The sequence below is a fragment of the Coleofasciculus sp. genome (assembly GCF_046539235.1).
Lineage (GTDB): Bacteria > Cyanobacteriota > Cyanobacteriia > Cyanobacteriales > Coleofasciculaceae > Coleofasciculus.
Map to the genome: position 1 here is coordinate 1 of NZ_JBKHHI010000005.1, position 51,228 is coordinate 51,228.

43 protein-coding genes and 1 pseudogene are annotated in these 51,228 nt (G+C 46.1%); 31 read left to right on the forward strand and 13 right to left on the reverse strand.

The features are described from left to right. Nucleotides 1–1,091, reverse strand: a 1,091-nt coding sequence (locus tag ACLFWI_RS01165) for an AAA family ATPase (RefSeq protein ID WP_446411372.1), incomplete at its 3' end; no start/stop codon positions are given. A 416-nt stretch (nt 1,092–1,507) separates the two neighbouring features. Here ACLFWI_RS01165 and ACLFWI_RS01170 point away from each other — a divergent pair. The 10 genes from ACLFWI_RS01170 to ACLFWI_RS01215 all read left to right on the forward strand — a co-directional run bounded on the left by ACLFWI_RS01170 (nt 1,508) and on the right by ACLFWI_RS01215 (nt 8,065). Next, nucleotides 1,508–2,947 (forward strand): cation:proton antiporter, encoded by a 1,440-nt coding sequence (locus ACLFWI_RS01170; protein ID WP_446411373.1) that lies wholly within the window; start codon nt 1,508–1,510, stop codon nt 2,945–2,947. A 229-nt stretch (nt 2,948–3,176) separates the two neighbouring features. After that, nucleotides 3,177–3,539: a cation:proton antiporter subunit C gene (locus tag ACLFWI_RS01175; RefSeq protein WP_446407513.1), complete on the forward strand. Its 363-nt coding sequence runs from the start codon at nt 3,177–3,179 to the stop codon at nt 3,537–3,539. Next, on the forward strand, nt 3,536–4,969 hold the full coding sequence (locus tag ACLFWI_RS01180; RefSeq protein ID WP_446407514.1) for a cation:proton antiporter: 1,434 nt from the start codon (nt 3,536–3,538) through the stop codon (nt 4,967–4,969). The genes ACLFWI_RS01175 and ACLFWI_RS01180 overlap by 4 nt, the downstream gene beginning before the upstream one ends. A gap of 47 nt (nt 4,970–5,016) precedes the next feature. Next, entirely contained in the window at nt 5,017–5,406 is a 390-nt protein-coding gene (locus tag ACLFWI_RS01185; protein WP_446407515.1) for a cation:proton antiporter, read from the forward strand. After that, nucleotides 5,403–5,684 carry a hypothetical protein gene (locus tag ACLFWI_RS01190; RefSeq protein ID WP_446407516.1) on the forward strand — a complete coding sequence of 94 codons (282 nt, stop codon included), beginning with the start codon at nt 5,403–5,405 and terminating at the stop codon, nt 5,682–5,684. Before ACLFWI_RS01185 ends, ACLFWI_RS01190 begins: the two co-directional genes overlap by 4 nt. After that, entirely contained in the window at nt 5,668–5,958 is a 291-nt protein-coding gene (locus ACLFWI_RS01195; RefSeq protein ID WP_446348559.1) for a monovalent cation/H(+) antiporter subunit G, read from the forward strand. The genes ACLFWI_RS01190 and ACLFWI_RS01195 overlap by 17 nt, the downstream gene beginning before the upstream one ends. After that, nucleotides 5,945–6,550, forward strand: a complete 606-nt coding sequence (locus ACLFWI_RS01200) for a DUF4040 domain-containing protein (RefSeq protein WP_446407517.1) — start codon at nt 5,945–5,947, stop codon at nt 6,548–6,550. Before ACLFWI_RS01195 ends, ACLFWI_RS01200 begins: the two co-directional genes overlap by 14 nt. Then, nucleotides 6,550–7,221 (forward strand): Na(+)/H(+) antiporter subunit B, encoded by a 672-nt coding sequence (locus ACLFWI_RS01205; protein ID WP_446411374.1) that lies wholly within the window; start codon nt 6,550–6,552, stop codon nt 7,219–7,221. Before ACLFWI_RS01200 ends, ACLFWI_RS01205 begins: the two co-directional genes overlap by 1 nt. 86 nt (nt 7,222–7,307) lie before the next feature. Beyond that, entirely contained in the window at nt 7,308–7,718 is a 411-nt protein-coding gene (locus tag ACLFWI_RS01210; RefSeq protein ID WP_446411375.1) for a XisH family protein, read from the forward strand. Then, nucleotides 7,709–8,065 (forward strand): element excision factor XisI family protein, encoded by a 357-nt coding sequence (locus tag ACLFWI_RS01215; RefSeq protein WP_446411376.1) that lies wholly within the window; start codon nt 7,709–7,711, stop codon nt 8,063–8,065. Before ACLFWI_RS01210 ends, ACLFWI_RS01215 begins: the two co-directional genes overlap by 10 nt. A 106-nt stretch (nt 8,066–8,171) precedes the next feature. On the opposite strand, the gene ACLFWI_RS01220 is transcribed toward ACLFWI_RS01215, so the two are convergent. Together ACLFWI_RS01220 and arfB are read right to left on the reverse strand one after the other, a co-directional pair. After that, nucleotides 8,172–10,280, reverse strand: coding sequence for a cation:proton antiporter domain-containing protein (locus tag ACLFWI_RS01220; RefSeq protein ID WP_446411377.1), 2,109 nt, complete (start codon nt 10,278–10,280; stop codon nt 8,172–8,174). Nucleotides 10,281–10,680: 400 nt separating this feature from the next. Next, nucleotides 10,681–11,097 (reverse strand): alternative ribosome rescue aminoacyl-tRNA hydrolase ArfB, encoded by a 417-nt coding sequence (gene arfB / locus ACLFWI_RS01225; RefSeq protein WP_446411378.1) that lies wholly within the window; start codon nt 11,095–11,097, stop codon nt 10,681–10,683. Between the two features lie 110 nt (nt 11,098–11,207). On the opposite strand from arfB, the gene ACLFWI_RS01230 reads away from it, so the two are divergent. The 4 genes and pseudogenes from ACLFWI_RS01230 to ACLFWI_RS01245 all read left to right on the forward strand — a co-directional run bounded on the left by ACLFWI_RS01230 (nt 11,208) and on the right by ACLFWI_RS01245 (nt 14,661). Next, nucleotides 11,208–12,917, forward strand: coding sequence for an ABC transporter ATP-binding protein/permease (locus ACLFWI_RS01230; RefSeq protein WP_446411379.1), 1,710 nt, complete (start codon nt 11,208–11,210; stop codon nt 12,915–12,917). Between the two features lie 173 nt (nt 12,918–13,090). Further along, entirely contained in the window at nt 13,091–13,357 is a 267-nt protein-coding gene (locus ACLFWI_RS01235) for a Precorrin-3B methylase (protein ID WP_446411380.1), read from the forward strand. Between the two features lie 74 nt (nt 13,358–13,431). Continuing rightward, nucleotides 13,432–13,704: pseudogene (locus tag ACLFWI_RS01240) on the forward strand (type ISP restriction/modification enzyme); the annotation flags it as partial. A gap of 111 nt (nt 13,705–13,815) precedes the next feature. Next, complete coding sequence (locus tag ACLFWI_RS01245; protein WP_446411381.1) at nt 13,816–14,661, forward strand: TlyA family RNA methyltransferase; 846 nt, start codon at nt 13,816–13,818, stop codon at nt 14,659–14,661. A 107-nt stretch (nt 14,662–14,768) separates the two neighbouring features. On the opposite strand, the gene ACLFWI_RS01250 is transcribed toward ACLFWI_RS01245, so the two are convergent. Together ACLFWI_RS01250 and speD are read right to left on the reverse strand one after the other, a co-directional pair. Next, entirely contained in the window at nt 14,769–15,071 is a 303-nt protein-coding gene (locus tag ACLFWI_RS01250; protein ID WP_446411382.1) for a DUF6464 family protein, read from the reverse strand. 266 nt (nt 15,072–15,337) lie between these two features. Then, nucleotides 15,338–15,736, reverse strand: coding sequence for an adenosylmethionine decarboxylase (gene speD, locus ACLFWI_RS01255; protein ID WP_446411383.1), 399 nt, complete (start codon nt 15,734–15,736; stop codon nt 15,338–15,340). A gap of 807 nt (nt 15,737–16,543) precedes the next feature. Here speD and ACLFWI_RS01260 point away from each other — a divergent pair. Continuing rightward, complete coding sequence (locus tag ACLFWI_RS01260) at nt 16,544–17,713, forward strand: AI-2E family transporter (RefSeq protein WP_446411384.1); 1,170 nt, start codon at nt 16,544–16,546, stop codon at nt 17,711–17,713. Between the two features lie 211 nt (nt 17,714–17,924). Continuing rightward, nucleotides 17,925–18,935 (forward strand): 3'(2'),5'-bisphosphate nucleotidase, encoded by a 1,011-nt coding sequence (locus tag ACLFWI_RS01265; RefSeq protein ID WP_446411385.1) that lies wholly within the window; start codon nt 17,925–17,927, stop codon nt 18,933–18,935. A 978-nt stretch (nt 18,936–19,913) separates the two neighbouring features. Here the strand turns inward: ACLFWI_RS01265 and ACLFWI_RS01270 are convergent. Further along, a complete protein-coding gene (locus tag ACLFWI_RS01270) occupies nt 19,914–21,899 on the reverse strand; it encodes a protein kinase domain-containing protein (RefSeq protein ID WP_446411386.1) in 1,986 nt (661 codons plus the stop codon). A 555-nt stretch (nt 21,900–22,454) separates the two neighbouring features. On the opposite strand from ACLFWI_RS01270, the gene ACLFWI_RS01275 reads away from it, so the two are divergent. The 13 genes from ACLFWI_RS01275 (at nt 22,455) to ACLFWI_RS01335 (ending at nt 40,479) form a co-directional block, all read left to right on the forward strand. Beyond that, a complete protein-coding gene (locus tag ACLFWI_RS01275; RefSeq protein WP_446411387.1) occupies nt 22,455–22,979 on the forward strand; it encodes a hypothetical protein in 525 nt (174 codons plus the stop codon). A 204-nt stretch (nt 22,980–23,183) separates the two neighbouring features. Beyond that, nucleotides 23,184–24,431 (forward strand): glycosyltransferase family protein, encoded by a 1,248-nt coding sequence (locus ACLFWI_RS01280; protein WP_446411388.1) that lies wholly within the window; start codon nt 23,184–23,186, stop codon nt 24,429–24,431. 46 nt (nt 24,432–24,477) lie between these two features. After that, nucleotides 24,478–25,638 (forward strand): glycosyltransferase family protein, encoded by a 1,161-nt coding sequence (locus ACLFWI_RS01285; RefSeq protein WP_446411389.1) that lies wholly within the window; start codon nt 24,478–24,480, stop codon nt 25,636–25,638. 335 nt (nt 25,639–25,973) lie between these two features. Next, a complete protein-coding gene (locus ACLFWI_RS01290) occupies nt 25,974–27,194 on the forward strand; it encodes a glycosyltransferase (RefSeq protein WP_446411390.1) in 1,221 nt (406 codons plus the stop codon). A 98-nt stretch (nt 27,195–27,292) separates the two neighbouring features. Next, entirely contained in the window at nt 27,293–29,164 is a 1,872-nt protein-coding gene (locus tag ACLFWI_RS01295) for an ABC transporter ATP-binding protein (protein WP_446411391.1), read from the forward strand. A gap of 122 nt (nt 29,165–29,286) precedes the next feature. Further along, a complete protein-coding gene (locus ACLFWI_RS01300) occupies nt 29,287–30,597 on the forward strand; it encodes a histidine phosphatase family protein (protein ID WP_446411392.1) in 1,311 nt (436 codons plus the stop codon). A 160-nt stretch (nt 30,598–30,757) separates the two neighbouring features. After that, nucleotides 30,758–32,065: a glycosyltransferase gene (locus ACLFWI_RS01305; protein WP_446411393.1), complete on the forward strand. Its 1,308-nt coding sequence runs from the start codon at nt 30,758–30,760 to the stop codon at nt 32,063–32,065. 130 nt (nt 32,066–32,195) lie between these two features. Beyond that, complete coding sequence (locus ACLFWI_RS01310) at nt 32,196–33,485, forward strand: glycosyltransferase (protein WP_446411394.1); 1,290 nt, start codon at nt 32,196–32,198, stop codon at nt 33,483–33,485. 118 nt (nt 33,486–33,603) lie between these two features. Continuing rightward, nucleotides 33,604–35,370: a hypothetical protein gene (locus ACLFWI_RS01315; RefSeq protein WP_446411395.1), complete on the forward strand. Its 1,767-nt coding sequence runs from the start codon at nt 33,604–33,606 to the stop codon at nt 35,368–35,370. A 202-nt stretch (nt 35,371–35,572) separates the two neighbouring features. Then, nucleotides 35,573–36,661, forward strand: a complete 1,089-nt coding sequence (locus ACLFWI_RS01320; protein ID WP_446411396.1) for a glycosyltransferase family 2 protein — start codon at nt 35,573–35,575, stop codon at nt 36,659–36,661. A 72-nt stretch (nt 36,662–36,733) separates the two neighbouring features. After that, nucleotides 36,734–38,059 carry an iron uptake porin gene (locus tag ACLFWI_RS01325; protein ID WP_446411397.1) on the forward strand — a complete coding sequence of 442 codons (1,326 nt, stop codon included), beginning with the start codon at nt 36,734–36,736 and terminating at the stop codon, nt 38,057–38,059. Nucleotides 38,060–38,330: 271 nt separating this feature from the next. Next, nucleotides 38,331–39,833 carry a sensor histidine kinase gene (locus ACLFWI_RS01330; protein ID WP_446411398.1) on the forward strand — a complete coding sequence of 501 codons (1,503 nt, stop codon included), beginning with the start codon at nt 38,331–38,333 and terminating at the stop codon, nt 39,831–39,833. Then, nucleotides 39,811–40,479, forward strand: coding sequence for a response regulator transcription factor (locus ACLFWI_RS01335; RefSeq protein ID WP_446411399.1), 669 nt, complete (start codon nt 39,811–39,813; stop codon nt 40,477–40,479). The genes ACLFWI_RS01330 and ACLFWI_RS01335 overlap by 23 nt, the downstream gene beginning before the upstream one ends. An 82-nt stretch (nt 40,480–40,561) precedes the next feature. Here ACLFWI_RS01335 and ACLFWI_RS01340 read toward each other — a convergent pair whose 3' ends face one another. The 5 genes from ACLFWI_RS01340 to ACLFWI_RS01360 form a co-directional block, all read right to left on the reverse strand. Then, nucleotides 40,562–41,848, reverse strand: a complete 1,287-nt coding sequence (locus ACLFWI_RS01340) for a glutamyl-tRNA reductase (RefSeq protein WP_446411400.1) — start codon at nt 41,846–41,848, stop codon at nt 40,562–40,564. Between the two features lie 427 nt (nt 41,849–42,275). Continuing rightward, nucleotides 42,276–43,316: a class II fructose-bisphosphatase gene (gene glpX / locus ACLFWI_RS01345; RefSeq protein WP_446411401.1), complete on the reverse strand. Its 1,041-nt coding sequence runs from the start codon at nt 43,314–43,316 to the stop codon at nt 42,276–42,278. A 152-nt stretch (nt 43,317–43,468) separates the two neighbouring features. Then, entirely contained in the window at nt 43,469–44,389 is a 921-nt protein-coding gene (locus ACLFWI_RS01350; protein ID WP_446411402.1) for a class I SAM-dependent methyltransferase, read from the reverse strand. 247 nt (nt 44,390–44,636) lie between these two features. Continuing rightward, nucleotides 44,637–45,635, reverse strand: a complete 999-nt coding sequence (locus tag ACLFWI_RS01355; RefSeq protein ID WP_446411403.1) for a diguanylate cyclase domain-containing protein — start codon at nt 45,633–45,635, stop codon at nt 44,637–44,639. 2 nt (nt 45,636–45,637) lie between these two features. Next, the gene (locus tag ACLFWI_RS01360) at nt 45,638–45,766 is read right to left on the reverse strand and encodes a hypothetical protein (RefSeq protein WP_446411404.1); all 129 of its coding nucleotides are present in this window, start codon (nt 45,764–45,766) and stop codon (nt 45,638–45,640) included. A 306-nt stretch (nt 45,767–46,072) separates the two neighbouring features. Between ACLFWI_RS01360 and ACLFWI_RS01365 the strand changes: the two genes are divergently transcribed. Beyond that, the gene (locus tag ACLFWI_RS01365; RefSeq protein WP_446411405.1) at nt 46,073–46,357 is read left to right on the forward strand and encodes a hypothetical protein; all 285 of its coding nucleotides are present in this window, start codon (nt 46,073–46,075) and stop codon (nt 46,355–46,357) included. Then, nucleotides 46,335–47,351 (forward strand): S66 peptidase family protein, encoded by a 1,017-nt coding sequence (locus ACLFWI_RS01370; protein ID WP_446411406.1) that lies wholly within the window; start codon nt 46,335–46,337, stop codon nt 47,349–47,351. The genes ACLFWI_RS01365 and ACLFWI_RS01370 overlap by 23 nt, the downstream gene beginning before the upstream one ends. 112 nt (nt 47,352–47,463) lie before the next feature. Here ACLFWI_RS01370 and ACLFWI_RS01375 read toward each other — a convergent pair whose 3' ends face one another. Both ACLFWI_RS01375 and ilvB read right to left on the reverse strand, forming a co-directional pair. Next, nucleotides 47,464–48,333, reverse strand: coding sequence for a DUF4388 domain-containing protein (locus ACLFWI_RS01375; RefSeq protein WP_446411407.1), 870 nt, complete (start codon nt 48,331–48,333; stop codon nt 47,464–47,466). A 433-nt stretch (nt 48,334–48,766) separates the two neighbouring features. Further along, on the reverse strand, nt 48,767–50,632 hold the full coding sequence (gene ilvB, locus ACLFWI_RS01380; protein ID WP_446411408.1) for a biosynthetic-type acetolactate synthase large subunit: 1,866 nt from the start codon (nt 50,630–50,632) through the stop codon (nt 48,767–48,769). Nucleotides 50,633–51,228 lie beyond the last annotated feature (596 nt).

Here is a 51,228-nt window from a genome sequence, read left to right on the forward strand (position 1 = left end):
AGCCACAACGCCAACAGAGGCAGAGCCAGTCGATAATTTTGCTCTGAGCCATAAATCAAGCCTTTGTGTTGTAATCCCGCGATCGCACCTTGCAGACTTCCCCCTCTGGATAGGTAATGTTTGTGAATATAATCGCGACTTTGGGGCTTGTCAGTCGGATCTAACGCCAAAGATTCCAACAGATGCGCCTGATTCGCCGGAAGCAGCATCAGTAATGACTCAAAAACCATGGATAGGTCAGATAATAGATCTTGGATTGCCTGCTGGATGTGGCGATCGCGAATTAATCCGTCAGCCACTCGCACCGACTGGAGGCGTCGCACCAGTGCGGAAGCATCGCCTAAATGTCCCTGTACCGCATTGACAAACAATTCTAAGGCTTGCGATCGCGGATCGAATGTTAGCCCTTCGACATGGAGGATTTCTTGCGCCCAAGCCGCCACCACATCATCTGCTAAGGGAGCAAGCTGCACGATTTCTAAACTATTACCTGGTTCATCAGGATGAATGCTAATTTCCGCGATCGTTGCTACCAATACATAACTCACCTGAGTCTGACGCTCGATCTCTTGCTTCAAAAAATTTTCCCACACCCCATGGCGATCCCAAGAGCGAATGTGGGGAAAGCTTTCCAAAATCAGCACCACCCGTTCACCCGTAGATTCGGCTAATACTTGTAGGAGTTCCAGTAATCCCTCAAATGCTCTCCATTGCTGCTCTTGGCTCTTTGCCCGAATCGGTTTTAGCTGCGCTCTACCTCGTCCTTTATTATTGAGGACAAATAATTCAGCCGCCTTGTGTTCAATCCACTCTTCCATGAGAGCGTGAGCCGTTGCACTGAGAAACGTCTGATTGATGCTCTCGCACAACAATTGCACAAAGCGTTGACCATCAGTCACCCGGATACAGTCAACTTCCAGAATTTTCACGCCAACTTCCCGAGCCGCCCGTCGTACCAAAGTCCGCCTTCCACTTCCCGGTACTCCCACAATCAACAGGTTGCCCTCATGGGCTAACACCTGGATGATTCGCTGGAATTGCGCTTGCCGTCCAACCAACTGAAACGGTGTTGATACATCCAAAATGGTCACGGTTTTATTGTCCTGATCGCAAGAGTAGAAAGGTTCCGGCGGTACGTCTTCAGTCCTTGATCCGCCAACGGTATTCGGTGACTCAGGGCTGAGGTTAAGTATTGATTTGCCACGAATCGGTTCTCTAATCTGGCTATTGCATGTTTTATCATGTCGATCCTCTGCTCAAACCAACCCGTTGGTGTGGTATGAGTCTATCGTTGATATTGACACTTTTCAATAGTGTCAGTCTTTTTTAGCACTATTAAAACGTGCTATACATGTTTTAGCACCTTTTCACCGGAAAGCATAGCCGTGTTAGCAGCTTGCCTATTCGCCACCATCCTGGGCGGATTTTGCGGCATCATCTTAAAAAAGACGCTAGCACGGGATCATCCGACTTTAGAACGCAGCGAGATTAAGAAGCACAATACCCCATGAGTACATTAACGATTACCTGGATCGCACTACCGCTATTTGTGGGGTTCAGCATTTATCTGTTCCCCAAACTTGACCGATATCTGGCACTGGGCGTCGCCCTGGTTTCGGCTGGATCTGCATTGGCGTTATTATTTGCAGTTCAATCGCCGATAACCCTGCAATTATTAAATAATTTCGGCGTCACTTTAGTCGCTGATCAATTAAGCGGTTTTTTTATATTGACCAATGCCTTGGTCACAACCGCCGTTATTCTCTATTGTTGGCACACGAATAAGACAGCGTTCTTTTTTACACAGACGATTATTTTACATGGCAGTGTCAATGCCGCGTTTCTCTGTGCCGATTTAATCAGCTTATACGTATCGTTAGAGGTGATTAGCATTGCCGCATTTCTGTTAATTGCCTATTCCCGAACCAATCGTTCGATTTGGGTGGCGTTGCGCTATCTGTTTGTCAGCAACGTGGCAATGCTGTTCTATCTGGTTGGTGCAGTGTTGGTGTATCAGGCGAATTATTCCTTTGCTTACACGGGTTTAAGCAATGCACCCATCGAGGCAATTGCTCTGATCTTTCTGGGATTGTTGAGTAAGGGGGGTGTCTTTGTATCGGGATTGTGGTTACCGTTAACCCACTCGGAATCGGAGACACCAGTGTCAGCGTTGCTATCGGGGGTGGTGGTGAAAACTGCCGTGTTTCCCCTGGTGCGCTTTGCTTTGATGGTGCCAGAAGTTGATCCCATTGTCAGACTCTTCGGCGTGGGAACTGCACTGCTGGGAGTCGGTTATGCCATCTTTGAAAAAGATACCAAGCGCACCCTAGCATGTAGCACGATTTCCCAATTAGGCTGGATACTCGCTGCACCAGAAGTCGGCGGCTTTTTTGCCCTAGCCCATGGATTGGCTAAATCATCGCTGTTCCTTCTCGCGGGGAACTTACCCAGCCGAAACTTTAAGGAACTTAAAGAGCAGCCAATGAACACTAGACTCTGGATTGCCCTCGTCATGGCTAGCCTCTCGATTTCGGGCTTTCCCTTGTTCGTCGGCTTTGGCGCGAAGGTATTAACGTTGAAGAATGTCCTACCTTGGCAAGGGATACTCATGAACTTGGGGGCGGTGGGAACCGCGATGGTGTATGCCAAATTCATCCTTCTGCCCCATGGGAAAGGGAAGCCTGTGCGAGCCAGTTTCTGGACTCCAATCGTACTACTGCTCACTGCGCTGATTGCCGCAAGCGGGATGTATTTAGATGTATACACCCTGTTAAATATCACCAAAAACCTGGCAATCATTGCCGTTGGATGGTTAGCATACGTTTTGATTTTTCGGCGAGTGGTACTCAAACTACCCCGTATGCTTGAGCAACTGGAGCATCTGATCGGGGTCATGGGGGTGATCAGTCTCACCTTGATCCTACTATTCAAAATGGTATTGGCATGAGGGAGATGGGGGAGATAAATTGACTTCTTCCCCACCCAATTTTTTCTCCCCCCGCTCCCCCAGCTTCCCCCGCTCCCCCAGCTTCCCCTGCTTCCCCTGCTCAAACCAATCCGTTGCTGTGGCATGAGTCTATAATTGGCATTGACACTTTCCAATAGTGTTAGCCTTGGTTAGCACTATTAAAACGTGCTATATATATTTCAGCACCTTTTTCCAGGACAGCATACCCGTGTTAGAAGCCTGCATATTTGCCACCATCCTGTGCGGATTTTTCGGCATCATCCTGAAAAAAAACCTGGTGATGAAGATCATCTCCATGGATGTAATGAGTACGGGGGTTATTGCCTATTACGTACTGATTGCATCCAGAAAAGGAGAAGCCCTGTTCACACCGATTATTCCTGTCGAAAATGGGATTATTTCCCACATCGAAAATGGCGCTTACTCTGATCCAGTTCCCCAAGCGGTGATCTTAACCGCGATTGTGATCGGCTTTTCGATTCAAGCTCTAATGCTAGTCGGTGTGATGAAGCTAGCACGGGATCATCCCACCTTAGAAAGCAGCGAGATTGAGAAGCACAACACTCCATGAATACATTGACGATTGCCTGGATTGCACTACCGCTATTTGTGGGGTTCAGCATTTATCTGTTCCCTAAACTTGATCGATATCTCGCACTGGGCGTCGCCCTAGCTTCGGCTGGATATGCATCGCAGCTATTTATAGCTCAGTCAACCTTAACCCTGCCATTATTGGATAGTTTCGGCGTCACCTTAATCGCTGACGAAATGAGCGCTTTTTTTATAGTGACCAATGCCTTGGTCACAAGCGCCGTTATCATCTATTGTTGGCACACGAATAAGACGGCGTTCTTTTTTACACAGATGATTATTTTACATGGCTGTGTTAATGCCGCCTTTATCTGTGCCGATTTCATCAGCTTATACGTGGCGTTAGAGGTGATTGGTATTGCCGCATTTCTGTTAATTGCCTATCCCCGAACGAACCGTTCGATTTGGGTGGCGTTACGTTATCTGTTGATCAGCAACGTAGCAATGCTGTTTTATCTGATGGGTGCGGTGTTGGTGTATGAGGCGAATTATTCATTTGCTTATCAGGGGTTAAGCAATGCTCCCATCCAGGCAATTGCCTTGATTTTTCTGGGACTGTTGAGTAAAGGGGGTATTTTTGTATCGGGATTGTGGTTACCCTTAACCCACTCGGAATCCGAGACACCGGTGTCGGCGTTGCTATCGGGGGTTGTGGTAAAAGCCGGGGTGTTTCCCCTGATGCGCTTTGCTTTGATGATTGAGGAGATTGATCCCATTGTCAGAATCTTTGGCGTAGGCACAGCCGTGTTAGGAGTCGGTTATGCCGTCTTTGAAAAAGATACCAAGCGAATGTTGGCATTTCACACGATTTCGCAGTTAGGCTTTGTCCTAGCAGCACCAGAAGTCGGTGGTTTTTATGGGCTAACCCACGGGTTAGTTAAATCAGCGCTTTTCTTAATCGCGGGAACCTTACCTAGCCGTAACCTCAAAGAACTGCACCATCAGCCGATTAATACCTCGATTTGGATTGCCTTAGTCATCGCCAGTTTCTCTATCTCTGGCTTTCCCCTATTATCTGGTTTTGGGGCGAAGGTGTTGACGATGGAAAATCTTTTGCCCTGGCAAGTGATTGGCATGAACATTGCAGCTTTGGGAACGGCAATATCCTTTGCCAAATTCATTTTTCTGCCTCACAACCCACAAGGAGAGGGAAATGTCAAGCCCGGTTTCTGGTTAGCTATGCTCCTATTAATCGGGGGTTTAATTTTAGCAAATGTTGTGTATTACGAGGCGTATACGGTTAAGAATATCGTCAAACCACTGGCAACTATCGCACTCGGATGGTTGGCATATTTTTTGATTTTCAAACGACTTGCCATCAAACTACCTCGTATGTTTGAGCAATTCGATCATCTGATTGGGCTGATGAGTTTAATGTTGCTGCTGCTGTTCGGAATGATATTCGCTTAATCTCAAACTCTTACAAATGACCAATGACCAATGACCAATGACAAAATATGATTGGACATCTGAATTTGATATTGCGATTAACCATCTGGTTTTTGCTCACCGCTAATCTAAGTGTGCCAAATATCATCATTGGCATCGCCATTGCCCTTCTCTTGCCGGGACGTCCCAAAACTCCGGAATCCTTAAAGGATTGGTTTCGGGTGCTGGGTGAGGTAATTGTGGCGATTCCCCAGGCGTATTTTGAGGCATTTGAAATTATGTTCCGTCCTCATAAGTACGAAGATGTAATTATGGAACGAGTCAAACCCCAGCGCACACCTGGACTGATTTTTCTCGATATATTTTTAATTACGTTTACACCCAAAACCATTGTTTTAAAATACCACGAGGAAGGGTCCTATGAAGTCCACCGAATTAGCCGGAGAAGACGAACATGAATTTGATTTTAATTGGCATGATGTTGGCGCTACTTATCCCCATGTATGAGGCATGGCAGGATGATGATATTTGGCAAAAAATGTTGGCGTTTGCCAGTATTGCTACAAAAACCTCAATTATGATTCTGGTTGTTTCTGTCTTACGGGGTGACTGGATGATTGGAGTTGTGGGGGTGATTATTCTGAGTGTGGGAAATGCCGGATTGATGTTGTTGGCACATATCCTTAAACGAATCAATGATTTAGCAAAAGAGTCCTATTATGATCAACGTGCTTAGTTATATCTGTATCGGGTTAGGAATTGTCTTCTGGTTTTGGGGAACGTTTCCGTTAATTGGTCACAGATCTGTACTCTTTAAGCTGCATACTCTTTCGGTGGCAGATACTCTTGGCTCAATGAGTATTATCGTCGGATTGTTGCTAAAAATACCCAGTGAGTGGCCCCTACTGATTCTCGCCATTATCTCCTTGGCGATTTGGAATACGGTGCTGGGGTATGTGTTGGCATATTGTTCGAGTAGCGGGGAGGAATTTGACTATGAATCAGAGTGATCTTTATGTGATTATCGCCCTGCTGCCTTTGGCTGCTTGTATGTTAGTTTTTCAAGTGAATCCCTACCATGCTTTGGTAATTCGGGGCATTTTGGGAGCGGTGGCAGCATTGGTTTATGCAGTTTTGGGGGCGGCGGATGTGGCGTTGACTGAAGCCTTGGTGGGTACGATGCTGGCGATTACGCTATATGCCGTGGCGGTGCGTTCATCCTTAACCCTGCGTCTGGGTGTACTTGAAGACGGTGGCGCTAAAGTGCCGACTACGAAAGAAGTTGAGCAGCATTTTGGGGAACTGATGAATGATTTACGTCGCATTTTTAGCAAGCACTATATGCGTGTTGAGGTAGTCCCCTATACGGATCAGCAGGCGTTGAATCGGGCGCTGATGGAGAAAGAAATTCATGCTACCTGTACGCGATCGCACCAAGCCGAACTGGAGCCTCAAGACCCGACAGCACCTGAGTCTGAGACGCCATCCTATCACACCGCGACTCGGGTTCAACGTCTCTATGACATCATGCGAACCGAACTGTCGTCACCGGCGACACATTTAACCTATATCAATACACCAGATTCAGGGGAGGGACATTAATGAAATGGATCTACATTGCAGCGGGGATCGCGCTGTACGTCATATTCCTAATCACGCCCGATATGTCCAATTCGGCACCGGATTTGTCAGATATCTCTATCGTCGAAGCCGTTGTAGAAGACAGTGGCGTGTCCAATGTGGTTTCGGGTATCATTTTCCGGAATCGGTTGTATGACACGATCTTTGAAGTGGTGGTATTTACGATCGCGATTATGGGTGTGCGGTTTCTGCTGGCGGATGAAAAGCCGTTCTGCACCGTCTATCAATTTACCGATCAACCCTCGATCATTCTGGCGCGTCTGGGAGCAACCATTTCCGCCTTAGTGGGTATCGAACTGGCGATTCGGGGACATCTTAGCCCTGGTGGTGGGTTTGCCGCTGGGGTAGCTGGGGGAACCGCGATCGGCTTGGTGGCGATTACCTCATCAACCGAGTGGATGCAGGGAATCTATAAACGCTGGCACGCCTCTAGATGGGAGAAAGTTTCGGTTCTGGTTTTCATTGTCCTAGCGGTGATCACCCTGGCTGGAGTCGAGTTACCCCATGGAAACTTAGGCGCACTGATCAGCGGCGGGATTATTCCCCTGCTGAATATCCTAGTCGCCGTAAAAGTTGCCTTGGGTTCCTGGGCAGCTATTTTAGTTTTTGTTCATTATCGGGGATTGTTGTGATATCAAGTCCGGTAGCATTGGTTGTGTACAGTGAGCATCGTATTTGAGCGAGAAACAGTGGTGTCAATCCCCTTGGGAAAGTTCCTATGGTGAAAGATAGATTTCATGATGTTGTTAGAACGGCTCTAGAAAAGGACAACTGGAAAATTACGGCTGATCCTTACGAAGTTAGTATCGACGATGTGGATTTTGAGATTGATTTGGCAGCGGAGCAATTGTTAGCAGCAGAACGAGAAAATCAGAAAATTGCTGTAGAAGTAAAAAGCTTTATCAGCACGTCCAATGTTTCAGATTTTCATACGGCATTGGGTCAATTCCTAAACTACCGAGATGCACTGGCAAGGATTGAAACCGATCGTCAACTTTATCTGGCTGTGCGAGAGCCAATTTATGAAAGTTTCTTCCAGCGACGCTTCATTCTGGCAGCAGTTGATCGGTATCAAGTCCGATTGGTGATTTACGATGTGAAAAAGGAGGTGATTGTGCAATGGCTGTAGAGCAATATCGCCAGTATATCCAACATCTTCTTTCCGAGCGTGCCGAGCGTGCTGCGCGGCAAAGAACTGCCCCAGAATATGAAGTTCAGACTGTTTTTGATACACAGCAGGATCACTATCAACTGCTGTATGTTGGTTGGCGTGGGAATAAACGTGATTTTGGCTGTATTCTGCATGTTGATATTAAGGGTGGAAAAGTTTGGATTCAGCATGATGGTACAGAAGAAGGTTTTGCCAACCGATTAGTCGCTATGGGAGTACCGAAACAAGATATTGTTTTGGCTTTCCATGAACCTGAAGTGCGTCAGTTTACGGGTTTTGGTATAGGTGAAGCGATCGCCGATTAATCCAAGTTATATCATGTCTGCCTAAACAGTCATCGTTCCCTTTTACCCTGCTATCTGCCTTCTGCCTTGTTTCCATCAAAGTGTGAATATTTAACCCGACTTGATATCAGGAATGGGGTTCGCCAAACAGTACCATCGAACAGGTTAATTCCTTAACCACCTGAGTCGTCACATCACTAACCGCTAATCCCCCAGCCGTGCGACGGCGTACTGATCGCAAAATCACCATGTCAAAGGATTGAGCGGCTTTGAGGATCACCCGCGCCACATCATCATGGGCAATGGTTTTAATCGTGGATTCCAGCGATGGAGCGACTTTTGAGAGAATATTGGAAATTTGCGACTCAAATTGGGCAATCTGTTCCGGTGGCGTGCGGCGATCGCAAACGTGTAATAATGTAACCTCTGCCTGGTGAGTATTGGCAAACAGTTCAGCAAACTGCACCACCCGCACCGCTTGCGGAGTGAGGTTTTTCACTGGCACTAAGATACGGTGCAGATTAATCGGTTTATCCAGCAAGCGCATCACCGCCACCGGACAATGGGATGACCAAAACACACTATCAATCACATTGCCAAACAAGCGAGCCCGCAACCCCGTGGTTTCACTCCACCCCATGATAATTAAACTAGCATGTTGCTCTCTGGCGGTGCGGCTAATCCCCTCGGCGACATCATCATCAATCCGCAATTCTGGCTTGGCGGAAGCATTAAACTCTTGGCTCACTTCTAAAGCCCTATCTAATAGCCTCCTACTTTGCTTGAGCGCCCCATTTAACTGAGGTTCATCCATGTGGACATGCGCCTTGGCGATGGATAAGGGTACAATCACACCGGACTCATGGCGAGCCAATAGCGCTGCTGTTTCAATTAAATACCGCTCAGTGAGAGGATTGTAGACAGGGACAACCACCGTAAAGGGAGGTGACTCCTCATCTAACTCCATCAAGATTTCATCGAAGCGAGGTTCCCGACTTTCCCACCAAATTGCCGAAGTAGCTGTCTCTAGGTTCGCCTTCGGTAAAGGCAGTTTACTGGCAAATCGTTCCGTGAGTAAAGGTCCCAGCAGAGACGTAACCAGCATCAGGACAATTACCGTATTAAACACCGCATCCGAAAGCAGGCTTTCACCCGCCGGATTAACCGCTTGGAGTCCCGCCAGCGCCGCCGCTAAGGTGGCGGCTACCTGGGGCATGGATAGAGACCACATCGTCAAGGTTTCATTCCAGTTGTAGCGGTATAGGAGTTTCGTAATCAACGAGGCGACAAACTTACTAATAATTAATCCACCCACAATACCAAGTGTCAGTCCAAACTCCGAGGTTAGGGTATCCATAAAGGCAGGAATATTCAGCAGTAAGCCCATCCCGACAAAGAAAAAGGGGATAAATAAAACACCGCCAACAAACTCCACCTTTTCCTTAACCGGTCCATTTCCCACCGCATCATTAACCGCTAAACCTGCCAGAAAAGCGCCGACAATCTTATCTACATTAATAATCTGGGCACCCACCGACGCCAGAAATAATGCAAGTAGGACAAAGAGAAACTGATTGCCTTGCTCATCCCCCGTGCGCCGAAAATACTCCTTCCCCGCCCAGTCAAACCCAAATAATACAATTGCCGCATAAATTGCCAACGCCGCCAACTGGATGGCTAGCACGGTTGGGGAGAATTCTCCTCCATGAATTGAGACGCAAATCGCCAACACTAAAAGCGCCGCGATATCGGTGAAAATTGTCGCCCCAATGGTAACGGTTACGGCTTGATTACGAACCACACCCAACCGTTGGATAATCGGATAACCCAAGAGGGTGTGAGAGGCTAAGAGGGAACCAATCAGAATCGAGGCATTCCAACCATAACCAAACAGTCGCCCCACCGACATACCCATCAGCAGGGGCAAGATAAAGGTTAGCGCCCCAAATCCCAAGGCTCGATTTTTGGTTTTGCTAAACTCCTGTAAGTCAATTTCTAGTCCCGCCACGAACATCAGATAAATTTTCCCGATGTCCGATAAAAGCTTCATCGTCTCGGTTTTCTCAGAAAGAATCTTTATCCCATGGGGACCTAAGACGACTCCCGCGACTAACAATCCCACTAATCCCGGCAATTGTAGCCGTTCAAAAATGGGTGGAATCGTCAAGATGACTAACAGCAGAATCGTAAACTGAACGATTGGGCTTTGGGGTAAAACTTGTAAGGCTTGTTCCATCTAGCAGTAGGTATGGTGTGGGATGTAGGGAAGGGAACTCCCTTGTGGTAGGTTAGATGCAAGGCAAGTGGGATGCCGCGACTTCCAGTATACTGTTGTTGAGAAGGCAGAAGATGAAATAAACCCAACTCTAGTCAGTTTTGTCAATACTCCTCAAACCCTTACATAAGCCGGGAGCATTTCAGGGACAGCATAAAATGTTCAAGTTAACCAAGGGAGTTGGGTTGAGGAATAAGAAAAAGGGAAACCATGAAATTACTAAAAGTCTCCCTTTTTGAAACAAAATACATCAGCCAGTAGTGGCGTGGTACACCGAATTTGATAAATTAGACTTAGGCACAGAAAAATCATCGGATCAGGGGCTAAAGCCCCGACTACGAACGGTTAAGGAGCAAGGATTTCATTCATCCGTTACCTTTCGTCGCATCGCTTTGATATGCGATCGCCTATTTTTGCTGTCCAGACGTTTCCGTTGAGAACTTCGAGTTGGCTTGCTGGGTTTACGGCGTAAGGGAAGCGCGATCGCACTCTTAATCAACTCTCGCAATCGCCGCCGCGCTTCTTCCCGATTCTGCTGTTGGCTGCGGTGTTCCTGGGCTTTAATAATAATCACCCCGTCTTTGGTAATACGCTGATCGGAACGCTTTAACAGCCGCTCTTTGTAGCGATCGGGCAACGAGGAAGCCAGAATATCAAAGCGCAGGTGAATAGCACTCGCCACTTTATTCACATTTTGCCCCCCTGCTCCTTGAGAGCGCACCGCACTCATCTCAATCTCCTCCTCTGGAATGCTCACAGTATTAGAAATTTGTAGCATAATTTAACAATTGCCTAGAGATGAGTCACACCAGTATTTGAGCAGATTTTAGCCGAGTTTGCCTTTACTGATTATCGTCCAGCAGACCGAGTTGTCACCCAAACAAGCCGATGGATCGATTGAATTTCAAGGTACTCCAGCAATTTTGGACGATCGCCAAATCCTATTGGTTAGGGGATGAGAAATGGCTTGCCAGAGGGTTACTCCTGAGTGTTGTGCTGTTTCTGCTAGCCTATACGGGATTGAGTGTCCTACTCAATAACAAACGAGGGGTATTAATCTCAGCCCTTTCTGCCCAGGATGAAACCCGCTTCTGGCAAACGGTGATTATTTTCATCGGCGTGCTGGTTATTTATGCACCTCTATTGGCGGGTTATACCTATCTACGCGATCGCCTCAGCCTGCAATGGCGCAAATGGCTCACCCATCGATTTGTGGATAACTATTTTCGCGATCGCGCCTATTACAACCTGCATATTGGTAAAACTGAGATTGATAACCCAGATCAGCGGATTGCTGAGGATGTCAGGAGTTTTACCCAAGAGTCTCTCACCTTTTTGCTGGTGTTGGTGGAGTCGGTGCTGTCGGTGATTGCGTTCAGCAGTGTACTCTGGGGCATTTCTAAACCCCTGGTGTTTTTTCTGGTGCTGTATGCTCTAATTGGAACGCTGGTGACGACTGTGGTATTTGGTAAGCCCCTTGTCCGACTCAACTTTGAACAACTCAAGCGGGAAGCGAATCTCCGCTTTAGCTTGGTGCGAATTCGGGAAAATGCGGAAGCGATCGCGTTTTACCAGGGGGAGGAGCAGGAGTCGCATCAGGTTAAGCAGCGGTTTTTTGATGTGTTTGAGAATGTCAAACGGCTGCTGGTTTGGGAGTTGAATTTGAATATTCTCACCAATGCCTATGAGTTCATCCCCTTTATCCTACCTGCCCTAGTTGTCGCCCCGGCGATTTTTGCCGGAGAAATGGAGGTGGGTAAAGTGTCTGAGGCGCAGGGAGCCTTTATCCGCGTCTTCTTCTCCCTCAATGTTGTGGTTGCTCGCTTCCAGCAATTAACCACGTTTGGCGCTGGAATTAACCGTCTCTATACCTTTGCCGAGTTTTTAGAACAGACAGAGGCAACCCAGGTATCGGATGAGCAGAAGCCACGGATTCAGAGGGTTGAGGCACAGCGGCTGGCAGTTGAACACCTGAGCCTACAAACTCCTAATTATCAACGGACGTTGGTAGAAGATTTGTCAATAGAGTTACCGACTGGAGAAGGACTTTTGGTCATGGGACCCAGTGGTTGTGGTAAGAGTTCACTGCTACGCGCGATCGCGGGATTATGGGATTCTGGTCAGGGTACGATTATTCGTCCTGAATCTGATCAGATCCTATTTTTGCCCCAGCGTCCTTACATGGTGTTGGGTACTCTCCGCGATCAATTGCTCTATCCTAACACCCACCTTGAGGTTGATGAGCAACAGTTGAAACAAGTTTTAGAGCAGGTGAATTTAGCGGGTTTAGATGAACGATTTGGCGGGTTTGATGCCGAACAGGATTGGGCAGATGTCCTCTCCTTGGGCGAACAACAACGGTTAACCTTTGCCCGGTTGCTACTGAACAAACCCCAGTACGCTATTCTGGACGAAGCGACCAGTGCCTTGGATCTGGGTAATGAGGAACGGTTATATCACCATTTGCAGGCGAAAGGGACTACTTTTTTAAGTGTGGGGCATCGCTCGACGTTGGCAAATTACCATCAGTCTTTGCTGGAACTTTCTCAGGACAAAACCTGGCAGATCAAAGAACTTATGGCTGGGGTTAAAGAATAATCGAAGTACCAGCAAGGGACTCAAGTCCCTTGCTAATAGCTTAAGTCCTCTAAAGAGGACTGCAATCCTCTCCGCCAGTCCGTTTCAACGGACTTTGGCTATGAGACAGGGGTTTGAACCCCTGGCAGGATAACAACGGGTTAGGATTTAGGGTAGTGGGTTCTTATCGAAGTATGGCAAAGCAGAAAAATCCCCTCACCGGAGAAGCACTGATAAAAGAAGTCTGTCGGCGGATTCGGGTTGCCCGTAGCTACTGGGATGCTCATAATAATGCTGCCTGTCGGGGAGAGCGAGAACGCGCTTTAGCCCTTTACAACAAGCTGACTAAAAAACAAAAAGAGCAGATTCCCCAGGTATTGCGGGTGTGGCTGCGCTACCGCAGTGAAAAGTATTTTGGCGCACATCGAACGCCGCCTAAGTCGAAACGGAAGTCGAAATAGAATGAAGCAGACATTGGTATCAAGAAGATATTTCATTCCAAGGGTTCGCGTTCAGGTTTTGCCTAAACTTAATTGATATTTACCTGAATGACATCGCTTACTGGAAAAACATTCCCGATCGCGTCTGGAACTATACAATCGGCGGGTATCAGGTCATCAAAAAATGGTTGAGCTACCGAGAGCAGAAATTGTTGGGGCGATCGCTCAAACTAGAAGAAGTCACCGAAGTTACCAATATGGCAAGACGCATTGCCGCAATTTTGTTACTAGAACCTGAATTAGATGCAAATTATGAGGCGGTGAAACAATCAACTTACCAATGGTCAAATCAAGGAGAAATATCATGACCAATGCCAGAGATCAACTCATTCAAGGACGGGGGGAACTTCAGGTTAACTTTACTTTTGTCCGACTACTTATGATAATAGGGTAGATTTATCTGTTGATCGATTAGACGCTTGAAACAACGACTAGATACCTTATTAGTAGACCTTAACTTATGCGACTCCCGACAACAGGCACAACGGCTGATTCGGGCGGGAGAAGTGCGGGTTAATCAGCAGCTTGTGGATAAACCGGGAACTGAAATAGACACAACCGCCGAGATTAAAATTAATCAAAAATCCCCTTATGTTTCTAGAGGTGGGGAAAAGTTAGTCAAAGCCTTAGACGAGTTTGGTATAGCGGTAGCCGGACGCATTTGCTTAGATGGCGGTATTTCCACGGGAGGCTTTACCGACTGCTTACTGCAAAAGGGGGCAAAACGGGTTTACGGTGTTGATGTGGGCTATGGACAAGTGGCTTGGACATTGCGAAATGATCACCGGGTGATTTTGAAGGAACGCACGAATTTACGCTATTTGCAACCTGCTGATTTATATGGAGAACCCCTCGGAATAGACGAGAAGGATAAGGAGGAGATTTATCCAGATTTAGGGGTTGTCGATGTGTCGTTTATTTCCCTGACGAAAATCCTAGAAGCCTTGTGGAACCTACTACAAGCGCCGCGTGAGGTGGTGTTACTGGTGAAGCCACAGTTTGAAGTGGGACGAGAACGGGTTGGCAAAAAGGGCGTAGTGCGCGATCCTCAAGATCAGGCGGGCGCGATCGCACAAATTTTACCAGCCGCCCAGAATTTAGGTTGGGTCTATCAAGGCTTAACCTGGTCACCTATTACGGGTCCTGCGGGTAATATTGAATATCTGCTCTGGCTAGGAATGGATAGTCAAATTCAGAGTCCTGATTTAAGTGAAATTCAAGACATCACTCAATTGGCTACCACTTATTTTCGCGAGAAACCTTGAATCAAATTTATCTGGGGATCAGGGCGGGTTTTGTCGTTCAGTTAAAGGAAACAAGGAAGGTTAATCCCTAAACCCGCCCCTACCAATCAACAGATTGTTTGGTCAACTTAAGATTCCCTGGGTTGGTAGTCGCAACAGTTATCACAAGGACCTGACGGATTAACCGCACAGCGGATATAAGCCGAACGAGCATTAAATCGACAGGTAATATCACCAATTAAATAACCAACCCCTTCCAGATAATACTGATCAGGCGGTAATGGATTTCTTGGCAGTATCCTAGCCGTTGTTGATGCTTGAATCGAGTTTCTTAACCGGATTTGCGCTTGTTCCTTTGCTCTATGCATCACCCATATCGAAAGCAGTGGGGGGGTCAAACCCAAGACAAACACAATAATCGTCTCGAACATGGTTTTTTCCTCCCGGGTGACTCTACCTAACCTCCTAATCCCCCACTATACCTAATTAGAACTTGCTGCACAACTCCCAAACCCTTAGCTATCAATGCTTTGAGTAGCATTGATATTTGCTCTTGTTCAAGAAAAAAGGGTTAAACCCTTTTATACCCTTGCACCGCTATCAGGGAAAATGTACTATGGCTCCCCCTGCTCCCCCTGCTCCCCCTGCTCCCCCACAACACTTACAGACCCTAATTAGGGCTTAGTGGGGGAGGATGTCAACTCACCATCTGATAGACTGACTCTTCGATTGGCTCCTGAATTTCCGGCATATTCTCAAAACCGCGTGCAATTTCCCTCATTCGCACCTGCTTAGCTTGAAGCGCTGTTTGTAGCAGTTTCATGGCTTCCTTTGGCTTACCGCACCCGCAAAAAAATAAATCAGCGGCAAAATAGCCATGTTCGGGCCAGGTATGGATGGCAATATGAGACTCCGCCAATGTCGCTGTCGCCGTGACTCCGTGGGGACTAAACTGGTGTACACATAAATCAATTAGAGTTCCTTCTCCAACAGAAATCGCATCAATTAAGGCGCGGCGAATTCCCTCAGGATCATTGAGAAGGTCTTCAGGCGCTTCCCATGCGTCAACGACCAGATGAGTTCCCACTTGTTTCATTCTACTCGATTTACTCCACCCAATAAGATTTCAAAGACTCTATTTATAGCATAGACTTAATTCATTCCTCAACCAGATTTAGGATCAATGGCAGTCTTTTGTTCCTTAGCACAGCATGGCGTAAATTTACCAACCCTTCAAATCAGTTGTACCTAGGCATGACAACAGAAGCTTAACAGACGCCAGATATTGCGTCTATGCATGGCTTCTGACTTCCGCCTAGGGGTACTAGGCGCTACAGCCAAGCCGCTCTATTGATTAGGGTAACAAATAAATTATCCCTTGGAGCAAATAACCCCGATTTTCGAGATCATTAAACTTGGTTCTATGCCGCCAAATAATTTTGCTTTAAAACTTCTCTCACAATCTACTCCTAAAATCATCCCTCTTAAGCATGACTCGCTTAAGTTATAAATGGAGCAAACCTCCCCCACAGTTCTCAACTCAATTATCTCTCAACCGAGATTCGTTGACAATTTCATTAGGGGATAAAATCTCTCATCCAGAACCAGGAAAGTTATAAACTTCAGTTATACCTGAAAGTTTATCGCTAACCTGCTACCCTAAGTTTGGGGTCTTATTTGACTCAATGGCGACGTGATGATAGTCAACTATCCCACACTCACCTTAGGCAGAGAATGCGGCTGGCGGGAAACCAAAAGTCTTGTTTACCCGCCTAAGTTCCTAACCACGGGAACTAGGGTATTGGGGTCATGACACCCACAAATGTGTACCCGTTTGCAATTCTATCGTCTGAAGTTAAACCCTTTAAGGTGGATGCCAGGTTTTGCTAACCAGAAAACTGCGATGAATTCTATATTTTCACCGATTCAAAAAGTTCTAATTACATGGTTGCTGGTGTTAGTAACAGGTTGGGTCACGCTGAGTGCGCTGAGTTATGTGGGCGAAATCATTAGTATTTTGCTCACGGCGTCTCTGATTGCATTTTTGCTCAACTATGCCGTTCGGGTACTGCGACCCTTCTTACCTCGAACAGTGGCGGCGATTTTGGTTTATTTAGTCGCGGCGGTTTTTGTTGTCTTCATTGCCCTCACCCTAGCACCACCCGTATTTAATCAAGGACGGCAATTAGTGACTCGGTTTCCCGAATTACTCGAGCAAGGTCAACAGCAATTGGTGGACTTTCAAGCCTGGAGTGTGCAACATAATTTGCCCTTTGATGTGCGAATTTTAGGATCTCAACTGTTGGCACGTATCCAAGCTCAAGCCGAAGCGATCGCGTCAACGGGTTTGGGCTTGGTTGTGGGGACATTTAGCTGGTTTATCGACTTAATTTTAGTCCTCGTCCTTTCATTTTACATGCTCATTGATGGTGAACGATTATGGCGCGGGATTACCAGTATTGTCTCTGCCAAAATCCGTTATGGCTTAACTCAAGCACTGCGACGCAATCTTCAGCGGTTTGTATCGGGTCAACTCTTGCTGGGGTTATTTATGGCAACAACATTAACCTTGGGCTTCCGTTTATTACAAGTACCGTTTTTTCTGCTGTTTGCTGTTTTTATCGGCTTGATGGAGATTATTCCCTTTGTTGGTGCCACTCTGGGAATTGCTACCGTGGTCATTGTTGTCGCCTTTATTGATTGGTGGCTAGCCTTGGAAGTCTTGGGAGTATCTGTCGCCTTGCAACAGGTCAAAGATAATATAATTGCTCCGCGAATTATGGGCAATTTAACCGGTTTATCACCCGTGATTATTCTAACGTCTTTGTTATTGGGGGCGAAAATTGGCGGAATTTTAGGCGTCATTCTGGCGATTCCGGTGACGGGTGTGGTGAAAAGTTTGGCGGAAATTGTACTTGACCCCACGTTACCGCCTCAGACGGGAGATTTTTTCTCCAATCCTTTGAACGAAAAAAAATCCCCGGATACTTTAGCGATCGCTGCTAATCCCGATGCTGATTCTGACAGTTCTAGTCAAGAGGCTAGGGGAATGGAACAATCAGAGACAATTTAAGCCCTCAACTAAAGCCCTCAACTAAAGTTGGGGCTAAAAGCTTAAACCCGTTAAAACGGGTTCAAAGGCTTACCTAGTAAGCTCGATTCTTGCTTTAGCTCCAAGAGAAATTTATTGGCAGGCTTCTTAGGGTAAGCGACATTCACCTTAACCTATTTAAAGCGAACAACCTCTATACTAACGGGGTCAAGATAGGATCTCAGCATAAACCATGTCCTACCAGCGAGAAAAACAAGTTGCTATCCAAGCTGTAACGGCTGCGGCTCAATTATGTGAACAAGTGCGTCAGGAAGAGGGTTCCTTAACCCTAACCAAACCCGATCGCTCTCCGGTGACTGTGGCTGATTTTGGTACACAAGCGGTTATATGTCGGGTATTAGCCGAGGCGTTTCCCGGTGATTCCATTGTGGGAGAGGAAAACTCTAGCTTGTTGCGACAACCAGCGATGACCCAACAGTTGACAGGGGTGACGCATTATGTTAAATCCCAGATTGCTGAGGCGACACCGGAAAAGATTATCACCTGGATTGATCGGGGTACGGGTCAAGTGGCAGATCGCTATTGGACACTTGATCCGATTGATGGGACAAAAGGTTATGTCCGGGGTGACAATTACGCGATCGCCTTAGGGTTAATTGAAGACGGTGAGGTGAAACTGGGGGTGTTAGGATGTCCGGCGATTCCGATTCATCCTAACCAACCGGATGGCGATCGCGGCGTTCTGTTTGTCGGTGTCAAAGGACAAGGAACCACCCTAATCCCCCTCCCTGGAGGTCAACCTGAGACGATCCGTGTCAATGAATGCGATCGCATTGAGTCGCTTCGATTAGTCCAAAGTGTAGAATCGTCTCATGGGAACCCCGAATTGGAAGCGGTTATCACTCAATCCCTTGGTTTTATCAACCCTTCCCTCCAGATTGATTCCATGGTCAAATACGGCATCATTGCTAGAGGAGAAGCCGATCTTTACATCCGTTTACCGTTTCCCCTGGAGTCCTCAAAACGGCAAAATATATGGGATCATGCGGCTGGTGTCGTTGTCTTGGAAGAAGCTGGGGGACGAGTCACCGATATGTATGGTAAACCCTTAGACTTTGCCTGTGGAACTAAGCTTTTTAACAATCAGGGGATTATTGCCAGTAATGGGGCGATTCATGATGCGGTGTTAGCCGTCGTAGCACAGGAGATTCAAGCCTCTGAGACATCCAAATCCATACCCTAGGCTTATCAATAGTGTTGGGGCGGGTTGACCCACTTAGGGAAGTTTGTAACCGGTAATTTATCAACAAAACCCGTCCTGGCGTTGAATGTTCACAGCTAGATTTTACCCTTATCTTGTACCATTTTAAGCAAATTGTCGGGTGAGGAGAGCGTTCGCGTAGCGTTCCTAAAGGGTAGCGTAACGCACCGTTCTGAATACTAAAATTATGGAATAGATTTGATGGTTTGATGGGCGCACGTCGGTGCGCCCCTACGGTTTCTTCAATACGTTCGCGATATGTAACCACCAGATCAAAGTAGCGGGGCTTACGAATAAGAGGTAGGAGAGCTTGAATATCTGAACGCTGTAGATTATTATAATCTAGAGCTTCTTGTAATTCGCGATCGCGATAAGCAGTCAACTCATAAGTATCTACTTGTATGTTTTCCGTAGGGGATATAGGCTTGCGCCCATAAAACCGATAAAGTCTATTGCACTATTTTAAACTGGATGTCACTGACTTAAGTGGGGAATACCCAAGCTACGGTATATCAAGGGTTTCGGCGCTCCCAAAATGCACGCTTTTCAGTGCGATCGCGGTGGACAATTAGGTGGATTTTGTTGTCCCCTTTAAGATGAGTCTATTCATGTTATCCTAAATCTGCCCCTACATCTAGGTTGGGATCAGGGCGGGTTTTGTTGTGCAGTTTGAGGTGGATCTAAGTAGGTTGGTGGAAATAAACTCAACCATATTAAGTTATGTTAACAAGCCTCAAACCCTTACAAATGACGAATGACCAATGACGAATGACGTAGCTTGCTTCTCGCGAAAGCGAGTTCCCCACCGTTAACTTTAATTGTCCCCACCTACTTATTCATTTTATCCCTAAACCCGCCCCTACATCTGATGTCTTTTTTGATCAAGGGATTTCTACTTTAATTTCTTCTCCCAGACGTGCCATGGCACGTCTCTACATGGTTCCCCCATCCCTTACTACCCTAACGCCCCAATCTTTCCCTGGCTTTCTCACGCAAGTCGGCAGCTTTTTCATGATCCGGTTCCAATTGCAGGGCTTTATCCAGAGAAGGAATTGCTTCCGTGGTGCGCCCTAACGCCATCAGCGCTTCACCGCGAGTTGCCCAAGCATCGGCGGAGTTGCGATCCAGTTCAATCGCTTTGTCTAACGCTTGAACCGCCTCAGCGGAACGTCCCACCCCTTGCAGGGCTATGCCATAGCGAATCCACCCTCTGGCAAAATTGGGATAGTATCGAGTTACCCGTTCATAATGTCGCAGTGCGTCGATGATCTGGTTTTGTTGCCATAGGGCATCGGCTTTGCTGACTAAGGCGTCGGCATAATTAGATTGGTAAGCGAGGGCGTCATTACAGGCGACTAAGGCTTGTTCGGGTTGTCCTAATTGATTGAGACTGTAGCACCGTCCCCAATAGGCAGGGGCTAAGTCGGATTGCAGTTCGATCGCTTGATTGTAAACTAGGATCGCTTTCTCGTATTCTCCGGCTTGTCTTAAGTCTTCGGCTTCGGCGAGCAAGGATTCAGCCGTGGGTTCGGGGGTTGGTGAGGGAGAAGGAGAAGGAGAAGGAGTTGGGCTTGGGCTTTCCGGGGGGACATCCTCAATTTGAGACTGATGATTCAATTGAGAGGGGAGTAGAATCAGGGTGACGGTAACCATAGAACTAAACGCGATCGCGATCGTGGCAATTGTCCAAGGCTGCATCAACCATTGCCGAAATCCGCGGCTTCTACTGGTTGTTGACACCGTTGCAGTTGGTTCAAAGTCCTGAGGTTGACTTAGGGATACGGTAGCATCAGTCCGCCCCGGGGTGGGCTGAGAGGTTTGGGTGCGTCCAGTGTCTTGGGTTTGACTAGAACTAGAAGATGATTCGCTATTCGACTCCTCGACTTCAATCAGCGTCGATTCCGTTGGTGTCGCCTCCCACGCCTGAGTCTCAGCGGAATCAGCGGCTAAATTTTGACTCTCCTGATCCGTCGGCGCTTGGGGATCAACCAGGGGCGGCAATTCACACTCAGGGGTTAACGGTTGGGGGGGTGACGCCGACTCCAATAATGGCGCGGGTAAACTCTGGAAGGCTAATAGGGTTTCTGCTGCGGTTGCATAGCGATCGCGAAAATCATAGCGCACCATCTTATCCAGAATTTCCCCAAATTCTGGACTAATCTGCTTGGCATATTTGCGCCAGTTTAGTTCACCCGTATCGGAGTCTTCTTTAATATGTTTGGGATGAATTCCCGTTAATAACTGAATCCCAATAATCCCCACCGCATAAACATCACTACTATAGCGAGGTTTTCCGGCAAGTTGTTCATTGGGCATATATCCCTTAGTGCCGATAGAAATCGTCACATTGGTCAGCCCTGTTTCCGGATTCAGCGACTCACATCTCACCTGTTTCACCGCACCAAAATCAATCAGCACAATTCTGCCATCAGCGGCGCGGCGAATCAAATTGGCTGGCTTGATATCCCGGTGGATCACATGCTGTTGATGGACAAATGTTAGTACCTGCAATATATCTTGCAACAGGGATAGCACTTTTTCCTGTGACCACGTCAGATGAGAGTCTATCTCTTTACTTAAGGGTTGTCCTTGAATATATTCCTGAGCCAGATAAAATTCGTGATTTTCCTCAAAATGAGCCAAAAGCCGGGGAATCTGCTCATGATTACCCAGTCGATAGAGGACTTGAGCTTCCGTTTGGAACAGGCGTCTCGCCGTTTGCAGCCCTTCCTCATCATCATCACTCACTTGAGGTTTTAATTTTTTAACCACGCATTGGGGATGACCGGGCAAATGCATATCCCGCGCCAAGAAGGTTTGACCAAACCCTCCCACCCCTAGCTTTTCGATAACGTGATAGCGTCCGCCTAGAGGTTTATTGTCCCCAGCGTCTTGAGAACCCGACACCATCGTTTTTGTCAGCGCCCCTGTTGAATTTTTCTTCATCACTAGACACGTCCAGAAATTACACGTCAACCCACTATTCAAAGGGTGTTTGACTAATTTTTAGACAAGTCTAATTAACTATTGCATTGAAAACAGCACCCCACTAACTTGTCTTATTCTTTATCTGGCAATCGAACCTGAGTTCATTGTTTATTTTTTCCAAGATAGTCGCTAATTCACCGACAGGAAGTTTACCGACGAATCAGCTATTCTTGTTTCTTTTCAAGAATAACCTTGACCGATAACTGTCGTTCGATCAGTTTGAGGTCATTTAACTCTGGCTTACCCGACACGTTTCTGGAAACACTGCACGTTAGAGTCGGCTCACCTGACTCCGGGGAGCCAGATGCCTACCATGTTAATTATAGAGGCGATACTCACTCTCTAACAAAAAAGCGCTTAACATAAGGACATTCAAGTGTAAATTTACCAACGGAGCCAACAAGCTGAACCGCTGATGACCAAAGACTTTTGTCTGTTTTGTCTAGTCATCAACGCTGAGGTTTAATGGAATTATTTGCTCTACTGTTCACATTTGGGGCATCATTTTTATCTATGGCACGGAAAAATCAGCTAATCAACCGTCGCCGCTTTCTGGTTACCTCAGCCTTAACCAGTAGTGGATTGATCACCGCTAACCTATTATCGAAATCAGGATTAGCCCAGAGTACAGCACCTGGAATTGTCACCTCAGATAAAATGCGTCCACAAACCCCTTACGGGGTGGCTAGTGGCGATGTGACTAGCAATCAGGCGGTGATTTGGAGCAAGAGCGATCGCGTCAGCCGGATGATTGTAGACTATGATACCAGCGAATCCTTCCGCAACCCCTTCTGGGAATTTGTCGCTGGACCCCTGAACGCCGGAACGTTTGAACGGAAGCGGCTGGATAATACGTTTGGACCCCAGGTTAAGTTTCAAAGTGTCTCGTATGATTTAGCACCCAATCGTCCGCCCAGTGAGGGATTACAGTTTTTTGGCACGGTAAAAATTGATGGGAGGAGTGAGGTGATGACAGTCGCGCTGCATAATCTTGAAGGTAAAACCCTATACAGCGTTGATTTGATCCCAGAAGTTTAGCTGCTATAGGAGGCGTGTAGGGGCGACCTGATGCATAAATGCGCCCCCTCACCCTGAAACCTGTTCATGAAAAGTTTCTCATCATTTTTTTACATTTGTTCATAAACACTTCACCAGCCGTTCATCCAGGACTGGGAAACTCAAAGCAGTAGACATAGACGATGAGTTGACTGTCGGCATAAACGTACTGGGAGATATTTAATCATGAGACTGATGGTCTACTCTCACGATTCGTTCGGTCTCGGTAACATCCGCCGGATGCTAGCCATCTGCAATCACCTGCTTGATGCTATACCTGGACTCTCAATTTTAGTGGTATCAGGTTCGCCCGTGCTGCATAGCTTTCGGATGCCTCGGGGACTCGATTATATTAAACTACCTTGCTTTGGGCGCAATGAATCCGGTGAAGTGGCGGCTAAATATCTAAACACAGCCGCTGATGAAACGGTGAAACTGCGCTCTGACTTGATTAAAGTCGCAGCCGTCAATTTCAAGCCTGATTTGCTGTTGGTGGATAAAAAGCCCTACGGCTTACAAGAAGAGTTGAAAGCGACGCTGGACTACCTGAAACTCCGCCTTCCGGAAACCAAGCTGGTGTTGCTGTTGCGAGATATTTTGGACAGTCCTGAACCTACCATCAAAGAATGGCAAAAGTATGGCTACTATGACGCGCTGCAATGGTATTACGACCAAGTGCTAGTTGTGGGTATACCAGAGGTATTTGACCTTTCCAGGGAATATCAATTCTCACCCTGCATTGCCCAAAAAGTACGGTTCTGCGGCTATATCCGCCGAGACTATGGACACAAATCGCGTCACGTCCTACGTCAGGAATTGCAAATTCAGCCAGATGAGAAATTTGTTTTAGTCACACCGGGTGGTGGTGGTGATGGCTACAGTTTAGTCGATACCTATCGGCAAGGATTAGCACAGTTATCCCCTCAGCATAGCATCAAAAGCTTGATTATTTCCGGACCGGAAATGCCACTTTTTCAGAGACAAGCATTGCAGGAGAAAATCCAGCAGTATCCACAGGTTCAGATTTGCGAATTTACCGACGACATTGCCAGTTACATGGATGCAGCTGATGCCGTTGTTTCTATGGGTGGCTATAACACCATTTGCGAAATTATCTCCTTGAATAAACGGGCAGTTGTGGTTCCCCGGATTAAACCGGTTCAAGAGCAATGGATTCGCGCCGAACGCATGGCTGGTCTTGGTTTATTCAAAACTATTCATCCCGATTGGCTGACACCTGCGGCTTTGATGGATGCCGTTTTAGAACAACTCAATAGCAGAAGTCATCATTTTCCCCCTGTCTCTCGTTTGGACTTGGATGCACTGCATCAGATTGCCCAAGATATCCACACCTTGCTACATAGTCCGACAACCAGACTTGTATCCAAAAAGCCCATTCTTTTTCCCCAAGTTATTTCCACACAACAAGCTTGATTATCATTGACAAAATGACCAACAACAACCTGGAGGTATTGATCCGATGAAAAAACTTATGTTTTATTGCCAACACATTCTGGGAATTGGACATCTAATCCGCAGCATGGAAATTGTCCGGGGTCTGATCCCAGATTTTCACGTATGTTTTATTAATGGTGGGGAAGTGATCCAGGGATTTAAAGTCCCTCCAGAGATTGAAATAGTCAATCTGCCAGCGATTAAAACCGACTCGGAATTTCAAAACCTGCAAATTCCCGCCGGGTTCAACAGCTTAGACGAAGTTTTAGAGATTCGCAAAAATCAATTGCTGGAGATATTCGGGCAGTTCCAACCCGATGTTATCATGGTTGAGCTATTTCCCTTTGGCAGACGGCGATTTTCGGCTGAATTAATTCCGCTTCTTGAAGAGGCTAAAGCCAAAGGAACCAAAATTGTTAGCAGTTTGCGCGATATCGTAGTCACCAAGCAAAATCAGGTACGTCATGAAGAGAAAGTTTGTCGGTTAATGAATCAGTATTTTGATATGTTACTGATTCATGGTGATCCCCAATTCGTACCGTTGGCAGAGAGTTTTTCGCGGGTGGATGATCTTAATTGTCAGGTACATTACACTGGCTATGTCGTGCAGCGCCCCCCAGAGATTCAGGCTATGCCTACTCTGAGAAAACCGATGATTTTGGTGAGTGTTGGCGGCGGTAGATTTGGACATGATTTACTCGAATCTATGATTAAAACAGCACCAATTTTACAAGCAAGGTTACCTGATCATATCCAGATGTTTACCGGACCTTTCGTTCCCGACGCCGTGTTTGCCAAACTGCAAAATCTGGCAGCAGGTCAAACCAATATCACGATTGAACGTTATACCCCTCACCTGTTGAATTATATGCAACAGGCTGATTTGTCGATTAGTATGTCGGGATACAACACGACGATGAATATTTTGATGACGGGGGTTCGGGCAATGATTTTGCCGTTTACGGGCAATAATGATCAAGAACAGACGATTCGTGCCAAAAAGTTAGAACAGCTAGGCATTGTCAAAACAATTTGTTCCGAAGACTTACAAGCCGAAACCTTGGCCCACAAAATAATCACCTATCTCAACGAACAACCAACAGCCGCTACGTTTGATTTCAATGGTGTGGATAAGACAAGTGCTTGTTTGCGGCAGCTTTTCCAGAACCAAGAGGTGGCGGCGTGACCTATTTGTGAAGACAACTTAAGGCGGGCGACCCGAGTAATTTTAGTGGATTTGAATTGTTAATTTAGGTAGGCGGGTCGCCCCTACTGTGGATTTGAATTGTTAATTTAGGTAGGCGGGTCGCCCCGACAGGGCTTACACAGGTGTTCCGATGAGACTCTTCTCATAAAAGTTTCATTAAGAGTTCATGTAGATTTGTAAAGCTATGTATAGCAGCATCAAAGCTGTTACTCAAGTTAACCCCTAGCTGATTCAGCAGGGTCGGAAACCTGGAGAATTGTAGTCCTGCGCCTTCTCATCCGTTAAATCCTTCTGCCCAATCAGCTACCGTAATCATGAGAGACAAAGTTTGTATAACTACCCTAGAATATCCCCCTGATGTTGGGGGTGTGGGCGAGTCGGCTCAGCGTATCGCTCAAATGTTACAGGATTTAGGCTATAAAGTCCACGTTGCGGTTTTCCGAGCGGTTTTCCGGACTGAACGAGAAAAAGCGTTGGCTGGCGAATACAGACGCTCTAGTTGTCAAACGACTGAACAGAATGGGATTATGGTGCATCGCCTCAAGCCAGCCATTCGTTCGACGAGTGCAAAAGAACAAGATTATTTGTGCGATATTTATAGTCAATTAAAACAGTTATATCAAATCCATGGATTTGATATATTTCACGCCTTTTTTATTAACGAAACTGGGTTTTTAACCACAGTTCTGGCGCGGGAAAACAATCTGCCTGTGATCAATAGTGTTCGCGGTGCTGACCTGCATAAACATAGTTTTAGTCCCCAGCAGCATGGACAAATTACCTGGACGCTGGATAATTCTTCATGGGTAACATTTGTTAGTCAGGATTTAATGCATCGAGCTAGGGTATTGGTTCCCAGTATCCAGGAAAAATCCTCAGCCTTTTTAAACGCGATCGCGCCCATTAATTTTGACCAATTTACCACCCCGGCGTTAGTTGAGCAGTTTCGGGGAACAGTGATTGGTTCAGTGGGTAATTTCCGCGATAAAAAAGGATTAGAATATTTACTAGATGCTTGTGCTGAACTGGCTCAAGAAACCGAATTGACGCTGCTGCTGGTGGGAGATTTTGTCCAAAAAGAGCGGGGGTACTGGGAACAAGAACTTCGCCGTAGTGGTATTGCTAATCAAGTGTTAATTACTGGAAAGATTAGCCGCCAAGACGCCTTAGCTTACCTGCCTTATATGGATATTTTTGCCATTCCCTCCCTACATGATGGCTGTCCCAATGCTTTATTGGAAGCAATGCTGGCAGGTAAAGCCATTGTGGGAACCACGGTTGATGCGATTGGTGAGATTTTGGAAAATAGGATTGATGCTTTGCTGGTAAATCCTGCCTCTAGCCAGGAATTAACCCGGGCATTCCGAGAGTTGATTCATCAGCCAAGTTTACGCCAACAGTTAGGAATTGCCGCTCAGAGTAAAGTTAAAACCCAACTTACTCCTTCTGGAGAACAACAGAACTGGAACTGGGTGTATCAGCAGGTTTTAAAACAGCAAGAGCTTCCGGCTATGGCTAGGGTTAGGTTGGTTTAATGGGTGGTTGTTGATTGTTGATTGTTTATTGGTCACTGAAATATACTGAACTTCCTACTCTTCTACTTCTATCCTTCCACACTCAACTGAACTTGATAATGAAACAAAAACGCCCAGAAAACATACAGCAAGCCTTACCCGCAATGAAGCGGATTGTGCAGCGATTTTGGCCCCAAATCCGTAAGCAGAGCGTTTTACTTATGATCGCATGCTTGGGACTGGTAGGTGAAATTGTGATCCGACTCTTAGAACCGTGGCCCCTAAAATTAATTTTTGACCGCTTAATTGTGCCGGATGTGGCTACGCCTGACCTGACTATCCCCTTACTCGATAATGCCGACCCGATTGTACTGCTGACGGTCTTAAGCGTGGCGATTGTGGTGGCGACGGGGTTGCGTTCTGTGGCGGCTTATATTGGTTTGGTGGGGATGTCTCTAGCGGCGACTCGTATTGTTACCGATATCCGCGCCCGACTCTATGCTCACTTGCAGCGTCTGTCCCTTTCCTTCCACAACCGGGCAAAAAGTGGTGATTTGATTACTCGCATTACTAATGATACTGACAAACTGCGTGAGGTAGCAGTAACGGCAGCTTTACCACTGATTGTTAACTCCCTCACCTTTGTTGGTATAGTGAGCGTGATGTTTTGGCTGAATCGGGAATTAACCCTGATTGCGATCACGATTTTTCCCCTGTTTGTGATCTCAACCTTGAAAATTAGCCAACGGATTCACGGAATTGCCCGCATTCAGCGCAAACGGGAAGGGGCAATGGCGGCGACGGTGGCGGAATCGATGGGGGCGATTAAAGTGGTGCAAGCCCTCTCTTTGGAGGGAATGTTAGAGGATTCCTTTGCTAGCCAAAACCAGAAGAGTTTAGCAGAAGGGGCGCAGACGCAGCGATTGTCGGCTGGATTACAACGCACGGTAGAAATATTAGTGGCGATCGCAACGGCATTGGTGTTGTGGCGCGGGGTACAATTGGTCATGGCGAAGGTGGTGACACCGGGAGATTTACTAGTATTTATCACCTACCTGAAAACCGCCTTTAAACCCACACGCCAATTGGCTAGGTATACGGCACAGATTGCCAAAGCCACTGCCTGCGGAGAACGGATAATTGACCTCCTGGATACGATTCCTGACATTCGGGATACCCGGGGTGCCGTGGAAGCGCCCCCTTTCCGAGGTGCAGTCCATTTCCAAAATGTTAGCTTTGGCTATGAACCCGATAAAGGTATATTAGACGGTCTCAACTTTCAGGTGCAAGGGGGTCAACGGGTGGCATTAGTGGGTCCTTCTGGGGGCGGCAAGTCTACGTTAGTTAGTTTACTCCTGCGCCTCTATGACCCCTTGGAAGGGCAAATTCTCATTGACGGACATGACTTGCGAGAATACAAACTAGAATCCTTGCGCCGTCAAATTAGTATTGTCCTGCAAGATAGCGTTTTATTTGCCACCACTGTGCGGGACAATATCGCTTATGGTTCCCTGGGTGCGACGGAGGATGAGATTATCGTCGCCGCGCATCTGGCGAATGCTCACGATTTTATCATGGCACTGCCCCAAGGCTATGACACCATCCTGGGAGAACGGGGGGCGACACTTTCAGGTGGACAACGACAACGGATTGCGATTGCGCGGGCGGCAGTACGTCAAGCACCAATTGTGATTTTAGACGAACCAACCGTTGGTTTAGATAACGAAAATGAACGCGCTGTTAGCGAAGCATTAGAACGATTAACTTATAATTCTACTACATTTCTGATTACCCACGACTTGAGATCTGCCACCTCAGCCGACCAGATTTTATATATCGAGAAAGGCAGAATCTTAGAACGCGGGACTCATGCCGAACTCATGGGTCTAGGTCAGCGGTACGCCACCCTTTATCGGCTACAAGTTGCCATTGAAACTCATGATTCTGCTCAACCTTCATCCCGGCATAACACCGCTCAAATCGGGCTTTAGATGTCGCCAAATGTTATCTGTAAAACCAGCCCCTACACCCCCTGTTTTTCTATCCCTTGTCCTATCGCATTTCCATTTGTCCTCTACTTTGTTTCTGTTAAAGATTAAACCAAATTGATAGTATGTCTGCCCTCGTCTACCCATCCTCAAATCCCTCTGTTTTACCCGAAAATGTCAATCAAAATGTAACGAATGCACCGCTTTTTAAGGGGAGCAATTCAATTCTCAATCACCAATCACCTGGCACAGGAGTTATTTTAATACGTCATGGTCGAAGTACATATAACGAACAGGGACGATATCAAGGCAGTTGTGATGATTCCGTCTTAACTGAACCAGGGCGCAAGTTGGCTTATGAAACGGGTCTAATTCTCAAAGAACTGCCCATCGACGCCATTTATACCAGCCCCCTAAAACGCACCCAGCAAACTGCCCATGAAATTATAGCCGCAATTAGCACCGTTACTGATAAGTTACCACCTTTACGAGTAACTGAAACGCTCAAAGAAATTAATATCCCAGCTTGGGAAGGCTTACCTTTTCAGTATGTGCGCGAACAATTTTCCCAAGCATATTGCTGCTGGAAAGAACATCCTCACCAGTTTCAGATGGGGGTGTCGGGGTGCAAGGGTGCAGATGTACACAGGTGCGGAGGAGACAAGGGAGAATTTTACCAATCCCAAATCACCAATCCCCGATTCCCTGTCCTTGAACTTTATGCACAAGCCCAACAATTTTGGCAAGACATTTTACCTCATCATTCTGGTCAAACCATCTTAATTGTGGGTCACGGCGGTACAAACCGCGCCTTGATTAGTACAGCAATCGGTTTAACACCTAATCGCTTTCATACTCTGCAACAGTGTAACTGTGGTATGAGTGTCTTACATTTTCCCGCAGGTGTGCCTCAGTCAGCCCAACTAGAAGCCTTGAATATTACCACCCATCTGGGGAAAACCCTACCCAAACTAAAGGAAGGGCGTCAAGGTTTACGCTTGTTACTGATACCCTCTGGTGACATTCATCCTCAGCAAATTCAAAAACTAACCCAATTACTGGAAGATGTAACCCTTAACTTCAGTATTAATCATGACCGCGACAATGCCCAAGTCACAGCGGCACAAATTCTGCAATACCATCCAGAAACTTTACAGCTACAGGTATCGCGAAATGATTTCCCCCAAGTTTGGCAACAAACCATTGACGCGAACGCTGCATCAGGGATGATGGATTCCCAGCCATTACTAACAGGACTAATTGTGGCGAGTGAGGCAATCCTCAAACGCTTTCTCGGTCAAACACTTGGGATCAGTACCAATCAATTGAATCATTTACCTCTTCACCAGGGAAAAATTAGCGTTATCCACTATCCCTGTGCTAATCAAGCCCCTGTAGTGCAAGGGATAAATATCGGGGAGATAGGCAGACAATGATATTGTTTCCAATTGTTTTGGATTGTCTAAAAAATTCCCACAAACACATCCAACTCCTCGGCGTACCCTCTGCGTCATCCTCTGGGTGCTCTGGGTTAAAAAAACGTGAATTCCGATGCTAGCAGATTTAATGTAAACCATGAACAATCAACAATCAACCATGAAAATAGCATTATTAGTAGGAACATTCCCCACCTTGTCTGTATCATTCATCCTCAATCAAATAAAAGGCTTACTCGATGATGGACATGAGGTTGATATCTATGCCATCGACGGTCGCCCGGAGGATGTATCTAAGGTACATCCCATTGTCAAGGAATACAAGCTCTTAGATCGTACCTACTACCCACCCGAACGTCCCCAAAATGACGGGTGGCGTTGGCTGAAACTCTTAGGATTATTGCTGGTTAATCTCGATAAAAATCCTTTAGTTTTACTGCAACTGATAGATAAGACAAGATTTGGCAAAGAAGCTAAATACCAACGATTACTCTACAAAGCCATTCCCTTCTTGAACCGAAAGTCCTACGATATCATTCACTGTCAGTTTGGTATTTTTGGAATCATGGCTCTGGCGTTTCGAGATATTGGTATAATTAATGGTAAAATTCTTACCACGTTTCGGGGGTATGATATTAGTAAGTACCTGCAAAAGCGGGGGGATAGAGTTTATGATCGGCTTTTTGAACAAGGCGATTTTTTTCTCACCAATTGCGACTATTTCCGACAGCGTGCCATCCAGATAGGTGGCGACGAAAATAAAATTCGGGTTCTTGGTTCAGGAATTGATTGCCATAAATTTGCCTTCACTCCCCGTTATTTTCCGGCTGATGGTCGCGTGAGAATTGTCTCAATAGGTCGCCTGATTGAAAAGAAAGGAATCGAGTACGGGATTCGCGCGATCGCTCAACTTGCCCAAGTTTACCCTAACCTTGAATATAACATTATTGGCGATGGTCTGCTCAAGGAAGATTTCTCAAACCTGATAGCTGAACTTGGCGTCGGTCATATCGTGAACTTGTTGGGATGGAAACAGCAGGAAGAACTGGTAAAAATTCTGGATAAATCTCACATTCTAATTGCCCCTTCTGTGACAGCGGCTGATGGGAATCAGGATGCACCTGTGAACACTTTAAAAGAAGCAATGGCGATGGGATTACCTGTAATTGGCACCTTACATGGTGGTATTCCCGAATTAATCGAAAATGGGATTTCGGGTTTCTTAGTCCCTGAACGTGATCCTGATGCCATTGCCCAAAATGTTAGCTATCTCATTGAACATCCAGAACTCTGGCAATCAATGGGTCAGGCTGGTCGAACCCTTGTTGAACAAAAATATGATATGTATAAACTGAATCAGGAACTATTAGAAATTTATCAACAATTGTTGAATTCCAACTTACCTCAGCCTCAGTTTTCCACTCAATCCGTAGAAGCTGGTTCTTCTGTTTTCATTACCACAGTCTAGTCTGGCTACGTCTCTACTCAATCAGGGCGGGTTTAGTTACATCTGGGTGAGGTCAGAAACGATAGTAGTGAAACCCGCCCCGACAAAAAACTCAAAATTAGTCTACCCTATTTTGGGCTTAAATTTTACCATGAAAATAGCATTCCTAGTGGGAAATTTCCCAGTTTTATCTGAGACATTTATCCTCAATCAAATTGCTGGATTAATTGATCGCGGTCATCAGGTGGATATTTACGCCCTTGATGGTCTGGCGAACCCTACCGAGAAAGTACATCCTATTGTGGAAAAATACAACTTACTCAAGCATACCTACTATTCCCCGACGCCACCGGACAATCAGTTATTACGAGAACTGAAAACGAATGAATTACTAATCGATAATTTTGGCAGAAATCCTTCAGCCTGCCGGAAATTACTAGATGTATCTAAGTATGGAAAACGCGCTAAGTCATTCAAGTTACTCTACAAAGCCATACCAGTTCTGGAGGGTAAATCTTACGATATTATCCACTGTCAATTTGGATCAGTAGGATTGATGGGACTGCTGTTTCGTAATCTCGGTTTACTTCAGGGAACCTTGATCACCACGTTTCGCGGTTCTGATATCAGTAAGTATCTGAAAAAGTGGGGTGATCAGGTTTATGATCAACTCTTTGCTGAAGGCGACTTTTTCTTAACCAACTGCGAATTTTTTCGACAGCGTGCGATTCAACTCGGTTGTGAGGCGACAAAAATTAGGATTCTGGGGTCAGGAATTGATTGTAGTAAATTTGCCTTTACTCCCCGCTATTTCCCGGCTGATGGTCACATTCGTATTGCTACCACGGGACGCCTGGTTGAAAAGAAAGGAATCGAGTACGGCATTCGCGCGATCGCTAAACTCGCCCAGGTTCACTGTAACCTCGAATATAACATTATTGGCGATGGTCCGCTCAAGGAAGAGTTCCAGAACCTGATCACCAAACTTGGTGTCGGTCATATTGTCAATCTTTTGGGATGGAAACAGCAGAAAGAACTGATTCAAATTCTGGATAAGTCTCACATTTTAATCGCCCCTTCTGTGACGGCTGCTGATGGAAATCAGGATGCACCAGTGAATACCTTAAAAGAAGCAATGGCGATGGGATTACCTGTAATTGGCACCTTACATGGTGGTATTCCTGAATTAATCGAAAATGGGACGTCGGGTTTCTTAGTCCCCGAACGGGATGGGGATACCCTGGCGGAAAAACTTAGCTATCTAATTGAACATCCAGAACTCTGGCAATCGATGGGTCAGGCGGGTCGTAGGCGGGTCGAGGAAAAATATGATATGCATAAACTCAACGATGAACTTGTGGAAATTTACCAGCAACAATTAAATTCAAAATCCACTCAGTCACGGGTGGAACAGTTAGCGTCATCTGTTGTAGAGACCTAGGACATCGGTCAAGAAACCGGGTTTATTTGGGTAAAATACCGATATTTCGTTCTCACGAAAAACCCGGTTTCTGGAAATACTTGATGAATGGGTAAACCTAATAATTTAAGTCAAGACGATGATCCTGTTTCTATTATGGTCAAATTCCTCAGCAGATCCCAATCTTCACCCCAACAATGTCCTAGACCGATTTGACCGACTTTATGCCCCCCTGTTTGCCCAAAAACCGCCTCTAAAATTACTCAGTTACGGAAATCTCCATCTAGTTTATTATCAACTAGCTGTTGACGGATGGCTAGCCCCGTTCTATCAAGAAGATGAACTAACTTCAGTTCTGGCAATCAATTTTCCTCTCAACGGACACCAAGTTTTACAACAAAGAGGAATTTCAGTTCAACCAACTTTGGCTTTACCTCAGTTGGCGCGAGAATTGCAAGCCAAACCAGAAAACGTTCTGGGCGAAATTGCCCCTCCAATGTTACTTTTTTGGAATGATAAGTCAACTGAACAGTCTTACTTACTCAATGATGGCTTAGGTCATGCTCAACTCTTTGAATATGAGCATAATGGCACAATTATTCTCAGTAATCGCATCTTTGCCTTTCCCACCCTCAATCTCCCTCTGCAACCAGTTTTTGCCGAATGGGCAGTCAAGTGTTGTCGTTTTTTTGGTTGGTTTCCGCTAAATTGCACTGGCTTTTCTCAGATTAAGTTTGCTGAACCATCAACCTTATACAAGTGGTCTGTCAACGGACTGGTTAAACAGCGGTTAAACGTCCTGGAAAAATGGGTACAACGGGAAAATATGCCAGAAGCCGACTGTCTGGAATTAGCCCGCACTTCTTTAATCGATTATGTCAAATCAACTCAGTCCCTATTTTCCCATGCTTCTGGTGGACTCTCCGGTGGTTATGATAGTCGCGCTGTTTTCTCAACCTACAGACATTTGGGTTTAAACCTGAATGCCAAGGTGAAAGGACCTGCCAATAATTATGACGTGATTTTGGCTAAGCAATTGGCAGAAATTGCGGATTTTCCATTAAGATTTAAGCAGGAAGTAGAACTTCCTCCTGAATCAACAGATTGGCTGAGTCATTCTATTTGTGCATCACTTTTATGGCAAGCGGGCAATATGGTCAATCATAAATTAAAGACGTTCTTGCCTCAGCCAACGGGTATTTCATCGGGTCGGGTTCAGGTGATGGGACATGCTGGGGCTATTGGCAAGCCTTGGTTTGCTAGAAAAGTTAAAGCCGAGAACTGTGAAGTTGGTCAGTATGAAGAAAAGATCACGTCATGGGTGTTACGCAAAATCCCTAAAATTATGCTGAATCAGCAAAAAGATAATGTAAAAAATATCATATTAGACGCTTATCAGCAGGCAGAAACCTTTGGTGTATCTCCGGAAAAACGACTCACTTTTTTCTATTTATTTGAACGCTGTCGGCGTGGTGAATCTGGTTCCCAGAATACCCAAACAAGTTTAGTTCTGTCTCCGTTTCTTAATGCCAATTTTATCCGGGCTGTATTTAGTTATCAGGGTCAGGGAATTAAATCTCACATTTTTCATCGCTATATTATCGAAACCAATACTCCTGATTGGGCTAGTATCCCGTATGAGAAAGAGATGAAGTCTGTCAAGCAAAAGCAAACTAACTCGTTAGCACCGAAAACCTTGGCAACCGATTGGCGTCAGTCTGACAACATTGATTATTACAATCAAAGGTTGTACTGGCAGCACATTGGTAGGGATTTGCTGGAGAAGAGTTTAACTCAAGGCAGGTATTGGCGGGAAATATATGATCCGACAATGAATCTGTTTAATTCAGTAAATTTTGCTGATGAGTTAACGATGCTTTATGAACTAGAAAAACTGCTCAATTAGAGCGTCGCTTGGTGTAATCTCAGTTAGCCGTCATCTAGAGATGTGCTAGGGTATGTCTGTTATCTAATTCGATGACTGAATCAATTTTATCGCCGTTGACAAAATCTATTTACAGGATAAATTTATGACTTTATCACCAGCCTCTGAATTATCAAATAACACCAGGAAAACCCAAGCAAATTTAAACATGAATTCATCAGCAATGACAGATCCACAAGTTACACTGGTTGTTGTTCCTCGCGAACGATTTAGCTACACCCAAGAATCTCTGGAAAGCATTTACGAACATACAGACATTCCGTTTAAATTATTGTACGTTGATGGCAATTCACCCACTCCAATCAAACGATACCTGGAAACCCAAGCCCAAGTCAAACAGTTCCAACTCGTGCGAACTAATTACTACCTGTCTCCCAATCACGCTCGCAATATTGGCTTGAGTTACGTTGATACCAAATATCTTGTCTTTGTGGATAACGACGTGATTGTTTCTCCCGGTTGGTTGAATGCCTTAGTCACTTGTGCGGAAGAAACAGGTGCGACGGTGGTTGGTCCGCTGATGTGCCAAGATGAACCATTACACGAAACCATTCACTTTGCCGCAGGGGAATGCCATGTTGTTACCGATATTCATGGTAAACGACATATCCGAGAAAAGATGTACAAACAAGGTCAGCAGGTATCAGAGGTGCGACCCCAGTTAAAACGAATTGAAACCGAACTTGCTGAGTTTCATTCTGTGTTAATTCGCCGAGAAATTTTCCAAAAAATTGGTTCTCTCGATGCCAAAATGCTCTGTACTAAAGAACATTTGGATTTCTGTATGACGGTCAGAGAAGCGGGTGGTACAATTTATTTTGAACCGGACTCCTTAGTCACCTATGTACCGGGACCGCCAATAGAATTAACCGACATGTACTTTTATATGCTGCGCTGGAGTGATGCTTGGATGTACTCTAGTCTAGAAAACTTGCGCCAAAAATGGGGACTGGTTGAGGATGGATATTTCAAAACCAAGTACAACAAAAAGTTAGGGTCTCGACGCCGACGCACGATTATCAGACCGCTGAGTTACCGCTTCAAAAAGCTAGGCAAGAAGCTGGGGTTAAAACGGAAGCAAATTGAGCATGCACTGCTGACGGTGGATAAGGTTATCAACCGCTATATTACGGATCGCTATGCTCGCAAATACCTTCAGTCTCAGCAACAGCTAACCTACCAACATTCCCGAACAGAATTATGCCAAAAAGATGATGGAGATGTCCGTTCTTTAGAAAAAAGATTGCTATAACGCCTAGCTGAAGATGGCTGAAGCCCTGACTACAAACCCAATTCTTACCATCAATTTTAATCAGCTAAAAATATGTCCAATCATTTGGGCAAAGCTGTGGCAATGGTTTCAGCTTTGTTTACTCTAGCCTCATTCTGCGGTAATATGGCACAAGCAACAGAGAGTTCTGCTGAAGCGGTTTATCCTGATCAGTTATCTGTTGACCCCATGTCTCAAATTACCCCAGTTTGGCAACTTTCGGACATTCAACCGTTCGTAAAAACCTACCCAAATCTGGACATAGCGAGAAAAGAACAGATAGATATTAAACCGTTTGCTCCAACCACAAGACTGGAAGGGGAAGTCCTGTTTGCGATTAGTTATCTAGCCGGTAAAACTCAGGCAGATGGCAGTAAGGAGGATATTGATCCCACCTTTACTGTCGGCAATAAAATTAGCCTCGATATTGATACGAGTTTCACCGGAAAAGACCGTCTCCGAATCAGTTTAGAAGCCAAAAATGCTCCGGAGTTTGAGGATGTCACTGGTACAGAAATGGCGCGGTTAGATTTGGATGGGCAAGATGAAAATGAGCTGGAGTTAGACAGAGTAGCATATCGTTTTCCTCTCGGTAAAAATGCCAGGGTTTATATTTCGACCATTGGTGGCGGCTTAGGTACGCCGACGAGAAAGGTCAATTTAGCACCAAATGCAGCAATTTCCAAGTTTGGCGATGGCAATCCCATTTATGATTTAGGGGGTGATGCTGGAGTCGGTTTGCTTTATGAATTGGGTGAGATTGCCACTTTTAGCTTGGGTTATGCGGCTGACGATGCTAATGAACTAGACTCAGGAATTGGTGCTGAATATGGGGCGATCGCGCAGCTAACCTTAAATCCTAACGATAACCTGGGCATCGCTTTCGCTTACGTCCATTCCTACAATATCATCGATACAGGAACAGGGAGCGATCGCGCTAACGATCCGTTTGATGATCAAAGTAACCATATTGTTGCCAATTCCTACGCTTTAGATATCAGCGTTCGCCTCAGTCCTAAGTTAATTTTAGGGGGTTGGATGGGTTGGACTCAAGCCACGGCGTTGAATTTACCTGGTGATCCCCAAGCCGATATTTTTAATTATGCCCTCACCTTAGCATTTCCCGATTTAGGCAAACCTGGAAATTTAGGCGGGATGGTTATCGGTCAGCCGCCGAAGGTAATCAATAATACTTTTCAAATCGACAATCAAGACTATAAAGATAAAGACACGACTTGGCATCTGGAAGTGTTTTATACCTGGCATGCTAATGACAACATATCCATCACCCCTGGATTATTGATCATTTTTAATCCCGAACACGATTCTAGCAATGACCTTATCTATGTGGGAACTATCCTAACTACTTTTTCATTTTAAGCCTATTTACCTAATTTACCTGAGGTGTGACCAAAATTTTTCCCCACCTACCTGCATCAAGCAGTGTCAGAGTTAATGTAATACATCTAAAGTCAAATCAGGTATAACAGGACTTTCTCATAGATACTGTAATACAGAGGCGTATAACAGGCTGTGACAACATTTCTCCAGTCCTTAGTTTGCCATTCAAGCAGAAGTCAATTCAGGAACATATTCGCTAAAATAAATATCAATTATTGAGATAACTTACGAACCACCAGGGGAACAAACTGTGACCAAATTGGGTGACGACCTAGGTTCAGCAAACCCTGATCAAACTAAACGGTGTTGGGGTTGGCGGAATCTGTTTTGGGAAGCACGAACTCGCATCCTTGCTTGGTATGTCCTGCTAACGGTTTGCTTCACCTATACCTCAGTTGGGCTGATCCGTCAAGTTCTACTTGAGGAGGTACACAAACGAATCGACAGCTATTTAATCCAAGAAGTGCAGGAGTTCCAGCGATTATTCCAACAAGGAAAAAATCCCTTGACGGGTCAGCCGTTTGGCGATGATGTGGCGGCTTTATTTGAGGTATTTCTATCCCGTAATATTCCCAATGACGGAGAATTTCTGCTCACAATTATCGACGGTGAATTATACAAATCCAGTCCGACAGCACTACCCGACCCGCTACAACCGGATTCACAGCTACTCAAACGCTGGAGTAATCTGACCAAACCAACCAAAGGTCAGACAGAAACATCAGTAGGTTCTATTCTTTATTATGTCAAACCCGTGGAAATGGGCGGAGAAATTCGCGGACTTTTTATCGTCGCCAATGTCATCGCGGGTGAAGAGGAAGAAGTCAATGAAGTGGTTTGGGTAATCATTAAAGTAACCTTGATCGTCATGGTTGTTACTTCCGTGATTGCTTGGGTTGCTGCGGGACGGATGCTAGCCCCCCTACGTTCGGTAACAGAAACGGCGCGTTCGATTAGTGAAACGGATCTGACGCAACGCATTCCCATAAAAGGCGATGGTGAAATTGCGGAACTGACAACCACGCTAAATCAAATGCTGAATCGTCTCCAGAAGGCGTTTACCAGCCAACGAGACTTTATTAATGATGCAGGTCACGAACTGCGGACACCGATCACGATTATTCGAGGACACCTGGAATTATGGGATGATGACCCTAAAGCCCAACAGGAAACTTTAGAATTAGTTTTAGATGAATTGGATCGCATGAACCGATTTGTTGATGACTTACTCCTCTTGGCGAAAGCAGAAGGGCGTGATTTTTTACATCTAGAAATGGTAGACATTGGCTCATTCACCAAAGAACTTTTTGCCAAAGTCAAAGCCTTAGCCGAGCGAGACTGGCAACTGGACGCGATCGCATCGGGTCGAATTGTCGCTGACCGCCAACGCCTCACTCAAGCGATCACGAACCTGGCTCAAAATGCTACCCAAAATACCGGCGAAGGTGATACCATCACCCTAGGTTCAGCTATCAATAAACACTATGCTTGTTTTTGGGTTCGCGACAGTGGAGAAGGGATTGATCCAGCCAACCAAAAACGTATTTTTGAGCGGTTTGCCCGACTCCCGAATAGCCGTCGTCGTTCTGAAGGAGCAGGTTTAGGACTGTCCATCGTCCAAGCGATCGCCCAGGCGCATCAGGGTCAGGTGAAACTCAACAGCCGACTCGGATCTGGCGCTCAATTTACGATTGTCATTCCTCTAGATCCAAAACAGGATATTCTACCCCATGAATCGAATTCTTATCGCTGAAGATGAACCTCGTATTGCAGCGTTTATTGAGAAAGGACTGCGAGCGAAAGGATTTACCACTAGCGTAGCCACAGATGCTCAAGAGACGCTGAATATGGCTCTCTCCCACGAATTTGACCTGCTGATCATGGATTTGGGACTTCCGGGTAAAGATGGTTTACAAGTCCTAGAAGAGTTGCGCGGTCAGGGGGAACAAATACCCATTATTATTCTCACCGCCCGTGATGATATCCGTGATAAGGTCGCTGGATTGGAGGGAGGGGCTGATGATTATATGACTAAACCCTTTCAGTTTGAAGAACTCATCGCTCGGGTGCGCGTGCGTTTGCGTAATAACTATTTGCCAAAATCTAAGGAGGAGATGGTGCTGAGTGCAGGTCAAGTTATTTTAGATTTACGTACTCGTCGGGTTCGAGTCAATGGTCAGCTTGTCGAACTATCTGCACGAGAATTTACTCTAGCACAAACCCTGTTACTTCATCCCGGACAAGTGATGAGTCGAGAGCAGTTACTCAGTCATGTTTGGGGTTATGATTATGACCCAGGTTCTAATATTGTTGATGTTTATATTGGTTACCTACGCAAAAAATTAGGCGGTGACTTAATTGAAACCGTTAGAGGGATGGGCTACCGTCTCCGCACTTGATTTCTTGCACTAGCTATCTTAAAAAAAGAGAGGTAGGATATTTACTCAGTATCCTCCTCCCCATTTTTTTTATTCCCAAAGCTTAACCAAACTGTTCTTCAATCTCTAAATTAAACAGCGTTTGCAGCGTCTGCATGGCTTGACGTCTGGCTTCAATATCCTGCTGCGCCCTTAACTGCACCATCGGATCATGGAGGATTTTATTCACAATCCCCCTGGTCAGCGCTTCGATGATTTCTTGATGTTTATCGGCAAACTCTGAACCTAAGCGAGATAGGGCTTTTTCTAATTCCTGCTCCCGGATACCTTCGACTTTCTCCCGCAGACTACTAATGGTACTCACAGTTTCTAGCGATCGCCACCAAACCTCAAACGCTTCTACCTCTTGTTCCAGTAAGTTTTCCGCTTCCATCGCCATCTGACGGCGGCTTTCGGTATTTTGCGCCACCACTGCTTTCAAGTCGTCCACATTAAAGACTTGAACCTGTTCAAGTTCATTAACATCAGCATCCACATTACGCGGTACGGAAATATCAAATAGCATTAAGGAGCGATTGGGATCAAGATGGTCTTCCAGTTTAGCCCGATCCAGGATTGGTTCTGTCGCACTGGTACTGGTAAATATCATATCCGACTCCGGAATCACCTCCATCATCTCCGACAGGGGATGTACCGTTAACTGAGCATTCTCAAACTGCTTTGCCAACTCCTGGGCTCGTCGCGTTGAGCGATTGATAATGGCGATTGACTCAGCCCCTTTGGAAAGCAGATGTTGTACCAGCAAACGCGACATCTTCCCCGCGCCGATAATTGCCACTCGGTAAGCCGCCAAGTTTTGCACTTCCATCTGGGCGAGTTCCACCGCCGCCGAACTAATCGAAACCGCCCCGGTACCAATGCTGGTTTCGGTGCGGACTCGCTTTCCGGCGGTAATCGCTTGTTTAAACAGTCGATTCAACAGGCGTCCAATTCCCTTGTATTGCTGACCGATTTTGTGGGTATGCTTGACTTGCGATAAGATTTGCCCTTCGCCTAAGACCAAACTATCAAGTCCCGCGGCGACGCGCATCAGGTGCATCACCGCATCCTGATGTAACAAAATAAACAAATGGGGGCGTAATTGATGCAGGGGTACATGAGAGTTATCCGACAGGAATTGACTAACCTCACGCACACCCTTTTCCGTTTCCGTCGCCACAATATAAATTTCTAGGCGATTGCAGGTACTCAGGATCGCCACTTCTTCAACATGGGGGTAGCTACAGAGTTGTTGCACCGCCCCTTCTATTTGGGCTTCGGGAATGCTTAGTTTTTCCCGGACTTCAACGGGCGCTGTTTTGTGGCTTAAACCTACGACTGCAATATTCATTGTGTTCTCCAAATCTCTGTCGTTGGGTTGGGTCAACTATCAGGCTTGTATTAAAGATAAAGAAAATTGAGAAATTTTTCTGAACGCCTTACACGGAACAATCCTTCGACAGGACTTCCGAGAGAGGCTATATTGGCATCCATTTCCCATGTACACGAGTAGCAAAAATTGAAACCCCTACCGCCTCGGATTTACTGACCGACGTTCGACAGTAGGTAGAGACGTAGCATGCTACGTCTCTACAACGCTTGGGCATAACGTAGACCACTTAGGTCTTAGGCTGGTCAGGTGTGGGCAATTTCGGTGCCCCCGGAACCTATAGCCGTGGGGTTCCTGACAATCTGGCTTTAACGCTTTTCTCTGCTCTCGATGACTAGAATTCGAGGCGGAGAAATCCTGCAACAAACAATGGATAAATTTATCGTACTTATCGCAGTTGCAGGGTCTTGGGCTGATCAAACAGATGGACAGTATCCACAAATCGAGCCGTCTTCGACTGGGTGGAAATGACTAAACTTTGAGTCCGCGCTCCTCCATGGAAGAGTCGTACCCCTTCCATCAAGGTACCCGGCGTAATCCCACAAGCGGCAAATAGCACGGTGTCACCTGAGGCTAGCTCATGAGTATTGTAGACCTTATCAGGGTCGTGAATGCCCATTTCTTTGAGCCGCTCTAGGTTCCCCTCTTTGCTTTCACCAATCAAACCCGTCTGCACAACCTCTGGGTCGTAGATCAGCTGACCTTGGAAATGTCCTCCCAAACAGCGCATCGCGGCGGCAGAGATAACGCCTTCGGGTGCAGCACCAATACCCATCAGAGCATGGATATTTGTCCCGGAAAAGGCACAAGAGAGAGCCGCAGAGACATCTCCGTCACTAATTAGCCGAACTCTCGCACCAGCCGAGCGGATTTCCTCAATCAGTCCCTTGTGGCGATCGCGCTTCATTACCACGACCACCAGTTCCTCAATTGCGCGATCCAGACACTCGGAGAGAATTTGCAGGTTCTCTGTTGCCGATTTATTGATATCGACATGATTTTTAGCTGCAGGAGGCGCCGCTAGCTTTTTCATATAAAAGTCAGGTGCGGCAAACAGTCCTCCCTTCTCGGAAATGGCTAGCACCGCCATTGAACCGGGTTGCCCATAAGCCACCAAGTTCGTCCCTTCACAAGGGTCAACGGCAATATCGACTTCAATCAGTTCATCGGGGTTACAAAAGTTCTTCGCATCCGGTTGGTTACAGATGCCCACTTGTTCACCGATATACAGCATCGGGGCTTCATCTCGCTCCCCTTCGCCAATCACGATGCGACCCCGCATGTGGATGTTGTTCATCCGCTCCCGCATGGCTTCGACTGCCACATGGTCAGCGGTGTTCTTATCCCCTTTGCCCATCCATTTGGCAGAGGCAAGTGCTGCCTGTTCGACAACTTCAATAATTTCTAGTCCTAGCGTAGTTTCTAGCACGAAGCTTTTCCTCTCAACTGCTTAGTTTTTCCCTGGTGTTATTTACTGTCCCCAGTCTAAAAGTCTATCAGAGACTGGGATCTCCTCGAAAGAATGTCGAGTATTGGTTTATGTTAAGTTTTGCTACGATTAGCTGTTTCAGGCGTAGCACGCTAGGTCTCGACTTGGGCAATGATTGTCCGATGGCGGGGACTATTCGGCGTGATCATCGGTGGCTGGAATCCTGCTTGGGCGATCGCTTGTTCGATATCCAAGGTGAAATAGTCATCAAAGTAAGGCTCAGTGCTTTTGAATAAGGTAAAAACGTAAGCTGGCATCGTCGCATACACCTGAGACTGAGGATTCATATCCATCAGGGTAAGATAGCCACCAGGACGTAATAACCGCCGTGCCTCCCGTAGGATTGCCTTTGCCGCCGTTTGGGGTAATTCGTGGAATACCAAGAAGATAGAGACTAAATCATACGAAGCATCCGGTAAACCTGTCGCTTCAGCCGCCGCGTGTTTCCAGTTAATTTCTGCATGATGCTGTTTGGACTTATATTCGGCAACAGCTAGAAAGTAAGGCGATAAGTCTACACCCGTCATATTTGCCTGGGGATAAATCTGTTGTAGGGCAAAGGTACTCATCCCCACACCACACCCCAGATCCACAATATCTTGCGGCTCGGTTTTAACTTGCTTTTGCACCAACTCATGGTAACTCTGCCGCAGTTTAGCATCTCCTTGAAGTCTATCTTCAGGATAAATATTGGCATGAACAGCATAAGCCGCAACTTCCTGTTCAAACGCCGCATCCCACTGGAGATTTCCCTGGTTATAGGCATGGAAGGGGCGCAAATAATAATCCGGGTAGGTTAATTGGGGATTTTGCACTTGACTCAGATAACTCTCCCAGTCCAGAGAACGTAACTCATCGACCTGTTTTGTCCAAGGTACGCCAATTTTTTCCGCTCGCTTGACAATCATCTTACGAGCTTGCTGCTTTGCTAAATTAGCCAAAGGTTTAATGGCAAGGAAACGATTCACCAAACGTGAGGCTAATTGAGGTGTTGGGTTGACCGTAGTCGTCATAATGGTTCTTAGCGATTATCTGTTTTGGGGATTAGCATGTACACAATATTGGCAATCCTACGATATTTAAGCAACAGCATACCACCCCCCTACACTCAAGGTTCCTATTGACAACGTGCTACGCTATGTAAGTTGGTGGAAATAAACTCAATTCTATTAAATTGTCTAAATAGCCCTCAAACTCTTACATAAAACAAATAACCAATGACAAATGACATAAGACCAATGACCAATGACCAATAACGATTCAAACTTTCGCCACATATCGATTACGCCCAGAGGCTTTCGCTTGATACAAAGCAATATCCGCTTCAGCAACTAGCTTAGCTGGTGGAGTATCCGGCTCAGGATAAAGACTGGCAACACCTAAACTGAGTGTGACATATTCACTAATAGCTGAATCTGCATGGGTAATCTTTAAACTATAAACCAAGCTGCGTAATTCTTCAGCCACTAAAGACGCACCAATCGTGGTAGTATTGGGTAACACAATAGCAAATTCTTCACCGCCATAGCGAGCCACTAAATCCACAGACCGTTTGGCACAAAAACGCAAAGCATCAGCTACCCTTCGCAAACAGGCGTCACCGGCTTGATGACCGTAGGTATCATTATATTTCTTGAAAAAGTCGATATCACATAGAATTAGAGACAAGGGCGACTCTTCTCGAATCATGCGCCACCACTCATCATCAAGGTATTGATCAAACCGACGGCGATTGGCTACACCCGTTAGTCCATCTAACGTGGCTAAACGTTGTAACTCTCGATTGGCTTGTTCAAGTTTTTGATAAAGCTGAAACTGTTGAATTAAACGCCGTACTCGTTGACGCAAGACGGCTAAGTGAATCGGTTTGGTGATATAGTCAGTAGCACCAACGGCAAAGGCGCGGTCAACGGATTCTGGATCATCCAGATTGGTAATCATTAACACCGGCGTTTGGGAAACTCCCTGTAACCCTTGAGCTTCCAAATGTTCGCTATCGGGTGATGTCTCATCTTCGTCTGAGAGTTTTTGTAAGTGTTTGCAACAGGTAAAACCATCCATGACCGGCATCAGGGCGTCTAGCATGACCAGATGCGGTTTGAGACGCTGATAGACGTCCAAACCCTGTTCGCCGTTGGTTGCTTCAACAACTTTATAGCCTTCTTTTTCCATGACTCGGCGTAAAAGCTCTCGTATAAACTGGTCATCATCAACCACCAAAATGGTTGGTGGTTCTTCGGGCAAAGAAACTAATTTCATCCTTAAGAATGCTGATATTGCCGTCTTTGGGTCTGTAAGATTAATGTGACCCGTTGATACTCAGCCTTTAGCTGGCAAAACTGCGCCAGTGCTGCCATGGGATTACCACCCTTGCTTATCTGTTCTAGCATCTGACGAAATGGGTAGATTTTCCTAGTTCCTAAAATCCCATGACTTCAACCTGTCAATTTCATCAATCGAGTCTCTATACGTCTGTTGAGGATAGCTGTAGCATGGATGTCATTAACCTGAGGCATGTTCCAGGGAATGATTGATCACCTCCAAATCGAGAGAAAGAGTATCTTTCCCTACCATAGCCTGAAGCAATTGCCATGTCTCTGGGTGTAATGGCTGAATTGTTGGAGTTGTTGACTAGCTATCGTGAATTTTGCCGGCAGATGCTGTTCAACGAGTCAGATTAAACACCGTCAGATCAAATGTCTGTAATTAATCGGATACAAAAAAATAATCGTTTCTGTACCGATCGCGCGGTGATGACACCAACCAAGCATCAATCCTGGTTCGGGAGTTTAATGCCTAGCTGCGGTGAGTTGACCAAAATCTGGCAGATGCAATATCTCTATTATTATTGCTTAATGTTTAGAGATGATTCAAGTATGTCAATTCTAGCTCTTTTTCCCAGCTTGGTACTCCAAGCCATTTTTCACGTTGTCTATTGTAGTTTTCCGGGACTGACCATTGAGCCAACCCTTTTCCGGTAATCGCCGTGCCTTGCTTAAACTCTTGGGACTTACGCTTTTGGCAACCCAACTCCCTGTAACGGCAAACCCCCTAACCCTTCTCAAACCACGACGCCTGAATCCTGGCGATACCGTAGGGTTGATTAGTCCAGCCGGTCTAGTTGACCAAAAAACAGTTGATGAATTTACTCCAGTTTTATCACAACTCGGCTTAAAAACCAAACTGGGAACCCATCTTTTCGACCAATACGGCTACCTCGCGGGTCAAGATGCTGATCGCGCTGCTGATGTGAATGCTATGTTTGCCAATTCCTCGGTTCAGGCTGTGCTGGCAATGGCAGGCGGATGGGGCTGTAATCGAATTTTACCCCTGTTGGACTACGAGCTAATCCGCCAAAATCCCAAAATCATTATCGGCTATAGCGATGTCACCTCGCTGCTGTTAGCGATTTATGCTCACAGCCACCTGATCACATTCCATGGACCACTAGGAACATCAACCTGGAATTGGTTCTCAATCCAACATCTGCAACGCATCTTGTTTGATGGGGCAGCAATGACACTGCAAAATCTATTGAGTACTCCTGTGGAAACCATTACCAATGGTAAGGCAAGGGGGCGTCTGGTGGGGGGAAATTTATCGCTGGTGGCGGCGATGGTGGGGTCAGATTATTTACCCGATTGGCAGAACTCTATTTTGTTTGTGGAAGATATACGAGAAGAGGTTTACCGGATTGACCGCTTGTTAACCCAGCTCAAACTCGCTGGAATCCTCGATCAAGTGGCTGGATTTATTTTTGCCCAATGCACAAACTGTCCTGCAGGTGAGGCGAATGAACCATCGCTGACGTTGCGGCAAGTCTTAGCTGACCATATCAAACCTTTGGGGATTCCTGCCTGGTATGGTTCGATGATCGGTCATATTCAGGATAAGTTCACTGTCCCTATCGGTGGAATGGTAGAAATTGATGCGGAGCGAGGCACAATTCGTTTATTAGAATCGGTAGTAATATGATTATGATATTGAGCGGTTGATTCCTGATTGTGAGATACCTTATTTCATGGCACGCTTGCAAACCGCTGCGCGTCTACATCTGTTGTGTCTCATCCACTCATCAGTCCTTGCTCTAAGCCGCCCGTAACGGCAAATGCTTGGACTTATCTGCTAAGAAACCCATTAGATTGTGCAAAAATGAGTGGCTGACTGGCTGATCTGTCGCTTCTGGATGTAGCGGTGTCGCGATCGCGTCCACAGATTCAGGACAGGGAGCATGAATCACTAAGGGAATTTCTTCGACCAATCCGACTGCCATTAATCGAAAAGCAATCTGCTGCACAGTTTTTACCGAAAGTCTGAGTTGTTTAGCAATTTCCCTCAAGGACACAGTGCCACTGGTATACTCCCAGACTTGAGATTCTAAAGCGTTTAGGGGATAACGAGGGTATCCTTTAATACTGAGCAACCCCGCATTAGCATCGGGTAATTTATCACCTAGGGCATTCCAGTCATTCAAGGAACGTAATCCCAGTAAGTTCGCCCCTAGGGTGCTTAAACTCAAACCCGTCATTCCCGACATTGGCAGTTTGACTTCATGGCTGAACTTAAAACGACCCGCTTTGAGTTGAAACAAGGCACAGGTGGGTCGTAAGACTTGGATTTGGAACAACCATTTGATTTGTTGAAGGGTTAACCTGCCTTGTTTTTGCAGTTCAGAACCCAAGGGTTGCTTCTGGGAAAATGACTCCCTCAACTGAGCCAACTGACGTCTATCTATCCATTGGCGTTGAACAATCAACTTGATTAATCCTGGATGCTCTAACTGAGAATCAATCGCCACAATTCGACCGCGATAAACCCAGACATAGCAAACACCATTTGGGGTGACAGCGGTAGGAACATCAGTATTCACAGTCAGTACACCTGTGTGATGCCCTTTACCAAGGAGCCGAAAAATTTCCGGTAATGAAAAGTCGGTGAGTGAGCCTGTAATGCACATTGTTCTTATGTTGATATCAGCTTTGTTATGAGGATGCAAATAGCAGGTTAACGCCTTCAAAGCCAGCCTGTTTATCGTGATCCCAAAAAAAATCTGTAGTTTTTGCTATTCTTAGTGTAATCCCTGATGAAAGTTTCAGACAATTACTTTTTACTAAGCTGTGTTAAGAAAAAAGAATCTTTATTAGATCACAACTCAAAAGCTTAAGCATTATAACCATTCTCATGTTTTGCCGTAATCTATTTGCTCCTAAGATGATTCTTTATCCATTGCAGTTTATTCAACATCCCACTGAAGACAGACAAATTAAGGTCGTTGAATGACTTGTTTATCCTGGGCTTGGGTGGGGAAGATCAAAGAAACAAGGCGGAGATCGAGAAGTCTCCTGCCTCATTTCGTCTCCCAGACGTCCAAACCGGGCGCTCGTCGCCAATTAGCTCAGAGCAACCGTCGATGGCATATCGAGCAGTTTCGTGCCGCATTCACAACAACATTTATGAGTCGCTGGATTTTCGGTTCCACAGTTGGAACAAGTCAGGATAGTGGCTGAAATCGGCTCTGGGTTGGCAGAGTGCAACCCCATCATGTCGCTATTGGTATGACCAGGAGCAACCATGGGATAACAGTCCTCATTGCGGGTAACGCGCACATCTAAAAGCACTGGACCGTCATGGGCAAGCATTTGAGCGATCGCATCGGGTAAAGCCTGACGCTGTGTCACCTTAATGGCATTAATCCCATACACCTGAGCCAGATTAACAAACTCTGGGGTGCCGACTTCCAGATTCGTCGCTTCATAGCGATCGCCATAGAACAAATGCTGCCATTGACGCACCATTCCCAGCCAACCATTGTTGAGGATGACAATCTTGACGCCAATGCCGTACTGGGCGATCGTACCCAGTTCCTGCATATTCATTTGGAAGCTACCATCGCCGCTGATACAAATCACAGGTTCGGAGGGTAGAGCCACTTTCACCCCTACAGCCGCAGGCAAGCCAAATCCCATTGTCCCCAAACCGCCACTAGAAATCCAGTGACGGGGCTTATTTTTCAGGAATTGAGCCGCCCACATTTGGTGTTGACCGACATCAGTGGTGTAATAAGCGTGGGGGGCTTGACGAGCAACTTCCACAATCACTTCTTGGGGCGAAAGATTCTCCTGGGGATGGGGCAAATCTAAAGGATACTCATCCCGCCACTGTTGCAGGCGATCGCACCACGCTTGCGTCTGATCTGGATCGATACCATTCCCAAGTTGATCAGAACGCCGCAACAGGTCAATTAACACCATCCGCACGTCGCCAACAATTGGTACATCAGTGTTCCGATTTTTCCCCACTTCCGCCGGATCAATATCGATGTGAATCACCTTCGCCTCAGCCGCAAACTGTTTGGGCAAACTCGCTACCCGGTCATCAAAACGGGCACCCAAGGCGATTAACAGGTCACATTCACTCACCGCAAAGTTAGCATACGCCGTGCCGTGCATCCCTAACATTCCCAAAGCCAGAGGATGGGACTCATCAAATGCTCCCTTACCCATCAGCGTTGTTGTCACCGGAATCTGGAAATGCTCTGCTAGTTCCAGAAGTTCTCCCTGGGCACTTGCCGCGATCGCACCGCCACCTACATAAAGTAACGGTTTCTTTGCCGCCCGGATCAAATCCAGTGCCTTATTAATTTGGTTAGAATTCCCTTTCACCGTGGGACGGTATCCCGGTAGCTTAATCGTACCTGGCTCCACGGGAAAGTAATCAAATTGCTCCATTCCCACATCTTTGGGAATATCAATCAACACAGGTCCTGGTCTACCCGTACTCGCAATGTGAAACGCTTCCGCCACAATTTTAGGAATATCGCGAGCATCATTGACTAAATAGGAATGCTTGACAATTGGCAGCGTAATCCCGAAAATGTCAATTTCTTGGAATCCATCCGTACCAATTGCCCCACGGGGAACCTGTCCCGTAATCGCAATCATTGGCACAGAGTCCAAACTCGCCGTGGCTAAACCCGTGACCAAATTCGTGGCTCCCGGTCCGGAGGTTGCCAAACAGATGCCCACTTTACCTGTCGCCCGGGCATACCCGTCAGCAGCATGGGCAGCACCTTGTTCGTGTCGCACCAGAATATGTTGAAGTTCGCCAGCGGATTCCGCTTGGTAGATTTCATCGTAAATCGGTAGATTCGCACCGCCCGGATAACCGAAAATGTGCTTCACACCATGGCGCTTTAAACTATCAATCAGGGCAAAAGCGCCGGATACACGCCTGACTCTCACTGTTTCAGATTGCACAGCTAGTGCCTCCACTTAGTCTAACAATTACATGAGGAACGTTACTAATGAGTGCTAACCCAAATCTGGGTAAGCGGTTTGCTAATTTCGATACAGCTTAGAGTTTGACTCAATGATTTTACTTTCTGTGAAAGACGATTTTAATTGTTCATGAAATAATCCAATTAGAACGAAAATTTTATATTTTTTTAATTTTGCTACGTTTAGCTTGGGTTATAAAACTTAAATTATCCCTAAACGATTGGTGATAAAACTTGCGAATTACCCTGGCGTTATTTCCCTGTAAGTGGAGCAATTCCTTAGGTTTTAACTGGATGTGGTTGGTGTGAATAGATTGAGTGAAGGATAAGATAAATGACATTGACTGAAGGCGCGATCGCCTTAGGTGAACAAATGCGACGCTGAATACACATATACCCTAGCTAGTGGACTGAATTGTAGGTTGGGTTGACGAAGGAAACCCAACACAATTAAAGCCTCGCCCCCCTTCTAAGCTGTTCGGCATTTAAACCTTAATGTCAATAATGGTGAAATCACGTTCAGTGCGTTTAGCGAAGCCATGCCGCAGGCTTTGCATCTTGCTCGCTACTAATACC

What these genes read in the sequence shown, in the direction of transcription:
- ACLFWI_RS01365 (WP_446411405.1), top strand. Translation starts at nt 46,073, where the DNA reads ATGTCTGTAATTAATCGGATACAAAAAAATAATCGTTTCTGTACCGAT.
- ACLFWI_RS01195 (WP_446348559.1), top strand. Translation starts at nt 5,668, where the DNA reads ATGATCAACGTGCTTAGTTATATCTGTATCGGGTTAGGAATTGTCTTC.
- ACLFWI_RS01205 (WP_446411374.1), top strand. Translation starts at nt 6,550, where the DNA reads ATGAAATGGATCTACATTGCAGCGGGGATCGCGCTGTACGTCATATTC.
- ACLFWI_RS01310 (WP_446411394.1), top strand. Translation starts at nt 32,196, where the DNA reads ATGAAAATAGCATTCCTAGTGGGAAATTTCCCAGTTTTATCTGAGACA.
- ACLFWI_RS01350 (WP_446411402.1), bottom strand. Translation starts at nt 44,389, where the DNA reads ATGACGACTACGGTCAACCCAACACCTCAATTAGCCTCACGTTTGGTG.
- ACLFWI_RS01295 (WP_446411391.1), top strand. Translation starts at nt 27,293, where the DNA reads ATGAAACAAAAACGCCCAGAAAACATACAGCAAGCCTTACCCGCAATG.
- ACLFWI_RS01190 (WP_446407516.1), top strand. Translation starts at nt 5,403, where the DNA reads ATGAATTTGATTTTAATTGGCATGATGTTGGCGCTACTTATCCCCATG.
- ACLFWI_RS01280 (WP_446411388.1), top strand. Translation starts at nt 23,184, where the DNA reads ATGAGACTGATGGTCTACTCTCACGATTCGTTCGGTCTCGGTAACATC.
- ACLFWI_RS01355 (WP_446411403.1), bottom strand. Translation starts at nt 45,635, where the DNA reads ATGAAATTAGTTTCTTTGCCCGAAGAACCACCAACCATTTTGGTGGTT.
- ACLFWI_RS01220 (WP_446411377.1), bottom strand. Translation starts at nt 10,280, where the DNA reads ATGGAACAAGCCTTACAAGTTTTACCCCAAAGCCCAATCGTTCAGTTT.
- ACLFWI_RS01270 (WP_446411386.1), bottom strand. Translation starts at nt 21,899, where the DNA reads ATGAAGAAAAATTCAACAGGGGCGCTGACAAAAACGATGGTGTCGGGT.
- ACLFWI_RS01210 (WP_446411375.1), top strand. Translation starts at nt 7,308, where the DNA reads ATGGTGAAAGATAGATTTCATGATGTTGTTAGAACGGCTCTAGAAAAG.
- ACLFWI_RS01275 (WP_446411387.1), top strand. Translation starts at nt 22,455, where the DNA reads ATGGCACGGAAAAATCAGCTAATCAACCGTCGCCGCTTTCTGGTTACC.
- ACLFWI_RS01315 (WP_446411395.1), top strand. Translation starts at nt 33,604, where the DNA reads ATGATCCTGTTTCTATTATGGTCAAATTCCTCAGCAGATCCCAATCTT.
- ACLFWI_RS01235 (WP_446411380.1), top strand. Translation starts at nt 13,091, where the DNA reads ATGGCAAAGCAGAAAAATCCCCTCACCGGAGAAGCACTGATAAAAGAA.
- ACLFWI_RS01290 (WP_446411390.1), top strand. Translation starts at nt 25,974, where the DNA reads ATGAGAGACAAAGTTTGTATAACTACCCTAGAATATCCCCCTGATGTT.
- ACLFWI_RS01340 (WP_446411400.1), bottom strand. Translation starts at nt 41,848, where the DNA reads ATGAATATTGCAGTCGTAGGTTTAAGCCACAAAACAGCGCCCGTTGAA.
- ACLFWI_RS01230 (WP_446411379.1), top strand. Translation starts at nt 11,208, where the DNA reads ATGGATCGATTGAATTTCAAGGTACTCCAGCAATTTTGGACGATCGCC.
- ACLFWI_RS01300 (WP_446411392.1), top strand. Translation starts at nt 29,287, where the DNA reads ATGTCTGCCCTCGTCTACCCATCCTCAAATCCCTCTGTTTTACCCGAA.
- ACLFWI_RS01170 (WP_446411373.1), top strand. Translation starts at nt 1,508, where the DNA reads ATGAGTACATTAACGATTACCTGGATCGCACTACCGCTATTTGTGGGG.
- ACLFWI_RS01375 (WP_446411407.1), bottom strand. Translation starts at nt 48,333, where the DNA reads ATGTGCATTACAGGCTCACTCACCGACTTTTCATTACCGGAAATTTTT.
- ACLFWI_RS01285 (WP_446411389.1), top strand. Translation starts at nt 24,478, where the DNA reads ATGAAAAAACTTATGTTTTATTGCCAACACATTCTGGGAATTGGACAT.
- ACLFWI_RS01265 (WP_446411385.1), top strand. Translation starts at nt 17,925, where the DNA reads ATGTCCTACCAGCGAGAAAAACAAGTTGCTATCCAAGCTGTAACGGCT.
- speD (WP_446411383.1), bottom strand. Translation starts at nt 15,736, where the DNA reads ATGAAACAAGTGGGAACTCATCTGGTCGTTGACGCATGGGAAGCGCCT.
- arfB (WP_446411378.1), bottom strand. Translation starts at nt 11,097, where the DNA reads ATGCTACAAATTTCTAATACTGTGAGCATTCCAGAGGAGGAGATTGAG.
- ACLFWI_RS01325 (WP_446411397.1), top strand. Translation starts at nt 36,734, where the DNA reads ATGTCCAATCATTTGGGCAAAGCTGTGGCAATGGTTTCAGCTTTGTTT.
- ACLFWI_RS01215 (WP_446411376.1), top strand. Translation starts at nt 7,709, where the DNA reads ATGGCTGTAGAGCAATATCGCCAGTATATCCAACATCTTCTTTCCGAG.
- ACLFWI_RS01180 (WP_446407514.1), top strand. Translation starts at nt 3,536, where the DNA reads ATGAATACATTGACGATTGCCTGGATTGCACTACCGCTATTTGTGGGG.
- ACLFWI_RS01335 (WP_446411399.1), top strand. Translation starts at nt 39,811, where the DNA reads ATGAATCGAATTCTTATCGCTGAAGATGAACCTCGTATTGCAGCGTTT.
- ACLFWI_RS01200 (WP_446407517.1), top strand. Translation starts at nt 5,945, where the DNA reads ATGAATCAGAGTGATCTTTATGTGATTATCGCCCTGCTGCCTTTGGCT.
- ACLFWI_RS01305 (WP_446411393.1), top strand. Translation starts at nt 30,758, where the DNA reads ATGAAAATAGCATTATTAGTAGGAACATTCCCCACCTTGTCTGTATCA.
- ACLFWI_RS01360 (WP_446411404.1), bottom strand. Translation starts at nt 45,766, where the DNA reads ATGCTAGAACAGATAAGCAAGGGTGGTAATCCCATGGCAGCACTGGCG.
- ACLFWI_RS01185 (WP_446407515.1), top strand. Translation starts at nt 5,017, where the DNA reads ATGATTGGACATCTGAATTTGATATTGCGATTAACCATCTGGTTTTTG.
- ACLFWI_RS01260 (WP_446411384.1), top strand. Translation starts at nt 16,544, where the DNA reads ATGAATTCTATATTTTCACCGATTCAAAAAGTTCTAATTACATGGTTG.
- ACLFWI_RS01320 (WP_446411396.1), top strand. Translation starts at nt 35,573, where the DNA reads ATGACAGATCCACAAGTTACACTGGTTGTTGTTCCTCGCGAACGATTT.
- ACLFWI_RS01250 (WP_446411382.1), bottom strand. Translation starts at nt 15,071, where the DNA reads ATGTTCGAGACGATTATTGTGTTTGTCTTGGGTTTGACCCCCCCACTG.